The 57,671-nt window shown below is 45.4% G+C and carries 40 protein-coding genes (2 of these 40 running past the window's edge); 20 read left to right on the top strand and 20 right to left on the bottom strand.

Going from position 1 to position 57,671, the window contains the following annotated elements:
- On the bottom strand, positions 1-507 hold the 5' portion of the coding sequence (locus tag PATL_RS13810; protein ID WP_232283225.1) for a VOC family protein. It extends 576 nt beyond the left edge of the window; only the first 507 of its 1,083 coding nucleotides appear in the window; it begins with the start codon at positions 505-507; the stop codon falls past the left edge of the window.
- 457 nt (positions 508-964) lie between these two features.
- On the opposite strand from PATL_RS13810, the gene PATL_RS13805 reads away from it, so the two are divergent.
- A complete protein-coding gene (locus PATL_RS13805) occupies positions 965-1,435 on the top strand; it encodes a GNAT family N-acetyltransferase (RefSeq protein WP_011575469.1) in 471 nt (156 codons plus the stop codon).
- Between the two features lie 98 nt (positions 1,436-1,533).
- Here PATL_RS13805 and PATL_RS13800 read toward each other — a convergent pair whose 3' ends face one another.
- Both PATL_RS13800 and PATL_RS13795 read right to left on the bottom strand, forming a co-directional pair.
- On the bottom strand, positions 1,534-2,994 hold the full coding sequence (locus PATL_RS13800) for a sulfatase family protein (RefSeq protein WP_011575468.1): 1,461 nt from the start codon (positions 2,992-2,994) through the stop codon (positions 1,534-1,536).
- Between the two features lie 73 nt (positions 2,995-3,067).
- Positions 3,068-5,905 (bottom strand): TonB-dependent receptor, encoded by a 2,838-nt coding sequence (locus PATL_RS13795; protein ID WP_011575467.1) that lies wholly within the window; start codon positions 5,903-5,905, stop codon positions 3,068-3,070.
- 526 nt (positions 5,906-6,431) lie between these two features.
- Here PATL_RS13795 and PATL_RS13790 point away from each other — a divergent pair.
- A complete protein-coding gene (locus PATL_RS13790; RefSeq protein ID WP_011575466.1) occupies positions 6,432-7,118 on the top strand; it encodes a GntR family transcriptional regulator in 687 nt (228 codons plus the stop codon).
- Positions 7,119-7,255: 137 nt separating this feature from the next.
- On the opposite strand, the gene PATL_RS13785 is transcribed toward PATL_RS13790, so the two are convergent.
- Together PATL_RS13785 and PATL_RS13780 are read right to left on the bottom strand one after the other, a co-directional pair.
- Positions 7,256-8,158, bottom strand: coding sequence for a sugar phosphate isomerase/epimerase family protein (locus PATL_RS13785; RefSeq protein ID WP_011575465.1), 903 nt, complete (start codon positions 8,156-8,158; stop codon positions 7,256-7,258).
- A gap of 48 nt (positions 8,159-8,206) precedes the next feature.
- The gene (locus PATL_RS13780) at positions 8,207-9,214 is read right to left on the bottom strand and encodes a LacI family DNA-binding transcriptional regulator (protein WP_011575464.1); all 1,008 of its coding nucleotides are present in this window, start codon (positions 9,212-9,214) and stop codon (positions 8,207-8,209) included.
- A gap of 304 nt (positions 9,215-9,518) precedes the next feature.
- Between PATL_RS13780 and PATL_RS13775 the strand changes: the two genes are divergently transcribed.
- The 12 genes from PATL_RS13775 (at position 9,519) to PATL_RS13720 (ending at position 24,139) form a co-directional block, all read left to right on the top strand.
- Positions 9,519-10,697 carry a Gfo/Idh/MocA family protein gene (locus PATL_RS13775; RefSeq protein ID WP_041714467.1) on the top strand — a complete coding sequence of 393 codons (1,179 nt, stop codon included), beginning with the start codon at positions 9,519-9,521 and terminating at the stop codon, positions 10,695-10,697.
- Positions 10,698-10,851: 154 nt separating this feature from the next.
- Positions 10,852-11,904, top strand: a complete 1,053-nt coding sequence (locus tag PATL_RS13770) for a sugar phosphate isomerase/epimerase family protein (RefSeq protein ID WP_011575462.1) — start codon at positions 10,852-10,854, stop codon at positions 11,902-11,904.
- 122 nt (positions 11,905-12,026) lie between these two features.
- Entirely contained in the window at positions 12,027-13,247 is a 1,221-nt protein-coding gene (locus tag PATL_RS13765; protein WP_011575461.1) for a nucleoside permease, read from the top strand.
- Entirely contained in the window at positions 13,240-14,145 is a 906-nt protein-coding gene (locus PATL_RS13760) for a hydroxypyruvate isomerase family protein (protein ID WP_011575460.1), read from the top strand. The genes PATL_RS13765 and PATL_RS13760 overlap by 8 nt, the downstream gene beginning before the upstream one ends.
- A gap of 67 nt (positions 14,146-14,212) precedes the next feature.
- Positions 14,213-15,898, top strand: coding sequence for a GMC oxidoreductase (locus tag PATL_RS13755; protein ID WP_011575459.1), 1,686 nt, complete (start codon positions 14,213-14,215; stop codon positions 15,896-15,898).
- 2 nt (positions 15,899-15,900) lie between these two features.
- Entirely contained in the window at positions 15,901-16,500 is a 600-nt protein-coding gene (locus PATL_RS13750; RefSeq protein WP_011575458.1) for a gluconate 2-dehydrogenase subunit 3 family protein, read from the top strand.
- Positions 16,501-16,569: 69 nt separating this feature from the next.
- The gene (locus tag PATL_RS13745; RefSeq protein ID WP_011575457.1) at positions 16,570-17,334 is read left to right on the top strand and encodes a 3-keto-disaccharide hydrolase; all 765 of its coding nucleotides are present in this window, start codon (positions 16,570-16,572) and stop codon (positions 17,332-17,334) included.
- Between the two features lie 305 nt (positions 17,335-17,639).
- A complete protein-coding gene (locus PATL_RS13740) occupies positions 17,640-19,208 on the top strand; it encodes a sodium/sugar symporter (protein WP_011575456.1) in 1,569 nt (522 codons plus the stop codon).
- Between the two features lie 225 nt (positions 19,209-19,433).
- A complete protein-coding gene (locus PATL_RS13735) occupies positions 19,434-20,654 on the top strand; it encodes an aldose epimerase family protein (protein ID WP_011575455.1) in 1,221 nt (406 codons plus the stop codon).
- 6 nt (positions 20,655-20,660) lie between these two features.
- Complete coding sequence (locus tag PATL_RS13730) at positions 20,661-21,668, top strand: LacI family DNA-binding transcriptional regulator (protein WP_011575454.1); 1,008 nt, start codon at positions 20,661-20,663, stop codon at positions 21,666-21,668.
- A 15-nt stretch (positions 21,669-21,683) separates the two neighbouring features.
- Positions 21,684-23,111, top strand: a complete 1,428-nt coding sequence (locus PATL_RS13725; protein ID WP_011575453.1) for an MFS transporter — start codon at positions 21,684-21,686, stop codon at positions 23,109-23,111.
- A gap of 14 nt (positions 23,112-23,125) precedes the next feature.
- Positions 23,126-24,139, top strand: a complete 1,014-nt coding sequence (locus PATL_RS13720) for a LacI family DNA-binding transcriptional regulator (protein ID WP_011575452.1) — start codon at positions 23,126-23,128, stop codon at positions 24,137-24,139.
- Positions 24,140-24,158: 19 nt separating this feature from the next.
- Here PATL_RS13720 and PATL_RS13715 read toward each other — a convergent pair whose 3' ends face one another.
- The 12 genes from PATL_RS13715 to corA form a co-directional block, all read right to left on the bottom strand.
- The gene (locus tag PATL_RS13715; RefSeq protein ID WP_011575451.1) at positions 24,159-25,706 is read right to left on the bottom strand and encodes a sensor domain-containing diguanylate cyclase; all 1,548 of its coding nucleotides are present in this window, start codon (positions 25,704-25,706) and stop codon (positions 24,159-24,161) included.
- 441 nt (positions 25,707-26,147) lie between these two features.
- A complete protein-coding gene (locus PATL_RS13710) occupies positions 26,148-26,510 on the bottom strand; it encodes a carboxymuconolactone decarboxylase family protein (RefSeq protein WP_011575450.1) in 363 nt (120 codons plus the stop codon).
- 238 nt (positions 26,511-26,748) lie between these two features.
- A complete protein-coding gene (locus PATL_RS13705; RefSeq protein ID WP_041713872.1) occupies positions 26,749-27,648 on the bottom strand; it encodes a F0F1 ATP synthase subunit gamma in 900 nt (299 codons plus the stop codon).
- A complete protein-coding gene (locus PATL_RS13700; protein WP_011575448.1) occupies positions 27,641-29,227 on the bottom strand; it encodes an alternate F1F0 ATPase, F1 subunit alpha in 1,587 nt (528 codons plus the stop codon). Before PATL_RS13700 ends, PATL_RS13705 begins: the two co-directional genes overlap by 8 nt.
- Positions 29,228-29,295: 68 nt before the next feature.
- On the bottom strand, positions 29,296-30,204 hold the full coding sequence (gene atpF / locus PATL_RS13695; RefSeq protein WP_011575447.1) for a F0F1 ATP synthase subunit B: 909 nt from the start codon (positions 30,202-30,204) through the stop codon (positions 29,296-29,298).
- A 3-nt stretch (positions 30,205-30,207) separates the two neighbouring features.
- A complete protein-coding gene (locus PATL_RS13690; protein WP_006992831.1) occupies positions 30,208-30,486 on the bottom strand; it encodes a F0F1 ATP synthase subunit C in 279 nt (92 codons plus the stop codon).
- A complete protein-coding gene (locus tag PATL_RS13685) occupies positions 30,486-31,205 on the bottom strand; it encodes a F0F1 ATP synthase subunit A (protein ID WP_011575446.1) in 720 nt (239 codons plus the stop codon). Before PATL_RS13685 ends, PATL_RS13690 begins: the two co-directional genes overlap by 1 nt.
- Positions 31,195-31,521, bottom strand: coding sequence for an ATP synthase subunit I (locus PATL_RS13680; protein WP_041713870.1), 327 nt, complete (start codon positions 31,519-31,521; stop codon positions 31,195-31,197). The genes PATL_RS13685 and PATL_RS13680 overlap by 11 nt, the downstream gene beginning before the upstream one ends.
- Entirely contained in the window at positions 31,511-31,903 is a 393-nt protein-coding gene (locus PATL_RS13675) for an AtpZ/AtpI family protein (protein ID WP_011575445.1), read from the bottom strand. The genes PATL_RS13680 and PATL_RS13675 overlap by 11 nt, the downstream gene beginning before the upstream one ends.
- 4 nt (positions 31,904-31,907) lie before the next feature.
- A complete protein-coding gene (locus tag PATL_RS13670) occupies positions 31,908-32,297 on the bottom strand; it encodes a F0F1 ATP synthase subunit epsilon (RefSeq protein ID WP_011575444.1) in 390 nt (129 codons plus the stop codon).
- Positions 32,287-33,900 carry a F0F1 ATP synthase subunit beta gene (gene atpD / locus PATL_RS13665; RefSeq protein ID WP_011575443.1) on the bottom strand — a complete coding sequence of 538 codons (1,614 nt, stop codon included), beginning with the start codon at positions 33,898-33,900 and terminating at the stop codon, positions 32,287-32,289. The genes PATL_RS13670 and atpD overlap by 11 nt, the downstream gene beginning before the upstream one ends.
- Positions 33,901-34,095: 195 nt before the next feature.
- Positions 34,096-35,163 carry a magnesium/cobalt transporter CorA gene (gene corA / locus PATL_RS13660; RefSeq protein WP_011575442.1) on the bottom strand — a complete coding sequence of 356 codons (1,068 nt, stop codon included), beginning with the start codon at positions 35,161-35,163 and terminating at the stop codon, positions 34,096-34,098.
- Between the two features lie 185 nt (positions 35,164-35,348).
- Between corA and PATL_RS13655 the strand changes: the two genes are divergently transcribed.
- From PATL_RS13655 to PATL_RS13635, 5 genes are all read left to right on the top strand, one after another.
- Entirely contained in the window at positions 35,349-36,341 is a 993-nt protein-coding gene (locus PATL_RS13655) for a D-cysteine desulfhydrase (protein ID WP_011575441.1), read from the top strand.
- Positions 36,342-36,652: 311 nt separating this feature from the next.
- Positions 36,653-38,698, top strand: coding sequence for a putative bifunctional diguanylate cyclase/phosphodiesterase (locus PATL_RS13650; RefSeq protein ID WP_011575440.1), 2,046 nt, complete (start codon positions 36,653-36,655; stop codon positions 38,696-38,698).
- Between the two features lie 292 nt (positions 38,699-38,990).
- A complete protein-coding gene (locus PATL_RS13645) occupies positions 38,991-41,042 on the top strand; it encodes a GAF domain-containing hybrid sensor histidine kinase/response regulator (RefSeq protein ID WP_041713868.1) in 2,052 nt (683 codons plus the stop codon).
- Between the two features lie 145 nt (positions 41,043-41,187).
- Positions 41,188-41,949: a transglutaminase-like cysteine peptidase gene (locus PATL_RS13640; protein ID WP_011575438.1), complete on the top strand. Its 762-nt coding sequence runs from the start codon at positions 41,188-41,190 to the stop codon at positions 41,947-41,949.
- Between the two features lie 31 nt (positions 41,950-41,980).
- On the top strand, positions 41,981-43,903 hold the full coding sequence (locus PATL_RS13635) for a bifunctional diguanylate cyclase/phosphodiesterase (protein WP_011575437.1): 1,923 nt from the start codon (positions 41,981-41,983) through the stop codon (positions 43,901-43,903).
- Between the two features lie 107 nt (positions 43,904-44,010).
- Here PATL_RS13635 and PATL_RS13630 read toward each other — a convergent pair whose 3' ends face one another.
- The 3 genes from PATL_RS13630 to PATL_RS13620 all read right to left on the bottom strand — a co-directional run bounded on the left by PATL_RS13630 (position 44,011) and on the right by PATL_RS13620 (position 49,074).
- Positions 44,011-45,432 carry an HlyD family type I secretion periplasmic adaptor subunit gene (locus PATL_RS13630; protein WP_011575436.1) on the bottom strand — a complete coding sequence of 474 codons (1,422 nt, stop codon included), beginning with the start codon at positions 45,430-45,432 and terminating at the stop codon, positions 44,011-44,013.
- Positions 45,429-47,567 (bottom strand): type I secretion system permease/ATPase, encoded by a 2,139-nt coding sequence (locus PATL_RS13625; RefSeq protein ID WP_041713866.1) that lies wholly within the window; start codon positions 47,565-47,567, stop codon positions 45,429-45,431. The genes PATL_RS13630 and PATL_RS13625 overlap by 4 nt, the downstream gene beginning before the upstream one ends.
- 151 nt (positions 47,568-47,718) lie before the next feature.
- Positions 47,719-49,074, bottom strand: coding sequence for a TolC family outer membrane protein (locus PATL_RS13620; protein WP_011575434.1), 1,356 nt, complete (start codon positions 49,072-49,074; stop codon positions 47,719-47,721).
- 269 nt (positions 49,075-49,343) lie between these two features.
- Between PATL_RS13620 and PATL_RS13615 the strand changes: the two genes are divergently transcribed.
- Positions 49,344-57,671 carry the 5' portion of an Ig-like domain-containing protein gene (locus tag PATL_RS13615; protein ID WP_011575433.1) on the top strand. Its footprint extends 5,742 nt past the window's final position, so only the first 8,328 of its 14,070 coding nucleotides appear in the window; it begins with the start codon at positions 49,344-49,346; its stop codon lies off the right edge, out of view.

Here is a 57,671-nt window from a genome sequence, read left to right as displayed (position 1 = left end):
TGGGATAGGGTAGCTTTCAAGGGTATTGAGTGCCCCAAAACCTATGGTACGAATGTGTCTATCCAGCGCAATGGTATCCGTATTGGGAAAGCCCAAAGAGAAAGGCCCTAGCTCTCTCGAGTTCCAACTATCATGGATGGTCGGCATGGGCTTACTCAGCACAAGTAGACGAATTTGTATGGCGCTGTTTACCCCTTTTCGATATAAGCGATAAGTCTGCCAACTTAGATCGTCTGGCATTTGCCATAGTGCACGGTGTGTTTTTTCCAGAGCAGGACTTATTTTTAAAGGCCCTTCAACCTGCATGCCCATACCATCACGGTAAAACAATAGGCTTTTTTCCAACGATACCGTGGCAATCGTCACGGTATGTAGTGGCATTGCAAGGGCGTCTTGCACACTACTTTTGGGCGCTAATGCATCGTTTGAATCTGCATAGGCATGTTTGGCAAGAGTGAAGCTCGCTAACAGTGCGCCTATGATTAAAATCAAAAATTGTTTATTCAATTTCAAACTCATTAAAATTTGTCCGTACAAATATTCGTGTTGATAAATCATATACAAGTACCGAATAAAAGGTAACTGCACATTTGTATTCCTGATTTGTTGGTGCTTGGCAACGATCGCATTGCCAAAATTGAGCATTATTTAGGGCGGGGTCAGTATGGATTAGACGGTGCTAAACCTTGCCACATATAGGTTTTGATTAAGGTTATAAGCAAGCGATGGGTAGTGGAAACAAGCGTAAAAGAAATGCGTAAAACGCGCTAAAATTTGGGCAAAGCGTGTCTTAGATCAATTGACAAAGATCAATTAGCCCGATAAAAAGTACACGTGTTTGCGACTTAGAAGCCGTGTGAATTGCAAAAGTATGGCGTTTGAAAGCTAGGTAATAGCATATTGTGCGCTCAAATTACGCGCTTAAATAGCGTGATTAAAAAAATGCTTAAAGGAGCGCAAGGAGATGAAGATAGCCGTGGACACATTAACCTGTGATGGGGTGCGAGGTTTGCTAGAAGAGCATTTAGCAGATATGTACGCCACATCGCCACCCGAAAGCGTGCATGCATTAGATATGCAGGCGCTTAAACATGAATCGATCACGTTTTGGTCAGCTCGCGAGAACGACAAGGTGTTAGGTTGCATCGCATTAAAGTCGTTGTCGGACACCCATGGCGAAATTAAATCCATGCGCAGCGCTCATGATGCCCGTAAACGTGGCGTTGGAGCGGCGTTGCTACAGCATTTGATTCACCATGCCAAGCAAAGTGGATTATGCCGCCTAAGCTTAGAAACCGGCACCATGAGTTACTTCGAACCCGCTAAAAACCTGTATCGTAGGTTCGGCTTTGTTGATTGTGGGCCGTTTTCTAGTTACCCGCTTGACCCGAATAGTTGCTTTATGACCTTGTTGTTAGATGACTTGCCGATTTAGCAATTAAATTCATGTTCAGTTGTGCACATGAACGAATAAAAAAAGGTGACGATTAACCGCTTCGCCACCTTTACCGGGAACTTGAGCCACTTTTATGTTCAGTAGCGACCAGACGCTTGGTACATTTGCATTTTCGAGGGGCGAGGACGTTTGCGATGAGGCGCATATGCGCCTCTCACACGATCGAAATCATCTGGCGTACGAAAACTCGGGATAAAGTCGTTACTTGATGTTATCCATTTATCTAAAATTGCACTGTGATGCGCAAGCACACTAAAGTAGTTTTCGTCAGTGGCAAGGTTTGTCAGCTCGAACGGGTCGTTGATCAAATCATATAATTCTTCTTTGGGTCTTGGGGCCAGAAACGGTCTAGCTTGGTTTGGCGTTAATGCACCTTGCTCGAATAATCGGGTAAGCTCCCACCATGTTTTGTGGTAAACCGTGTCCGCACTCGGTGTGGCAGGTAAATCGTAGTAGTTGTTGCGAATGTACCGATACTGCTCGGTGCGTACGGAACGGCCATGATCTTCGAAGTCGTGCCAGTTACGCTCTGAAATCGCATACTCTCGAAATGGCTTTTCAGGGGATTCGAATAATTCAGTCAGACTTTTACCTTCAAAGGTATTTGGGATATTTGTGTTGGCTAAATCTGCAAACGTAGGGGCTAAATCTATGCTACTGATAATACTTTGGCTAACGCTGCCTTTAGGGATCCCATTTGGCCAATAGGCAATAAATGGGGTTTTAACGCCTGAGTCGTATAGCGTGGTTTTGTCTCTGGCAAAGGGCCGGCCATTATCCGCCACAAATACGATCAAGGTATTCTCTGCTACGCCTTGTTGTTCAAGAGTATTGACGACCTTGCCAACGTGTTCGTCTAAGCGGGAAATCTCGTCGTAATAGGCGGCGAAATCATTCATGTAAAGTTCGGTCGCTGGGTAATAAGGCGGTAAGCGCACATCGTCTTGAGTATGTTTATGGGGGTATTCACCTTGATAAAACGGACGATGTGAATCCCATGAGGCGAACCATAAGAAAAACGGTTTGTCTTTTGGGCGTTTCTCTAACAGCGGCACCCACTGTGCGCTACCTGAGGGCTCATCAATGCCATATCTAGACTCTACCACTTCATCAAATCGTTGCTTGGTGTCTTCGCCTAGGTGCCACTTTCCAGCGGCTGCTGTCCAATAGCCAGCGTCACGTAACGTTTGTGAAACAGTGACTTGTTCTTTCGGCAAAGGCCAGTGAAGCTGCTCTGCATTGGTGTTGTGAGGGTAGCGGCCAGTGATCATACTTGCGCGGCTAGGGCTGCACGAACTTGCCGTCAAGAATGCGTTATCAAAGCGCATACCGCCCTTGGCGAGCTTATCTAGGTTGGGGGTTTTTACCCCAGTGTGACCGTAGGCCCCAAGATCGTCCCAATTTAAATCATCTGCAATGATCAATATTATGTTGGGGCGTTGTTTTGCAACCACATGAGGAGCAAGCAACAGCGCACTCAATGTAAAAATGGTTTGCGCCACCATTTTAAAGTGCCTATAGAGTGTAAATTTAAACATATCAAATTCCCTGTACCACGTGTAATCAATGTAAGAGGGCGATGATTAGCCCTCTGTTTATATAATACCAGCGCTAAAATTTAGCACTGACACCTATGTTGTACCTTGCACCAAACTGCTCTGCACTGATGAGTTGATCGGCAAAGCGGCCATGTCTGCGGGTAGTTTCTTCAGTGATATTTAATCCCTCGACGAACACCGACAGATTTTCATTAATGTCATAGCTGACATTAATATCCCACTGGCCATACGCTTCAACGAAGTTTGGCTCCCCTTGACGCTGAGGTTGGTAGAGCGCCAATAAGAAATCATCCCGCCAGTTGTAAGCAATACGTGCCTGAAAGCCGTCTTTTTCATAGAATGCGATAAGGTTTGCTGAATCGCTCAATCCGGTTAACGCAAAGGTGCTGTTAACGTCATACACATCGTATTCAACGTTTCCATCGACAAAGGTCATGTTGGCCACTGTACCAAATCCGCTTTCACCAAAAATGTGTTGTAGATTGAGCTCCCAACCATCTACTTCGGCATCATTTAAATTATCGGGCGATGAGATTAAAAAGGTAATTTCTGGATCGTCAGGGGTAGAGAAACACGCGGGGTTGCCGCCGACTACTTCATCTGGGCAACCTGGGCGAGGAATGATACTCGGATCGGTAAGAGGGTTGCCGTTCACATCAGGCATCGTGCCTTCTCGAGTAGTAATACCGATAAAGTTTTCAACGTACTTTTTGAAGAAACCTACTGATGCGTAGCTACCATTGCCATAATACCACTCTAGCGATAAATCGATGTTCTTTGATTCAAGAGGCAGTAATCCAGGATTGCCAATTGAGGCGCTGTAAGGACCGTCAGGTCTTGCATCTATGGTTGTTGAGGGAAACAATGATGATAAATCAGGGCGGCTCAAGGTGGTGCTATATGATACGCGACCGACTAAGTCGTCAGTAAACTCGATGTTGAAATCCATATTTGGCAATAATCGTGTATAGCTGCCTTCAAGACGAATATTGGTCGGCTCGTCGGTAAACACTTCGCCAAAACGCCCTGCTGTATTAACGTAGTTTAAAGATTTAATGCCCCGTTGAAGAGATGTTGATGTGACATCTGTGTCTTCCCAGCGTAGGCCTGCATTGAACTTAATCGGCATCTGATTGAATTCTGTTTCAAAATCAAAGGATAAATAAACGGCGAAGGTTTCTTCATTTACACCGTTGTATACAGGGTCTTCTTGAAAGTAAAAACCTTGATCTTTCACCAGTTGCAAAGCGTCTTGAGCGCTGTAACTCGATAGCAAAGGAAAGAAGTTGCTGTTGCCACCTATGTCTTTGCCAAAGCCATTGCTGCTATTGAACTGTAAATCCAAAGTAGAAATATCAAGCGGCACGAAGGCGATGGTTCGCTTGGCATAGGTGTCTATTGTGTAATCGGTATTGGCCACTCCGAAATTGATTTTGTTTAACGCGCCGCTATAGGCATTGAGCCATTGTCCATGTAACTGTGCTTGCTTGATGTTGTTTTCAATTTCGTATCCGCGGGTTTGAAACAAATCAAATTGAATGTTCTGGCTGGCGTAAGGGTCTTGACCGGGTAAATCGGCTGCATCGAAGAATATATCTGGTCGACCATTTGGGTGAGTCGTAATGCTCACATCTACGCCGCCACGGTCGGCAATACCATCGCCATTGGTATCGTTCACACGTGGGTTTTTCAGGTTCATGATGGTTTCTGAGTTGCGCCCATCTGGCTGCGAATGTGACGTTGAGTCATGGTAATCGAAATTAAAACTTAGGTTTTCCGTGGCTTGATACTCAAGGTTCAAGCCGATTGAATCATTTTCAGTATTAAAGTAGTTGTGATACGACCAAAAATTCAACTCATCGTCATTTCTAAACGGATTAGTGACTGTGCCGTTAGCATCTGCGTCACCTCCTGTATCACCGTCAAACCAAAAGCTGGTGCGATTAATGTTCGAGGTTTCTTCAAATCGTGAAAGGGTGTAGTCCAATGTTGCAACTAAGGTGTCGCTTGGTGCCATTTGCAGCACCAATTGCGCATTTTGTCGCTCTCTGTGGTTATCGTGGGTATCCACACTGATGGACAATGGTGCCCAGTGTGTGCGGCTTGGATTTAGATTTGTATCTATGCCACTTTTATCAACGTTAGAACCTCGTTCAGGCACCCAGCCAGGTGTGCCGACACGTTCCTTACGACTGTCACGCTCAGCGTGTGATAGAGACAACAGCACACCGACTTTACCGTCTGCAAATTGCTGGCTCACCATACCTGACACCTCGGGTGTAACGCTATCGCCCACTTCGACACTGGTATCCACTACGCCTTTGACCGTTGCCACGGCTTTGAAGCCATCATAATCAAAAGGTTTCGCGGTTTTTATATTAATAGTAGAGCCGATGCCACCAGAGGAAATGTTCGCCTTACCAGTTTTGTATACCTCTACACCTGACACACTCTCTGCGGCAATTTCACGAAAATTAAAGCTGCGATCAATTCCGTCTTCTAACAAAGTGGATGATGTGGGCATTTGACGATTGTTGAGGGTGACTAAATTAAAGCTAGGTCCAAAGCCGCGCACCGTGACTTGATTCCCCTCGTTGTTGGAGCGGTCAATTGACACACCGGTAATACGTTGCAGCGATTCAGCCAAATTGGTATCAGGGAATTTACCTATATCTTGTGCAGTAATCGCATCAACGACCCCATCTGAATCACGTTTTATATTTGCTGCGCTAACCAATGCACCTCTGACGCCTTTCACATTGATAACTTCTACTTCTTGGTCGTCCGCTTGTTGAGCGTAAACAGGTGAAGTGGTGTGCAAACTTATTAGTGCAAACGCCACGGCACTGGCAAGTTTGGTATGGGTAAAACTATGTGTAAAGTGTTTCATGCGTTTCTACCTTATTGTCCGTATTGTATCTGAGTACCATTTTGGTATTTCATGAGTCAGCTTGATTTCGCTTGTCTCGCTTACTCTTTGGAATCGAAGTTCAGTTGTCTTTGTCGATTTATGTACTAATTTTTGGGAGAAATACCACTCATTGCAACAATTAATTGTTAACAATTGTGGTGGATAATTGCACATTGTTTTAACAAGCTCAATACAATTTGTTGAATTTTTATGTGCTAAATAAAAAGAATTATGTGTAATTTTTTTTTGTGGGGGGGGCTATTTAACGTGATTAAGTTTCTTTAAATCTTTGCTAAATGGTGAATTATTGACTGGAGTGGGTATTAAGCATTTATAAAAAATTGAGATGTTAAACGTTTAGGTAGCGCGCTAAGATAAGAGTATATTAAGCGTTAATAATATCCCGCGACCCGAAAATAACGCGTTATGTGCAAGAGCACAGAAGACAGCGGCGAGTGCCAGAAAGAGATAAGCCCCGTTACCACATCAGACACAATAGAGCCAAATGAACAAAAATAGTTTGTCACCAAAACACGTGTTAACTTCCCCCTTGCTCACAGATCAGGCCGGTGTTTACGCCAACATTTTAAGCGACATTATCAATGCGGTTTTCGTCAGTGGTGAGCGTTTAGTGACGACGCAATTGGCCCAACGTTATAGCACCAGTATCAACCCAGTTAGAGAGGCATTAAAGCAATTGCAAGGAGAGGGGTTTGTTAACGTTGCGCCAAACTCAGGTGCCAGTGTCTCAACTTTCACCGCAAGTGATACACGCGATGTATTTGAGGTGCTGCAACTGCTCGACCCCTACCTAATGGAGTGGTTTGTTGAAGAGCATATTGATGAGCAGCGTCATGAACTTGAAAATGTTTTATTTGAAATGGAAAAGCTTACGTCGCTTGCTGAGCCACCTCATGGTGTGTTTCGACATTTAGACACGCAGTTTCATTGGCTTATGTATAAAGACCATTACAATAAGAATGCAGTGGAAATCTGGCGACGTAATAGGCTCATTTTACATGTTGCCCATGGAAGCCTGACATTGAGCTCTCGGCGTATTGAACAAAGTATTGCTGAGCATAAAGCATTGCTTCAGGCTCTCGAAGAAAGAGAGGTAGCAAAAACCTTAAAAACGTTGAAAGCGCATATCGCCAGCAGTGGCCGATATTGGTCTCGATACCAAGTACGTTAACTTTTTTCAATCAATAAAAAAGTCACTCAGCGTGCGGGCTGTGCGACTTTTTAATTAAACTGAGGAGGTTCACAACTAAAGGTAAAATATTTATCAGTAAAAACTTAACCTTTATAGTGTAGACCAATGCTTGTCGTCTAGGCCAATAGCGTAGACATGGCTTTGTACCCTTGCTGGATAGTTTTCAATTTGTCGTCTGTTTTATCGCGTTCAACAAATCTGTGTTGAACACCAGAAAGCGCAGATTGGGCGAAGATAGGCGCAAAGTCTATTGTTCCTGTGCCCACATCGGCAAAGTTTCCTGCTTCATCCATATCTTTTACATGCCATAGTTTAAAGCGCCCTGGGTGTTGCTTAAAGTAAGCGAGGGGATCTTGTTTGGCTTTAAACATCCAAAATAAATCCATTTCCATAGCCATTAAATTTTTATCCGTTTCGTTAAGCAGTACATCGTACGGTAACTGACCGTCACGCATTTCAAACTCGAAAGCGTGATTATGATAAGCCAGTTGTAAGCCCGTTTTGTTGCATGCCTCGCCGATCACGTTGCAACGCTCAGCGAGCTTTTTGTACACGTCTATGCCCGTGCCTCTTTGTTCTTCGGTCAAATACGGAATTACAATGTATTGATGACCCACTTCTAGGGCATGATCAATCACTTTATCGATGCCACCATCAAATGCAGTGAGCCCAATATGAGCAGAAGGAGCGCTTAAACCTTCATTGTTTAGGATTGTCTTGATTTCACTGGGTTTGTGATTGAAATAACCAGCAAACTCTAGTTCTTTGTAACCTACAGCAGCGACTAACTTTAGTGTGGCGGGCACGCTAACTGCCATCATATCTCGCAGGGTGTACAGTTGTAGCCCAACTGCCGCTGGGGTCGTTAGCATATTGGCGGCAAATGCAATAGAACCAGGCATGGCTGCTAGGCCCAGAGCCGCTGCACTGAGTTTAACGAAACGTCTGCGACTGTCTTGATGGGCTAAATCAAAGCGAGATGTTTGTTCACAGACTGAGCTGTGGGCGAAATCTTTCATGGTTTTTTCTCCGAGTGGGTGCGTGTGTTATGCGTCTCAGCGAGTCGACTAAAGCGTCGGCGCTGGGCCCGTACTAGCGCGCACAATTAATTCAAATGGCATGATGACTTTTGGCGCTTTGGTGATCTTGCCTTCGAGTAAATCAATCAATAATGACACCGCACTTTGGCCAAACTCTTCTGCTGGCTGAGCGATAGTGGTCAGCGGGGGATCGCAAAATGCAGAAAATGAAATATCATCAAACCCCGCAATGGAAATATCTTGGGGAATTCGCAGTCCCGCTTGTTTAAAACACTGCATTGCCCCAATGGCGGTTTCGTCATTTTCACAAAATACCGCACTTGGGCGGTGCTCACTGGCAATGATTTTAGTGGCTGCGTCATGTCCGGATTGCAAGGTAAAGTCACCTGGATAGAGCAGGGAATCATCAAATTTCAAACCTGCCTCGGTTAGCGCATCGCCATAACCTGCCAAGCGCTCGCGCGTCAGTGGGCTTGATTGAGGGCCTTTGATGAGTGCGATACGTTTATGACCTTGCTCAATTAAATGCATCGTCATGGCTTTAGCCGCTGCGCGGTTATCTAACGTAACAACAGGGCAGTTAATGTCGTGCATGACCTCGCACGCGTTGACCATGGGCAGTAATTCGTTGGGCTTGTTGATCGATGCATCAAAGGGATTATGCGCTCTTAATTGAATGAGCCCATCAGCCTGAGAGGTTTGCACCATTTTTGCGTAGTTTGCCTCTATGGTTTCATCGCCCAGTGTGTTAGCAAGTAAAATGGTATAACCACGCTGGGCGGCCGCTATCTGCATTCCACTTATCACGCGAGCAAAAAAGACGTTTGCTACCGTAGGTACCAGTGCTACCAAACTATGTGTTTTACCTGAGCGGAACTTGACCGCCATCAGATTCGGTTTGTAACCCACTTCGTTTACGGCAAGCATAACTTTATTACGCGTTTTTGGTGACACGCGCTCCGGCTGCTGCAATGCCCTAGAGACTGTTGCCACCGACACACCTGCTAAATTAGCCACTTGCCTAATATTACTCATAGAAACCTGTCGTTGTATTTTTCACAGTGACGTTATTTCATACATAAAGTCAAAATGTAACCGTTAGCATTTAATGTAAAAATAATACCGCAGGAAAATTAAAAATCTAGCTATATTATTCAATAGGAGCGATTTTGAGTACGTTTTTGCAACGAAAAATTTACTTAAAGCGATAAATTATCATACTAATGGCTAATTACAGTTGACATGACCAAATGAAACCCGTTACATTTTAACGATATTATACATTTGTGTAACAATTGGCCGTGCGCCTCAATAGCATAGGAACGATTACGTGGCAAAAATGAACAAAGTTCGAATGGGTATGGTGGGCGGTGGTGAAGGCGCATTCATTGGCGCGGTTCATCGCCATGCCTTGGCCCTTGATGGTCAAATAGAATTGGTGTGCGGTGCATTTAGCCGTGACGAAGGCAATAACCAGCGCACTGCAGACGCACTGGGGTTAGATGATAACCGCGTTTATTCCAGCTGGGAGGCGCTATTAAAAGCCGAGCAAGCATTACCAGAAAATGAACGCATGCAAGTGCTCATCATAGTGACCCCTAATCATTTACATGTGCCAATTTCAATCGCGGCGATTGAAGCTGGGTTTCATGTATTTTGTGAGAAGCCCGCTGCTATTTCGCTCGAAGAAGCAAGTAATTTAAAAACGGCATTGAAGAAAAGCTCGGTGTTGTATGGCCTTGCACACACGTACTTGGGCTATCCCATGGTGTGGCAAGCACAGCATATGGTGGGCAGTGGCGCACTGGGTAACATTCGAAAAGTCTACGTTGAGTATCCTCAAGGTTGGTTGTCAGCCGATGAAGAAAGCCACAACAAACAAGCCTCGTGGCGTACGGATCCTGCGCAATCTGGTGGCAGCGGCTGTATGGGCGATATCGGTACCCATGCTTTCGGGCTGGTGGAGTTTGTGTTGCAGCAACAAGTGACGTCGCTTTGCGCCGATTTAAATACCCATGTAGATGGGCGTAGGCTAGATGATGACGGCGCTGCACTTATTCGTACAGATGGTGGAGCAAGCGGTGTGTTGATCGCAAGTCAAGTGTGTGCTGGTGAAGAGAACGCGCTAAAAATTCGGGTCTACGGTGATAAAGGTGGGCTCGAGTGGCAACAAATGGAGCCCAACTCGGTTATTTATCGCCCACTAGGCCAGCCGTTTCAGGTGTTACGAGCAGGCATGGGGCAACCCGGCTTGTGCCAAGAAGCATCAGAGCGTTGCCGCACACCAGCGGGTCACCCTGAGGGCTACTTAGAGGCAATGGCTAACTTGTACCGCTATTTTGGCAAAGCAGTGAAAGCAGCAGATGCAGGTACAGCATCAAAGAATGCCAATGAGCTTGGAAAAGCCGCTGGTGTACCTGGGATTGATTCAGGGATAAGAGGAATGGCGTTTATCGATGCCATGTTAGCCAGTAGTGACAGTGAAACCAAATGGCATGCTGTGCCAAGCGCTGAATAAACCGTTAAAGATCGCGCGAAAAAGATCACGGGAAAAGCTCGCGCGAAAAAGAATGCACAAAAAGCAAACAAATGAGTCTGTTACGTCACGAACAAGTGATTAACACGTAAGCCGCTCGGCGGTTTACCCAAGCGCACCAGTTAAGGAGAAGATTATGCCTGCTATTAAAGGCCCCGGAGTATTTTTAGCCCAGTTTATGAGTGATGAAGCGCCTTTCAACAGTTTGGATTCGATTGCTACATGGGCAGCCTCGTTGGGATATAAAGGAATTCAAGTTCCCACTGGCGATACAGCAATATTCGATTTGGAGCGCGCAGCGAATAGCCAAGAGTACTGTGATGAGGTGATGGCGATTTGTAACAAAGCGGGCGTGCAGATCACAGAACTTTCTACGCATTTACAAGGCCAGCTAGTGGCTGTGCACCCAGCATATGATGAACTTTTCGATAACTTCGCCCCTGAAGCGCTGCGGGGCAAACCCGCCGAGCGCACCGAGTGGGCAATACAACAAATGAAATGGGCCGCAAAGGCAAGCCAACGCCTTGGCTTAACAGCGCATGCCACGTTTTCAGGTGCGTTTTTATGGCATTTAGCATATCCCTGGCCACAGCGCCCTGCGGGCTTAGTTGAGCAAGGTTTTGCTGAGCTGGCAAAACGTTGGTTACCTATTTTAGATGCGTTTGATGAGGCGGGCGTGGACGTCTGTTATGAAATTCACCCCGGTGAGGATTTACACGATGGGGCGTCATTCGAATTGTTTTTGGATGCCGTTAATGGCCACCCCAGAGCGAATATTTTGTTTGACCCGAGCCACTTTGTTTTACAACAGCTTGATTACCTACAATTCATCGATTTGTATCATGAGCGCATTAAGATGTTCCATGTAAAGGATGCCGAATTTAATCCTAATGGGCGTTCTGGTGTTTACGGAGGTTATCAAGACTGGAAGGAACGCCCAGGCCGTTTTCGTTCATTGGGCGACGGCCAAGTCGACTTTAAAGGAATATTTAGCAAACTAACCCAGTATGGGTTTGATGGCTGGGCCATTTTGGAATGGGAATGCTGTTTAAAAGACTCAAACCAAGGGGCCGCTGAAGGTGCGCCGTTTATCGCAAGCCATATTATTACCCCCGCAGGGCGCGCGTTTGATGATTTTGCTGGTGCAGTGAGTGACGAGCAGCGCAATCGCAGAATATTGGGGCTGTAAAGCTTAAACGCTGCACAAATTGGCTCAGTGCCTTAATTAGCTTAGGGCCTTTAAGTGAAGCAATAAAAATGATGAGACGGTGCGGACGCATGCTTGCCAGTGCCATAATCAAGGGTTAGAAAATGAATACGATAACAACGCGATTAAGCGTGATGATGTTTCTGCAGTTTTTTATCTGGGGGGGCTGGTTTGTTACCTTAGGCACATTCTTGGCTAATACGTTGCAAGCCACTGGCGGTGAAATAGGCATGGCCTTTTCTACTCAATCGTGGGGGGCGATTATCGCGCCATTTGTGATTGGCCTTATTGCAGATAGGTACTTTAACGCAGAGCGTATTTTAGGTGTATTGCATCTCATTGGCGCAGTGTTGATGTATTGCTTGTATCAGGCGCCTGACTTTGATGCGTTCTACCCACTTGTTTTGGGTTACATGATCGCCTACATGCCGACCTTAGCGCTGGTTAACTCTGTGTCATTCGCACAAATGGATAACCCATCGAAGCAATTTGGTAAAATTCGCGTGTGGGGCACAGTGGGCTGGATTGTCGCCGGCTTAGCCATCAGCTATGCATTCTCATGGGATTCGAAACAGGCTATCGAAGAGGGCATGTTACGCAATACGTTCTTATTGTGTGCAGGCGCATCTTTGATACTCGGTTTGTTTAGCTTTACTTTGCCAAAAACACCGCCAAAAAGCGCCGGGGAGCAGGTTGGGCTAAAAGAGGTGCTGGGCCTTGATGCACTGGCACTGCTAAAAGACAGAAACTTCTTAGTGTTCTTTTTATCTTCAGTGTTAATTTGTATTCCTTTAGCGTTTTATTACCAAAATGCCAACCCGTTCTTAACTGAAATCGGCGTGGACAACGCAACGGGCAAGATGACCTTAGGCCAAGTGTCTGAAGTGTTATTCATGCTAGCCCTGCCAGTATTCTTAAACCGCTTCGGCATCAAAATCACTTTGCTCATCGGCATGCTCGCTTGGGTAGTGCGTTATGCATTATTTGCTTACGGCGATGCAGCTGGCGGAGTTGCATTACTGCTCGTGGGTATCGCATTGCACGGTATCTGTTACGACTTCTTTTTTGTTTCAGGACAAATCTACACTGATTCAAAAGCAGGAGAAAAAGTGAAAAGCGCCGCTCAGGGCCTGATTACCTTAGCCACATACGGTGTGGGTATGCTGATTGGCTTTTGGGTCGCCGGGCAAATAACCGATAAATACACCACCGCAGCCGGCCACTCTTGGCTTGATATCTGGTTGTTCCCTGCGGCGTTCGCCTTAGGTGTGTTTGTTATTTTCATGTTCACGTTTAAGGACGAAAAGGTGTCAGGTAATGAGTAACTCACGTCGCAATATGCTTAAAGGTATGGCACTTAGTAGTGCCGCGTTGGCAGCAAGTACAATGGTCAGTGGCTGTGCATCAAGCCAGGCGTCACAAAGTGGAAGTCAACAAACTACTTCGAAATTTAAAGGCAATATTAATCACTCGGTTGCGCGCTGGACATACGGAGAATTATCTATTGAAGAGCTTTGCCAAGTGGTTAAATCGTTGGGCTTTTCAGCCATCGATCTCATTGGCCCAGAAGGCTGGCCAATACTCAAGCGCTACGGTATCGACTCATCAATGTGTAATGGAGCTGAGCTGAACTTAGTCGATGGCTTTATTCACCCTGAATTTCATGATGAGCTTGAAAAGCGTTATCTAAAACATATCGATTTAGTGGCACAGGCGGGGTACAAAAACCTCATTTGTTTCAGCGGCAATGCCAGAGGTATGAGTAAAGAGCAGGGCCTTAAAAATGCAGTGGCAGGTCTTAAACGTATTTTGCCTTATGCTGAGCAAAAAGGTGTGGTAATACAAATGGAGTTGTTTAACAGCAAGGTTGATCACCCAGATTATATGGCTGACAGCTCGAAATGGGGCGTGGATCTATGTAAAGCCCTTGGCTCAGAAAATTTTAAGCTGCTTTACGACATCTACCATATGCAAGTGAATGAAGGCGATATCATTCGCACCATTCAAGATAATCATCAATATTTTGGCCACTACCACACTGCAGGTGTGCCGGGTCGTCATGAAATTGGAGATAACCAAGAGCTTTACTATCCAGCGATTGCTCGTGCAATTAAAGATGTGGGCTTTACCGGTTATCTTGCTCAGGAGTTTATACCTGCTGCTGAGACTAAAGCAGGCAAAATCGAATCGTTACGCGAAGCAATTCATATCTGTGATGTGTAACTTTTTATCTAAGTGTTTTTTAGCGCTTTTTAGTACACATCACACAACAAGAAGTTAGGGACCAAAAATGGCAAATAATCATTATGACGCAATCGTTGTTGGCTCAGGTATCAGCGGTGGTTGGGCAGCAAAAGAGTTAACCGAAAAAGGGCTTAAAGTGTTAATGCTGGAAAGAGGCAGAAACATTGAGCACGTAAAAGATTACACCAACGCCCATAAAGAAGCGTGGGATTACCCCCATCGCGGTGAACGCACACAGGAAATGATCGAAAATTATCCAGTGCTAAAACGCGACTATCCTCTTAATGAACCAACACTTGGCATGTGGGCGAACGAGAAAGACAGCCCGTATGTGGAAGAAAAGCGTTTTGATTGGTTTCGTGGTTACCACATGGGTGGACGTTCACTCACTTGGGGTCGTCAAAGCTATCGATTAAACAAAGAAGACTTTCTAGCTAATGCTAAAGAAGGGATCGCGGTGGATTGGCCAATTCGCTATGAAGATGTATCCCCTTGGTACGATTACGTAGAACGCTTCGCCGGGATCAGTGGCAGTAAAGATGGATTAGACGTATTGCCTGATGGTGAATATCAAATGCCCATGCCGCTTAACTGCGTAGAAAAAGATGTGGCGGCTAGAATTCAGAAAACCTTCAAAGGCCAACGTCATTTAATTCCGGGCCGAACCTCGAACATGACTGAGCCTAAGCCAAAAGAAGGGCGCACAAACTGCCAATACCGCAATAAATGCTGGTTGGGGTGTCCTTTTGGTGGGTATTTCAGTACGCAATCATCGACGCTGCCAGCAGCGGTTAAAACCGGTAACTTGACGGTGCGACCTTATTCTATCGTGACTGAAATTTTATACGATAAAGATAAGAAGCGTGCTAAAGGTGTGGCGGTGATAGATGCCGAAACGAACGAGACTTACGAATTCACCAGCAAGATATTGTTCGTCAATGCGTCGTCGTTTAACTCCACATGGTTATTGATGAACTCAGCGACCGATATATGGCAAGGTGGTTTGGGCAGCAGCAGTGGAGAGCTTGGTCATAATGTAATGGATCATCACTTTCGAATTGGTGCCCACGCTATGGTGGAAGGCTATGAAGATAAGTATCACTATGGCCGTCGTCCAAGTGGTTTCTATGTGCCACGTTTTCGTAACTGGGGTGATGACAAGCGCGATTACGTGCGTGGTTTTGGTTATCAAGGCTCTGCCAGTCGTCAAGGCTGGGGACGCGATGTCGCCGAAATGGGTATCGGAGCTGACCTAAAGAATGCGATAAGCGAGCCAGGCTCATGGCAAATTGGCATGACGGCGTTTGGTGAAATGTTGCCAGATCATAGCAATCGTATTTTCTTAGATAAGACCAAGAGAGATAAATGGGGCTTGCCTGTCTTAGCCATGGACGTTGAGATAAAAGACAACGAGAAACGCATGCGCAAAGACATGATGCAAGATGCTATCGATATGTTCGAAGCTGCAGGCATGAAAAATGTTCAAGGTTATGATGCTGATTACTTCCCGGGACAAGGTATTCACGAGATGGGCACGGCGCGAATGGGGCGCGACCCTAAAACCTCGGTGTTAAATGGTAATAACCAGGTGTGGGACGCCTTAAACGTATTTGTAACTGACGGTGCGTGCATGACGTCCGCGTCTTGTGTGAACCCTTCGTTGACCTATATGGCATTAACTGCCCGTGCAGCAAATTTTGCTGTTGAAGAGCTGAAGAAAGGAAACCTGTAATCATGAGTATGAACAGACGCGAATTACTTAAAATGATTGCCGCTGCCACAGGCACGGCGTTTGTTAGTGCGAACGCGATGGCCTATGTCACGTTGCCGATGAAAACCGTTCAAGAAACGGCGTTCTCAAAAGATGATATCGCATTTTTTAATGAAGTCGGAGAGGTGATTATTCCTCGCACGGATACGCCTGGGGCTAAAGATGTCAATGTTGGCTATATGATGGCGGTGATTGTCACTGATTGTTATACCGCTCCTCAGCAGGCTGCATTTAAAGAGGGCATTGCATCGATAAAGGCGTTGGCTAAATCAACTTATGGTAAAGATTTTCTTCTGCTCAATACTGAACAGCGCGCTAGCCTGTTAGCCTCATTGAATGACGAAGCCGATGTATTCAACACTAACGCTAAATTGGCAAATAAAGGCGTAAAAGACTCAGAAAAACCTACGCCTCACGGCTTTACGTTAATTAAGCAGCTGACATTGTTTACCTTTTTCACCTCAAAAGAAGGCGCTACCAAAGTATTGCGCTATGTGGCTATTCCAGGTCGCTACGATGGTGAATTGCCGTATAAGAAAGGGGATCGCGCGTGGGCTACGTAGCAGGCAATTAATTGAGTGCTAAATGACACCGTCACCCGTGACAAAAATTTACCCCAAGGGACAAAATTAATGAAGTTAACCAAACGAATAAGCAATCTAACGTTAATACTGGCCGGTGCCATATCGCTGAGCCAGCATGTAAACGCTGAGCAGAGCCAAGCAGAGCGTGAAGCTCAAGCGCAAAAAACCGAAGTGTGGGAGCCTGTCCCTAAGATTGTGTCAACCCCTGTGGGTAGAGCACCGTCTGACGCGGTGGTTCTTTTCAATGGCGATGACTTAAGTGCATGGGAAGCGCTTAAAGGCGGCGACGCACCTTGGAGTATCGGCGGCGATGTGTTGACGGTAAAACCGGGTGCTGGCGATATTAAAACCAAACAGAGCTTTTGTGATGTGCAATTACATATGGAATGGCGCACACCTACCCAAGTTGAGGGTATGAAAGGACAGCAACGTAATAACAGTGGTGTGTTCTTTCAGCAGCGCTATGAAGTGCAAGTGTTAGACTCCTATGAGAACCCTACCTATTCAAATGGACAGGCAGGCAGTGTTTACAAGCAAACAATTCCGTTAGCAAACGCTATGCGCCCAGCTGGTGAGTGGCAGTACTATGACATCATCTATACCGCGCCGCGTTTCAAGGGTAAAGAGTTGACTCAGCCTGGATACGTCACTGTGATGCATAATGGTGTCCTATTGCAAAATCATACCGAGATTCAAGGTAAAACAGAATGGATTGGCGCCCCGAGCTACGAAGCCCACGGCTGTGCACCTCTGCAGCTGCAAGATCATGGTAATTTAGTGAGTTTTCGTAATATTTGGGTGCGTGAACTGTAAATGTACGTATGAAATAGCGTAATAAAAAGAGCCGCTTTTGCGGCTTTTTTTACATCGGTTGTACGACATAGGGCCTATCTACAGGTCATTTGATGTTGAATGATTATTTCGCATCGCTAGTCATTATTATCGTTAATTAAAAAGGTAAACCGATTTCATGATGTTGGCGTTAAATGAGGCGGTAGCGTATAGTTTTCCGCTTTAAGTGATGTATAGCCAAACCAAGAAAATATCTTAAATGTTACTTGCCCTCTTTTAAATGGCCAGTGGTAGATTTCAACAAATAGCGACAAGGAAAATAACAAATGAACTATTCACTCGACCCAATTGATCTGGGGGTGTTTATTGTATACGCCGCTGGGTTACTTGCCCTTGCTCTTTGGATATCCCGAGACGAGAAGTCACATGACAGAACCACACAAGATTATTTCTTGGCCAGTAAATCGCTACCCTGGTGGGCAATTGGTGCGTCATTGATTGCGGCCAATATTTCAGCAGAACAAATCATTGGCATGTCAGGCTCTGGCTTTGCGTTAGGCCTCGGCATTGCCTCTTATGAATGGATGGCGGCCATTACATTGATTTTAGTGGGTAAGTATTTACTGCCCATATTCCTTAAAAATGGCATTTACACCATGCCGCAATATTTAGAGCAACGCTTTGACAGTCGGGTTAAAACTACTTTAGCGCTTTTTTGGTTAGGGGTATTTATCTTCGTCAATTTGACCTCGGTTTTGTGGTTAGGGGGATTAGCAATACAAAGCGTCGCTGGTATTGATTGGATGTATGGCATGATCTTTTTAGCTGTTTTTTCTGTGGCGTATTCCACCTACGGTGGACTAAAGGCAGTGGCGTACACTGATATCATTCAAGTGGTGTTACTGGTTTTCGGGGGCTTCTTTTTAAGTTACTTAGCGCTGCAACAAATATCGGGCGGGGAAGGGGTCTTGAAAGGCTTTAACATATTAACCGAGAAAGTCCCGGGCCACTTCGACATGATTTTAAGCCCTGATAATAGCGAATACATGAATCTGCCCGGTATCTCCGTGTTAGTGGGCGGTCTGTGGGTGATGAACGTTGGATATTGGGGCTTCAACCAATATATTATTCAGCGAGCGCTGGCGGCAAAAAGCATTCAAGAAGCGCAAAAAGGTATTGCGTTTGCCGCGTATTTAAAGTTACTTATGCCGATCATAGTGGTGTTGCCTGGTATCGCAGCGGTTATCTTGTTTCCAGACATTGAAAAGCCCGATCAAGCTTACCCATCAATGATGTCGCTTATGCCAGTGGGTATAAAGGGACTAGTGTTCGCCGCACTTGTAGCCGCTATTGTTTCGTCTTTAGCGTCAATGACCAACAGTATTTCAACTATTTTTACCATGGATATTTACCGCCCTGTGCGTCATGACAAAGATGAAAATCACTATGTGAATATTGGGCGCTTGGCAACTGTTACCTCTTTGGTGGTAGCGGTCTGTGTTGCCCAGCCCCTTATCGGGCAGTCAGAGCAGGCGTTTCAATACATTCAGGAATTTACCGGGTTGTTTTCCCCCGGGATCACAGTGATTTTCCTAATGGGCATGTTCTGGAAGCGCACTACGTCCTCAGGTGCGCTAGCAGCAGCGATTGGCTCCGCACTTTTCTCTGTATTGTTTGCCCTTTTCTTACCTGAGTTGCCATTTATGGATCGCATCGGCATCGTATTTTTAATGTGCTTAGCCTTAACCTATTTCGTATCATTACGTGAGTCCGCACCAAAAAATGATAGCAGCGTAGATTTAAGTGATGTGAACTTTGGTACTACAACTGGCTTTAATATCGCGGGCATAGGCTGTGTGTTAATACTCATAGGTCTGTACGTCACCTGGTGGTAATGTCTTTCATCAGGGCTGGTGTTCGGCCCTGATTTTTTCACTGAATTTCATGTCTTCTATCTCGTTTCTTTACAATTTGCGTCAACGTTTTTGAATGCTGCCGCCATTAACAATGATCTTACGTAAAGTAATCTTCATGGGTAAACCGATTTCATTTTGACTGGAGTTTATCGTCTTTCTATCGTATGTTTGTGGCTGTCTATTCAACTATCATATGTATTATTGATGAAACCATTCACATTATTTACTTGTGCTTATTTTCGATTTAACCGACTAGGGGGGTTGCTTCGACTATTTGTATTTATTGGCTCGTGCAGTTTAATTTGTCTACCCGCGCTGTCAAAGGCACAAGAAGATGAGTCTGACGTGGACGTGACTGAGGAAATTTGGGGCCAATATAAAGGTGAGGACATAAAGCGTTTCACCTTATCTAATCAACATGGCATGCGGGTTAGCGTAACGAATTGGGGCGCCTATGTAACATCCATTATTGTCGCGGATAAAAACGGTACATTTGAAGATGTGGTGTTGGGTTACGACAGCGCAGATGAGTATGTGCACGACTGTTGTTATAACGGTGCAACCGTCGGCCGTTTTGCCAATCGTATTGCTGGTGGGCACTTTCAAATCGATGGTAAACCAGTGCAATTAAGCGTCAAGCGTGATGGTGGTAACAAAGGCAATCATGCTCATGGCGGAGAATTGGGGTTCAATAAGAAGCTGTGGCAGGCACGCCAAGTGCCCAGTGGAGTCGAGATGCGCTATTTATCCCTCGACGGTGAAGAAGGGTATCCAGGCAATGCCAATGTAACTGTGCTGTATCGCTTAAATGCTAATAATGAGTTTACCGTTAGTTTTCATGCTACCAGTGACAAAACCACTCCTATTAATCTCATCTCTCATATCTATTTTAATTTGACCGGCAACCAAAAGCGCAACATTGAACAGCACCAACTGCAGGTTGACGCTAGCACTTTAGTGCAAGTCAAAAAGAGCTTACTACCCACTGGTAAGCTAATGAGCGTGAAAAGGACGCCGTTCGATTTAACAAAAGCAGCGACCCTGCATGGACGACTTACGAGTGTGCATGAACAATTGAAATTGGCGAACGGACAAGATAAAACCCATGGTGGCTTTGATCATACTTGGGTGTTCGACCGATATGATGGTAAGTTGCTCCATCAAGTTCAACTATATGAGCCTGACAGCGGGCGAATGCTAGACATTCTAACCACTCAGCCAGGTGTACACGTGTACACAGGCAACTTCATGAACGGTAGTGCAATAGGTAAGCAGGGAAAACCAATGACATTTCGCAGTGGCGTCGCACTAGAAACGCAGCACTTTGCCGACTCGGTGAATCAACCTGAATTTCCCTCTACCTTATTAAGGCCCGGTGAAACATACTCTGAATCAACCGTTTATCGCTTTGGGAGCAGACAGTAAAAAGCAATGGCAACCATTAAAGATGTAGCAAAATTGGCCGGTGTGTCACCAGCGACGGTATCTAGGGTCTTGAGTTCGACCGTTGTCGTCAGCCCAAAAACCAAAGCCAGAATTGAAAAAGCCATCGCTGAGCTGGATTTTAGGCCCAATGCCCACGCTCGTGCATTAGTGAATAAAAGTACACATACCATAGGTGTGGTTATTTCGCAGCTCGCCGACCCTTTCTTTGCGCAAATGGCTAGCAGCATCGAAGACGTCGCTAAAAAACGCAAGTTCAAGGTATTGGTCAGTACCGGCTCGTTAGATGCGCAAAAAGAATTAACCGCCATCAAAAGTTTACAAGCCCAGCGCTGTGAGGCCATGGTAGTGAACAGTAAAGCCTTGGCTGATGACGTGCTAATCGATTTGGCTCAGCGCATTCCGGGCTTCGTATTAATCAATAAATTTATTCCCGAGATCAGTGAGCGTTGTGTGTGGTTTGATAATATTGCGGGAGGAAAGGTGATGGCCGATTACATGGCGTCCCTTGGTCATACTGGAATTGCGGTGGTTTCCACCAAAGAGCGAGTCTATGATGCAACTCACAGGTTAAATGGTATTCGCCAGTCACTGAATGCTCATCAGATAGCTTTACCAGAGGAGTATATTGCGCACGGCTCTCCAGATTATGACGGAGGCCGTGCCGCAGTCGCAAGTTTCATTCAGCGCGGGGTGAATTTCAGTGCTGTGCTTTGCTACAACGATGCAATGGCAACTGGCGTTATCTCGGCATTGACGGATTTAGGAAAACGAATACCGGATGATGTATCAATCATCGGCTTTGATGATGTTTTGTTGGCAAAGTATTGTATGCCTAAATTGACTACGGTGAAGTACCCTATTGATATTATGGCACGTAAGGCCACAGAACTGGCCCTAAGCCTTATTGCTAAAGAACAAACGCTTAACCAAAACGCCAAAGACTACCAATATAAGCCATTTCTGGTGAAGCGTGAGTCAGCCACAAAACGCTAGCGAAGTGGCGAGCACATGCTGACGTTACCCGATATTTCTCGTCAGCATCTTATCGCTCTTGGCTTTGGTTTTTTAGCACTCTTCTTTGCAAACCAGAGCCTTAGTGCAATGGCCGTTCCTTACTTTCAAATGACCTTAGGGCTAGACCCATTTTGGTTAAGCCTAGTGATTGCCGCTCCTATTATGTTTGCCGCTTTTATCAGCCAAAATGTTGGTCGAGTGTCTGAACGTTTACAGCATAAACATGGCAACCGCCGAGTCACACTGTTTATATCGGGCGTGACCTCAGGTGTGCTGTTTGGAGCGATATGGTTAGTGCCAAATACTTGGTCCAATACTGACGTATTAGGGTATGTGTTAGTGCTCAACTTCTTGTTCTCAATCGCCTTAACGTTTCTTACTATCAACGTTAAGTCACTGGCATTTGAGCTAAGCCGCAACGAAACTGAGCGCGTTAAGGTCATGGCATTTGGCTCTTTGTTTGAGCGGTTTGGCACCTTCGCTTATTTTTGGTTGTTTCCCTTGGCACAATTGTCCATATGGGGCAGCATACATCTGGGGATCCAATATGTGGGCTGGTTTATCGGGGTAGTGTTGATTGCCTTTTTTTCTATCGTTAGCGCGTGGTGTTGTGCACCAAAAAAAGTGACATCCCCGTCGATCAATACAGAGCGAACGAATCCATTTGAGCGCAAAAAAGAAACACCTGGGAATGCTCCTGGTAGCATAAGCAGCGCCAAACCACCAACGGACGAAAGAACGAAAAGGGCCTTATTTTTATTGTTGAGTTTGACGCTGATTAAATTTGGGGCAATCAGCATTTTTACCAGTTTTGATTTTTATCTTTTGGTGTATTTTGTAAAGGGCGGTGACGTTGAGGCAGGTGCTTACTGGAAGGGTATTTTATCGTCAACGTTTGCATTGGTAACCTTAGTTATGATCCCGCTATTTTCATACGTTGCGATAAAGCTCGGCAGATTAAAGGCTTTGAGTATTATCTACTGGTTAACTGCCTTGGGTGCGGTGTTAAAATGGTTTATTTATCAGCCAGGCAATGAGTGGGCTGTGATCATAGATGCATTATTAGGTGCGCCTTCTTGGGTGGCCATTTCCGTTATCATACCCAGTATGTTGGCCGATTTATGTGCCTATGAGCGAAAACTATCAGGACAGAATAAGGTAGGGTATTTTGTTTCAGCGCAAAATAAAGTGATTAACATTGGTGTTGTAATGACGATGATCGGTGCTGGTCTGCTGCTCAACTTAGTGGGTTTTGATGCTAACGCGGGGGAAAATCAACGCCCCGATAGTATATTTTGGATGCGGGTGTGTCTAGCGGGAGGCCCGTTAGTACTGTGTTTTATATCCTTAATGATTGTGAAGTGTTATCCCTTATCCGAACAACGAATGGCATTGAGTAAAGATGCTACACATGGAGTCTAAAATGAGCGTAAGTCATGCCAACCATTAAAGATATTGCTAAGGCTGCAGGTGTATCACCGGCGAGTGTTTCAAGGGTTATTAACGATGGGCCGAAAGTCGGTGCTAAAACACGTGAAAAAATAAAGCGCATTATGCGCGAAATGCAGTACCAACCAAATGCTAATGCGCAAGCAATTAACATGCAAAACAACGCGTCTATAGGAATTGTACTTGCTGACTTAACGGATCCTTTATTCGCCAAAATGGCTCATGGTATTGAAAAAGTCGCCGCACAAAAAGATTTACAGATTTTTCTCAACTCAGGGGCGTTTGACCGCACCAGCGAGCTCGACGCCATTGAAGTATTACTGGAGCATCGCTATAAAGCCTTAGTGGTGCACAGTGCGATGATAGACGAAAAGACCCTAATCGAATTTGCCCGTAAAGTGCCAGGGTTAGTGTTACTCAATCGGCATATCAAAGAGATTGAAAATCGCTGCATCTGGCTAGATGACAAGTTAGGCGGCGCGTTGATGGCAGACCATATCGTGGATAAAGGCCATAAAAAAATAGCGATTATTGGCGTGGATGGTATTCAAAATAACACCCGACTTCGCATTGAGGGCATGAAAGCCCAGTTAGCCAAATATCCAGTCACCTACGAAATCGAAATGTTAGCGCAAGGCGCGGCTACCTACGAAGGCGGTGAAGTCGCAGTGCAAAACTTACTCGCACGAGGGGTAGAGTTTAGCGCTATTTTAGCCTACAACGATGCCATTGCGGTGGGGGCGGTTTCAATGTTGAAGGCTCATGGCATGACAGTGCCTGATGATGTATCAGTGGTTGGTTTTAACAATTTGATCTTGGCACAGTGCATAAAGCCTAAGCTGACGACAATCCACAATCCTATCGAAGAAATGGCCATGAAGGCGACGGAGCTGGCACTTTCACTAAGCAAGGGAAATGGTGATAGCGAGCATGATTACGCCATAGATGAGCACAAATACCGTCCAGTGCTGGTAGAAAGACATTCCGTAAAGCAGCTCTAATGAGGTTTAATGCGTGTTTTTAAGGCGCGTCAATTTCCTCAGTACTTGGGATTGACTGGTTAGCGAAGTAATGGACGCTGTTGCGCCCCTTTGCTTTTGCTTTATACATAGCTTGGTCGGCGTTTTTAAGCAGTGTATCCATGTCAGCAGCATCATTTGGATAAAACGCAATACCAATACTCGCGGTACAGTAAACGCTTTCATCTTGGATAAAATACGGCTTGGCCAGTGCATCTGATAATTTGCGCCCCAGGGCCGCAATATCCTCTGGGGAGATAGCATCTCGCAGGACGATGATAAATTCATCTCCGCCGAGTCTCGCTGCGATATCACTTTTGCGAATACACCCTTTTATACGTTTCGAACACTCTACCAGTACGATGTCCCCAGCAGCGTGACCTAGTGTGTCATTGACCGCTTTGAATTTATCAAGATCTAACATGGCAACAGCAAGCTGTTTTTTCTCTCGATTAGCTTGAGTCATTGCGCTGGCGAGGTGTTCGTAAAGTAGGTTTCGATTAGGCAGATACGTCAAGCTGTCGTAGTTGGCTTGTTGCCAAATTAATTTATCCGCTTTTTCTCGCTCAATGGCGATGCGAGTAAGATTGACAAATTGCTCTATCAGTTTGAGTTCGTCATTTTTTGGCGAGTATTGTTTTTGAAAATAGATAACGAAGCTACCTAAAACTTTTCCGTTGTTGCCAATAATGGGTTCAGACCAACAAGAAGCCAAATGGGCTTTTTGGGTCAACTCGGTCCAATCCACCCAGCCCGGATGACTAGCAATATCTTTTACAACCACACGCTTTGAGGAGAACGCCGCTTCAGCCCATGCGCCAATACCGTGACCAATTGATAGGCCGTCAATAGCCAGATTGTAATAGTCCGGTAGGCTTGGCGCTGCGCCAACCAATAACCGCCTGCCTTTTCGATCGACGAGTAGCACGCTGCATAACGCATTAGGGATTTCATTTTCGATGCCATTAATAATTGCCGGTAGTATTTTAGATAACTTACTTGAACTGGCGATTAACTCGAGAATGTTATTGTGAATTTGGTTTATTTTGTCTTTGTTTGATAATTGTCGATTTTTATTTTGCATAAAAACTGAAAATATTAGCGAAAATATGTTCGTTACCACAAAGGATGCAATGATGCGGGGGAGTGTGAAGCTATCGAATTGTTGAAACGTTAAAAAACACGCGATGGTAATTAAAACCAAGTTAAACAGGCTAGCGATCAGGGTCGGTAAGAGGTAAAAGCTGGCAATAATGATCGGGAAAACCCAATAAATTAACCCTGCGCCCTTAACGTGTATCCCTATTAGAATGGTGACTTGGGCAACAAAGGCGAATATCCCGCTTAACAGTTTGATTCTGCTAGTGAACCAAACCCCTAAAAAAATGGCAAATATGCCACCTACCGCCACTACATCTACCAAACTATTAGCGATGTCTCCAGCCATAAGGCTCAACAAGAGAAAAGGGGAGAGTACCAGTGAAGCTGAGCCTGTAATAGCCAGAAGAATTTTATCTTCTAAGGTACGATCTTGGAATTTAATCGTCATATTAGGTCACCGTATAATGCATGGTGGCGTTCTCTTAAAGTGCAATAAACCAATGGATAACATAGCTGAAATTAACCGTTAGTGTTATAAAAAACAATAAGATAAGCTAATAAGTTTGCTCTTAGGCCGTTGTCAGACATACTGATAACCAGAGGCTATTTATCTGTTACGTGTGAAATTCAATCTATAGGGGGCTGTATTAATGCGCAGCAGCTACTGAGACCAAATGAATTCACAAAGCGCTGGAAAAAAGCCACAACATAGCGCTGAAATAGAAAGCGTATTTCTTCAATATAGGCCTGATCCGCAAACGCCTTCGGGCACTTATATTCGCATGCACGCTTTGATGTAGAGCCTCAGGCATCGCGATTATCCGCTTTGCTCAAAATCACAAACTGCACTAAAAATACCCTGTAAAGATTAATAGCCTTGGTGTTTTGTTTACAAAGGTAAGTCTTGATTTAGCTCGAATTGATCTAAGGCTTCTAATGCTTCGCAACCATAAACCATAGACGGTCCACCACCCATTAATATTGCTACTCCTATGGTCTCTACAATTTCTTGTCTATTTGCACCGGCTTTCAGAGCGTCATGCACGTGAAAAGCGATACACCCATTGCAGCGTACAGATATCGCAATACTCAGTGCAATAAGCTCTTTGGTTTTATTGTCCAAAGCGCCTTTGGCGACAGCATTTACGTGGAGTTCACCGAAACCCGCCATGGTCTCAGGGATTTCAGAGATTAGTTTAGCACTGAGATCTTGTAGCTTTTGATAGGTGTTGATGTGATCAGTTGGTTGCATTGATTCGGCCTTTTAGTGTGGTGAGTTCGACGTGTTAAAATGCGCTACGCGCGATAAAATTATTCACGCAAAACGTGATGTCATATCTACTTTTTCATACAAATAAGTATGCGCGCTCAACGAAATCAGCTATTGATGCAGGTCAAAGGAAAGTTGTTTAATTTTTATAAGGTAGTTGGGTCTGCGCGCTAACATGAAAAAACGTTAGTTGTTTACTCTTATCAGATTTGATTACGGATTAATTAGCATTTCCCAGCGCTTCGAACCCACTGACCAAATCTGATAACTCTTCATCAATGGCACCTTGACGATGGCGATGAAATTGCCGCAATAGTAAGGTTTGCAATTCATCTATGTTTTTTTCGGCTCGCTGCATAGAGGTCAGTCTGCTGGCATTCTCACTGGCCAGTGATTGTGTAGCGGCCCTAAAAAGAGATGTAAAAAGATATTCTCCAATCAGTGCGCTAAAACTTTTTTGAGGGGCAGTTAATAGTTCTGGGATGCACTTGGTCGGCCAAACTTGAGTGTTAATTTGCTGCTGCCATTGTTTATCTAGCGGTAATACGCGTTGGCAAGTCGGCTCATATTGCGCGTTTTGGGCGCTGTGATTGAAAAATAGATAGACCTCCTCTAGTTGATTTGTTTGCTGATGCCTGTGGATTTCCTGCAACAATTCTGTGACCAATGACGTGACAGTACCTATGGTGTTAGGCAAAACAAGGGGTTTTTGCACCGTATGCTGGCTGTCTTCTAGGTAGGAGTACATTCGCTCTCCCACCGCCCATATTAGTTTATCGTTAGTAAGCGTTGCGATTTTCTCGGTCATAAATGCCAACAGCACATCATTAAATTGACCTACGAGTCCTTGATCAGAGCCAATGACGATAATCCCGGTCTTGCCACGCTCTTTGCTTGATGGGGTTATCTTAACGCTCGGCGTTTGAGCGGGTAAGTCGATATGATGGAAATACCCCATTAAGCCCAGTTGTACCGTATGATAATAATCATCTAAAGCATGCACAGCGTTTTCGTATTGAGTGATATTGACCGCTGCCATGGCCTTCATGGTGCGCACGACCGATTTTAAATCGTTTGCGCTGTGCAGTTTATGCTGTATGACGCTGCTTGACTCACCCATTGGCTTCATTAACCGTAGGCTGAATTTTATCACCACTGCGCAAAGTGCCTTGGGCAAAAGGTTTAAGTGCTTGGGATAACATGTCGAGAATGATGTGTTGATCTTGCTCTTCTATGCTTTCAGCCTGTTCTAATTTTTCAATAATAGGCAGGGGCAGGCTAGTTAGGCCATCAATGGCAGCGGATTGAGCGCTGTCCATAGCCGCTAAATCGATTGCATCAAACAGGTCATTTGTCAGTGCCAGTAATATTACAATTTGAGCTGCCACCGACAGTGGGCTTGACTCAGCTTGCTTAAGACATGAGCGAATACGCTGTCCGTGCTCGATTGTCTGTAAGCTATTAGCATCTAGACGCGCCCCGAAGCGGGCAAAGGTTTCAAGCTCTTCAAACTGTGCGTATGCTAATTTTAATGCCCCAGAGACTTTTCTAAATGCCGAACGCTGCGCTTTGCCACCCACCCGAGACACAGATTTGCCCACATCGACAGCTGGTAAGATGCCAAGCGAAAAAAGATCGGGCGATAAATATATCTGGCCATCGGTAATCGAAATCAGGTTGGTCGGTATGTAAGCCGACATATTTTGCTCTTCAGTTTCAATGATGGGTAATGCGGTCATCGACCCACCTCCGTGCGCCTCATTCAAGTGCGTTGAGCGCTCAAGTAAGCGTGAGTGCAGATAAAATATATCCCCAGGGAAGGCTTCTCGGCCCGGAGGCCTGCGCAGTAACAAGGATAGCTCTCGATAAGAGCGCGCGTGCTGAGTTAAATCATCATACACAATCAGCACATCTCTGCCTTGCTCCATGAAATATTCACCAATACTGGTTGCCGCATAGGGGGCGATGTAATCAAGCCCGGGGGGATCATTGCCCTCAGTGACCATTACCACTGTATATTCAAACGCATTATGGTGCTTTAAGGTGGCCAGTATTTTGGCCACCGACGCTGACTTTTGTCCTATGGCGCAATAGACGCACAGCACGTTTTTGTCTTTTTGATTGAGAATGGCATCTATCGCGATCGATGTTTTACCTGTTTGTCGGTCACCCATAATGAGCTCACGTTGGCCTTTACCAATCGGTATGAGCGCGTCTAATACTTTGAGGCCGGTTTGCAGCGGCTCAGTGACTGGGGAGCGCGTCATTATCTCAGGGGCTGGGCGTTCTATTGCCATGCGTTGCGTGCTGGTCAGGTTGCCTTTACCATCAAGCGTACGACCAAGGGGATCAATGACTCGACCTATTAAATCAGCCCCAACAGGTATGTCTACCACACGTCCTGTGCGCTTAACTTCATCCCCAGCGTTAAGCTGACTGTAATCCCCCAGCATGATGACGCCAATGTCATGTTCATCAATGTTGAATGCAATGCCGTAAATATCCCCAGGAAAGCGCAATAATTCTTCAAAGCCTGCGCTGGGTAAGCCATGCACGATGGCAATGCCAGCAGAAACACTTTTCACCGACCCGATTTCTTGCAACACAAGGTTGGGCTGTGCTCGCTGACGGCTCTGCTCAAGGTGCTCAAAAAGGTACTGGTAACCTTGTTTCAGGTTGTTATCAACGCTGGGAGTCATTGCCGTTCCTTCTTATTATTGTTTTTAGCCGAGTCTTGTTACTGGCGCTTTGGTATGCGAGCTCAAACTTAGGCATGGGGGATTTTAGCCTCAGCGTGGGGGGGATTAGCCTCGGGATTGTCAGTTCCCTCGTTTTCAGGTAGGCCTAACAGCGTTTCTGTGAAAGGGATAAACTCTGCCTCAACGTCCTCTTGTAGCTCAGCTAAGTAGTTGTCAGTGCTCCAGGCGAGTTTCCAACCCCCCATGGTAAGCTCAATACCGTTAATTAACCTAGGTACGATACTTTCTGACAGCTTTATTGAAGGGGCGGGATTTGATGGCGCTGCATTCACACTGTTGTTTTGTGACGAGTCTTTTTTAAAAGAGGGCAAGTATTGTTGTAAGCATGCCAGCAATTGTTTTTTTTGCGCCTCAGCGAGTGGTTGAGCGCTGCGCACCACAATTTGATTGCCACTATTAGCCAGTGCTCGGGTAAGCGCAGCATGCTGATCATCATCTAGGGTGTTAAGGCGCTGAACAAGTTTATCTATCATCTTCGTATGTAAGTCGCCGTCCGCTAGCTCGGTTAACACTTTGCGACTGATGGCATACACTTCATGAATATTCTGTTGCAATACATCTTGCTTAAGCTCGGCCATTTCTAAACGCAGGGCGGCGACCCGTTTCTTCACTATTTGTTCGGCATTATGTCGTGCGTTATCAAGCAGGCTTTGTGAAGCCATTTGCGCTTCATTTTTAGCCTCACCGACTAGTTGCGTGCGTTCCTGCTCAATGTGCGCAAGTTTACTTTCATACTCAGTGCGCAAGTTTTCTGCTTGTGATTTGCAGGTATCAGCATCCGCTAAAATACCGGCAATCTTCTTTTCTCTGGCGTCTAAACCATCGATGATGGGGTGATACAAGAAGCGTTTTAGCAACCATAGCAATAGTAAGAAATTGATCCCTTGGGCGATGACCGTAAACCAGTCGATTGGCATGCTTTACCCCCCATTCTGGCTAATAAAGTAATTCCAGAAGGGATTACTGAATAACAGGATCATGGAAACTACAAAACAATAAATGGCTGTAGATTCAATCATAGCTAGGCCCACAAACAAGGTGCGGGTGATTGTTGATGAGGCATCAGGTTGTTGCGCTAACGCTTTCAGTGCGCTGGCCACAGCGGATCCCTCTGCCAAAGAAGGCCCTAATACGCCAATGCCAATCGTCAGGCCTGCAGTGATGATGGAGCAAATAGCAATCAAAGTTAGGCTATCCATTATTTTTCCTTTGTTGGGTTAGATTTAGGCGAACGTAAAGTAAGAGACTGCTGGTTATTTACCACACTTGCAGCCCCTATATAGACAGATGCAAGAACGAAAAATATATAGGCTTGTACCATGCCAGTGAGTAACCCAAGTACTGACATGATCACCGGGAATATGAACGGTGAAATAACCAGTAATATGGCCAAGATCATTGCGCCGCTCATCATATTCCCAAACAATCGCACCGCTAAGGCGAGCGTTCGTGATAACTCCCCTATGATATTAAAGGGCAGCATGAACGGGGTAGGTTGTGTATAGGATAATAAGTAACGCTTAATGCCTCTATTTTTAATGCCGTAATACGGCACGGACACAAATACGCACGCTGCCAGCGCTATGGTGGTAGACAATGACCCAGTGGGAGGCTCGAAGCCAGGAACCATCGTCAGTAGATTACTCATGGCAATAAACAGAAATAACGTTCCTAGAAACCCCATGTAAACTCTAGGCTTTGTTAAGCCTGCGTCCGTTATCTGTTGTTGGATAGTTAGTACCAACATTTCTAGCCCGTTTTGCCAACGAGAGCGATGCAGGCCTTTTTTAAGATTACGCGTAATTAGGTAAGAGGCGCTTACCAACACGACCATGACGACCCATGTAAAGAGTAGTGTGGCGCTGATTTTAACGAAACCATACTGCCAATAAATGATTTCATCAGGGCTAATGTGCATGGGGCAATTCTCGTTTTTCGTTGTGTGAATTTTGAAAGCGTGTTAACCATTTCGTCATCAGTAAGCGGCCGATAACAAATCCAAGTAAGCAGGCGATTAAACGCCACATATCGTTTGCCGAGACCCAATAAAAAACCGCTACGGCGGTTGCCATTCGCGCTAAAATACCCCCTAAAAACCATGCTGCTGGAAGGGGTGACTGTAAGCCCTTCTGGACGGTGAACCAGAGCGCATAAAAGAAACCGCACCCTAATAGCAGGCCGATTAACAAAGGGGTCAGTAAATCCGCTAACTGGGGTGTGAAATTAGACATCATGTTGATCATTTTCCTTGTTATCGTGTTTTTGCATAGTCGCGTCCTCGTGCATTGCCGCGTATTCTTTGCTGATCCACGCCCACGCAGTGAAACACCCCAGCGCCAATCCAGCGAGCAGTAATGCAAGTGTCCATGAACGCGGATCGGCATATTGCTTATCCAACCATATGCCTATTCCAACGCCAATCAGCGTAGGGATAGCTATCGACCAGCCTATGGTGCCCATCATTCCTAGGCCAAACCAAACGCCTGCATTTTTTTGACGTTTTGCTTTTAGCTTTAACGCCACTTTTGCATCAACCTGTTTGGCTAGATGGGGCGCATCGTTGTTTGCGCTGTGCTTGTTTTCGTTAGGCTGTGGTTTAGCGGAATGGCTTTTCATCGATTTAGTGCTTCGACAATGCTGAAAACTGTTTCAAAAAGCCGCTTTCTAGTTTCGCCAAGACAGTGCGCAGCGCTTGTTGTTCTTGATCCAGCGCTAAAAATTCTTGCTTGACGGCTTGTTGTAATTTTTGCAATGAACTGCCCCGAATGGCGCGGCGTACCGAAATCATCACTTGGGCACCCGTCTTAACCATTATGCCTTGGTCTATGGCAATAAACTGAGACTGCTGGGCACCTTGTTGATAAGTCAAAATGCCGGGGACTAATGGGCTAATACAGTCTAAGCGTTGAGGAAGAATGCCATGGCTGCCAGAGGGCGTTTCTATCACCAAATTTGTTACATCGCCAAGCGTGGCGAACACCTGATAGGGCAGTAGAATGTTAACGTCCATTTTGGGGCTCCTCCAGTGACTCGTTTTGCGCATCTTGCTTAAAAGTGTTGGGTTGGGAGACATTGGGTTTAGCGCTGCTAGGTATAGCGTTGTCTGGTTCAGAGTTTTTCGGCCCAGGACTGTTGCTTTCAGAGTTACTGGGCTTGAGGTCGCTGTTCATTGAGCTGTTTTTCTCAGTGGCGCTTTGTTTGGGTTTGATGGCTTCATCTATTTCGCCAATCATGTACAACGCGCTTTCTGGATAATCGTCGAACTCACCTTGTAAAATACGCTCACAACCAGTAAGTGCTTGTTCAAGGGAGACAAACTTGCCTTTCATACTGGTAAATTGCTCAGTAGTAAAAAAGGGCTGGGTAAAAAAGCGCTCTAATCGCCTTGCTCTTGACACAACGTCGCGGTCTTTTTTCGAGAGTTGCTCAAGACCTAACATGGCAATAATGTCTTTTAGTTCATTGTACTGAGCCAGAATTTGCTTCACTTGTCGGGCCACGTCGTAGTGTCTTTGGCCGACGACCGTGGGCGTGGCTAGCTTCGAACTGGATTGCAGCGGATCCACCGCTGGATAAAACCCTTCACTGGCGCGTTTACGTGATAGCACTAAGGTTGCTGATAGGTGAGAAAAGGTGTGCACTGCGGCAGGGTCCGTAAAGTCGTCAGCGGGGACATAAACCGCTTGTATAGAAGTGACTGCGCCATCTTCAGTGTTGGCAATACGTTCTTCTAATCCCGCCAATTCAGTGCCTAACGTGGGCTGATAACCCATGCGGGATGGCATTTGTCCCATTAAGCCGGATACTTCTGAGCCCGCTTGAATAAAGCGAAAGATATTGTCTATCAGCAGCAGAACATCTTTTTTCTCGTCATCGCGAAAATACTCAGCCATGGTAAGCGCAGCGTGACCTATGCGAAAACGACTGCCTGGCGGTTCGTTCATCTGGCCAAATAGCATGACCATATTGTCGAGCACGCCAGCTTCTTTCATCTCGCGGTACAGCTCTTCTCCCTCGCGGCATCGCTCGCCGATACCACAAAAAATACTCACGCCTTGTTGCTGACTAACCATGTTGTGGATCATTTCGCTTAATAGCACGGTTTTACCTACACCCGCACCGCCAAATAAACCCGCTTTACCACCTCGCTCAAGTGGACACAACACATCGACAATTTTAATGCCGGTTTCAAATATCTGTAATTGACTGGATATCTTAGTCAAGGCAGGGGGAGCTTGGTGAACACTGCGCCACTTGCCATCGTGTTGATAGGTATGACCGTCAATAGGGGCGCCAAACACATTGAACATACGAGATAAAGTGGAAGGGCCAACTGGCACTTTAAGAGGGCCGCCTGAATCTTCTACAGGCATGCCCCGCGCCAAGCCTTGGGTAGCCGTTAAAGCAATGGTGCGAATTTTTTGTGCTGATAATTGGGCGACAACTTCCAACACCACATGTTTGTTTTGGGCATAAAGAACGTTGTGAATTGGCGGTACATGCTGTTCGAATATCAGATCAACGATACTTCCCCGTACAGCGGCCACAAGGCCTGTGTTCTGGGCGGGATTGAGTTGATATTGCGCAGTAACCGATGTGCTTACATTCGACATGAATTAAGTCAACTTATGGATCTCACCTTGTCGCTATTATGCAAGAGGCTCAGAAACGCATATTGACTCGTGTCAACTTTAGGATTGAAAACAATGTGATTTCTCTTTTCCGACAGAGAACGTTATGTTGAGTATCAAAATTAGACTACAGCGAAAAAGAGTCAGTCCGTCGCTTTGTCACACTAAGCCTTACGATTAAATCCATTTGTGTTTTTTGAAGAATAAAAGCATGCCCACAATCATGAAAATCATTACCGCCCATGCGCCAAGGTAACCGTAAGGGGAGTATAGCTCGGGCATATTGAGCGGGCCTGCATCATGACTGAAATTCATGCCATAAATACCTGCTACGAAAGTGGGGGGAATAAACAAGGTGGCGATGATCGTTAGTACTCTCATTACATCATTGAGCTTTAAACTGACCACGCTCATGTAGAGTTCCATAAGACCATTAGCCATTTCGTGGTAGGTTTCAGTCAATTCAAGAATAGAAATACTGTGGTCATAACAATCGCGCAAAAATAGCTTAGTGTCAGCTTTAATTAAGTCTGATGTGTCGTCGCGAAGTAGGGTATTGAGCATTTCTCGGTGAGGCCAAATTTGTCTTCTTAACAGCAGTACCTCACGGCGTAACAGATGAATTTTTTGCAAAATGTCTTTGTCATGATTTTCAAGGAGTAGTTCCTCGGTGGCATCGATACGATCGGCGTATTGTTCTAAAACGGGAAATCCCCAATCGATAACCGTATCGATTAAACTATAAAACAGAAAATCAATGTGGCGCTTACGCAACCCAGAGGTGGGCAGTGTTAACCGATTACTGATGGCGGTAAATGGATTGAATTGCCCCCCGCAAAATGAAATAACCGTATTGTTCTTCAAAAATATGCTGATTTGCTGCAGGCTAACGCCTTTTTCGCTTGTTACTGGCAGGGTGAGAATAATGAAAATTTGATCTTCCTGAATATCAATTTTTGGCCTTTGTCCGAGATTCGACACATCTTCGATGAAGAGTTCGTGGATGCCGAAATCTTTCGCCAATTGGGAGAAAGTGGCTTTATCAGGATCACCTTGAACATGCACCCAGGTCTCATTGTTATTCCCCAAGTACGACGCACATTGTTCTGCCGTCACATTTTTTTTCTCAACACAGTCGCTGGCATCAAAATCAAACACACTGAGCGTTAACTGGCCTTTTTTATCATCGTGAATAACACCAGGCTGCGTGCCGGGTTGACTGTACTGCTTGCGAAATAACTTCATTTAAATCCTTGGTTACCTAGAAACGTGAGTGTATCGGTTGCGTTGCATAGCGTGACTCGTTTACCGGGCAAGTGTGAAGGCGAACAATCGACAACCAGAATATATAATGAAAAATTGCAGTGGTGTTAACACAGGACCGAAAAAGTTGTAACGTTGATTTTCTTTTCGAATTTAGTGGGTTCACGATGATAAACTTTGCACTTATTCCACGGGTAACAATCTCCCACAATCCAACACCCCTTGAGAGTTTACCCAGGTTATCTGAAAAAGTGGGATGCAAGGTGTATATCAAACGCGATGATTGCACCGGACTTGCTGGTGGCGGCAATAAAACCCGCAAACTAGAGTATTTAATCGCCGATGCTCAGCAACACGGGGCCGACACTCTGGTGACGGTGGGAGGCTTGCAATCAAATCATGCGCGGCAAACTGCTGCCGCGGCCGCTAAATTTGGCTTAGGTTGCGAGCTTGTGCTCGAAGATGTTAAGGGCACGCCTAAAGCGGATTATTATCAAAACGGAAATGTGTTATTGGACACTCTACTGGGCGCCAATATCCATCGTTTAGGCCTAGAACAAGAGGTTGAAGCGTATACCAGTGCGCTGCTTGCAAAGCTAAAAATTCAGGGGCGAAAGCCGTATTTTATTCCCATGGGCGGGTCGAATGTGATGGGCAGTTTAGGCTATGTGCGCTGCGCCAAAGAAATATTACAACAATTGGCAGATGATGATCTTCACATCGACCAAATTGTGCTCGCGACGGGCAGTGCAGGTACCCAAGCAGGCTTGCTTGCAGGGCTGATTGCTGCTAACTCAGACATCTCGGTACTGGGGGTAGCGGTGAGTCGCTCGAAGGAAGCGCAAGAACAGTTAGTGGAACAGTTACTCAGAGAAACGCTCACTTTTTTAGACATTGATCCCAATCGGGCGAAAGGCAAAGTGGTTGCCAATGGCAACTATTTTGGCGAAGGTTACGGTATGACTACGCCATCAATGGTAACGGCCGTCAAGCGCTGCGCCGAACTAGAAGGCGTGTTATTAGATCCCGTCTATACGGGCAAGGCAATGGCTGGCTTTATGGACTTGTGCGCCACAGGTGAGATTGGGGCAAATAGTCACCAGCTATTTATTCATACTGGGGGCAGTCAGGGGCTGTTTGCTTACCGTGAGGAATTTTAATTTGCTCGATTTATAGTGCAAGGTCGACGGTTACTCATTGCTCATTTCTGAGATTCAGGATAGGGTTTATTTTTGCACGGCATAAAACAATATGCTGGTTGGTGAGCGAGGCTAAGCCTACAGGTTTAAGCGAGCGATTCTACGCGAACGATAACAGGGGGGATGCTTTTATCCCGAGCTTGGTTGTTGCTCGTTTAGCATCTTTGGAACGCCAAGGACTCAGCGCCCAATTTGGGTGGTATACATGGCAGAAATCTCACACATATGTTTGTGTGTGATGTTACTTTTAATGATTAATTGAATAATAAAATATGACTCTAGGCGTTTTTCGAGACTTTAAATCTCAGGCCATCATTGCTTTTGTAATGTGTTCGTTACTGGCGTTAACTGCCCACCGCTTGGGGTTAATGGACGTTTCACTCGATTTACTTTCCCCAGACACCCTGGTGGCTATGGAGCACCAACATGAAGGCGGCATGCGCAGCGAGTTGCATACTGGCGAACATTCAATCGCCATCGCCTGCGAACTTTCTGATATCAGTGCTTACTCCCTTTGTTTATTAAAACTTAACTACAGCCGGAGAAACCATTTTTCTCGAGGACTCGATCTTTCAAACTATCAATCTGTTGAAATAGTCGCCACATTAAAAAGCCCTTCAGGCAAAGAAAACATTAAACTTTATTTAAGAAACAATAACCCTGCTTATTCATTACCACACATTGATATTAGCGATAAATTTAACACCATCGAATTTGAACTGGGGGATGAAAGCACCACCTTGAATGTGCCCAGCAAAGCGCTGTTCGTTGCCCAGTGGTGGAAAAGAGAAAGAGGTATAGGGTATGAGCAATCTCATGTCGATATCTCAAACATCGTTTCTATCGAGCTGGTCATTGATGAAGCGAAGGAGCTTGGTGACTACGTATTGACGGTGCACAGTTTGAGCATGTCAGGGGAAGCGATAACAGAGCCTGAGCTGCTTAGATTGATTTTACTCTTACTCTTTATGGTCATAGTACTGCTGACCATCAGGCAGAAAAATAATCTCAAAAAAATATCGAGTACCGACCCGCTCACTGGTTTGTTGAACCGGCGAGGAATGATTTCAAAAGTCCGAAAAGAGTTCAAACATATCGTTGAGCACCATACGATAAGCTTATTTTATTTTGACGTTGACGACTTTAAAAAGATAAACGATACCTACGGCCACCCCATTGGCGACGAACTTCTGGTAGCAATTTGCCAAAAGGTTAAGCTGATCATAAGCGAAATGAACTTTGAGGGGCGCTACTCGTTCGCTAGGTTAGCGGGTGATGAATTTGTTCTGACAATTACTGATTGTGACAAAGAAAAAGCGATACAAGTCAGTCGTAGAATCGGTCAGCAATTGATTGATCCAATCCCCGTTAGCGGCTGCGAGGTTAAGGTTGGTATTAGTCTTGGTCTAGCGTATTCCAGTGATAAAAAAGCATCTTTCAAAGCGCTACTGTCTCAAGCAGACTCTGCGATGCGCTGTGCAAAAGAGCAAGGAAAAGGGCGATTCAAGGTGTTTGATGATAGCCTCGCTTCTGCGATCTATCTAAAAAAATCCATTGCTGAAAATTTAAAAAATGCACTGATAAACCAAGATTTCTCACTCAGGTTTATGCCCATATTCAGTTGTTCCGATTTAAAACCTAGACGCGTTGAGGTGCTTATTCGCTGTGAGTCAGACGCCATGCAAGGGGTTACTCCGGATGTTTTTATTCCTATTGCGGAAGAATTTGGCATCATCCAAAACATTGATTTATGGGTGGCAGAGACTAGCTTCGCCGCTATGCAAATGCATTTTCTGACACCTGGTCGTTCGTGCCCAGTCTTTTGCATTAATATTTCAGCCATTGAGCTACTCAACAGCAGCTTTCCGAAGCAGTTAAAAAAGCTCATGCATAAATATCAAATACCCCCTGAATATATTGAGTTGGAAATCACCGAAACTAGCTTAATTGAAGCCGGGGAGACGAGTTTAAGCATATTAAAAGAGCTTAAAAAATTAGGGATTAATTTAGCCTTGGATGACTTTGGAACAGGCTACACGGGTTTTAATCAACTATTGGCCTATCCAGTAGATTGCTTGAAAATAGACCGTACTTTCGTGGCTGATATCGACAGCGAGCACGCTTCACACTTGCCTATGGTGAACGCGATCATGTCAATCGCCCAGTCCTATAATTTAGTCACGGTAGGGGAAGGGGTCGAGACCCAAGGGCAGTTAGATTACTTGCGTTCAGTCTCATGCAATTATGTCCAAGGTTATTTTCTCGCAAAACCGCTTTTACTTGATGATTATCTTTTGCTGCTAAACGATTACGCCTGAAGTGTTTGAGTATCTTTGTTAGTACTGCACAAGATAAAGGCTCGTAAGGAAGAATGAAGGTGATTTAACGCGTTTACACTGTGAAAGGCAGTTGAACTAGGTTAATTGGCTGCTACAGGATGGATAATCGGCAAAAATAAGCAAATGCAATAGAGGCGAGAAGAGGGTTTTAGCAAAGGCCCAACTTTGCGAATGATGAGTGACAGGATATAGTCACATCACACGTGCCTTTCCATCAAGGATGTTGTTTTAGGGATTGAAAAAGTGCACTTAATAACTGAGAGAAATTGCGTTGCAGAACTTACAAAAACTGTATGAAATAACATCAGATAGTGCCTTGTCATACTCGCAAAAAATGGTTGCACTTTTGCAATTAGGCGTTGATTACTTTCAGTTAGAAATGGGCATTATTAGCCACATTGAAGACGAGCTTTACACTGTCTCCTACGCGATTTCACCTGCAAATGATTTACTTAGTGGCACCACATTCGACTTAGGTGATACTTACTGCGTACACACTTTAGCCACAAATCAAGCTCTGTCTTTTTATCACGCAGGTCAAAGTCATATTGCTCAGCATCCTTGCTACCTTAATTTGGGGCTAGAAAGTTATATCGGTGCGCCAATTGTGGTTGAAGGTAAACGTTTCGGCACGATAAATTTTTCAGCGAGTGCCCCACGCAATCAGCCTTTTAGCACTGAAGAACTGAGTTTTATCGAACTGCTTTCGCATTGGGTTGGCAACGAAATAGCCCGCCATGAGAAATTAGCGTTGTTAAAAGAACAGCAAAAATTAATGGCGCGCCAGCAAGATATATTGGAACAAATGGGTCAAGTTGCAGGTGTAGGGGCGTGGGAGCTAGATCTTGTTGACGGGAAGCTTTATTGGTCCTCGGTGATGAAAGACATTCATGAGGTCGATCAAGATTTTGTACCGGATTTGGTCAACGGATTAAATTTCTATAAAGAGGGAGAGAATCAAACCCGTATTACTCAATGCGTCAGACGCTTGATGGATCACGGCGGCAATTTCTCTGGTGAGTTTGAAATTGTCACTCAAAAAGGGACGCCCAAATGGGCGGCGGTTAAGGGCAAAGCCGAATTAGACGGGGGAAAATGTGTCCGGCTGGTGGGTGCGTTTCAAGATATCACTGAGCAAGTCAATTCACGTGAACAGCTGGAGCACAGGCACAAGGAACTGTCATTGGCGCTTGAAGCTCGCAGTTTATTTTTAGCCAATATGAGTCATGAAATTCGTACGCCCATTAACGGGGTATTGGGCATGTTGCAAATATTAGACGCCTCTTCTTTGGATAATGAACAACGACGGTTTTTGGGCTTAGCCAAAGACAGCGCCACGTCATTGCTAGGGATCATCAATGACATCTTAGATTTTACCAAAATTGACTCTGGTAAGTTGGCACTGGAAACCGTCCCTATCGACCTGAATCAGGTTCTCAATAATTGTGTTGATATCTTTAATCCACACGCAAAAGAAAAATCCATACAATTGGTTAAGCAACTCGAAAACACCCAGGGCGCCAGTATCATTACCGACCCTACGAGGCTGCGGCAAATTTGTGCTAATTTGCTTTCAAATGCGCTTAAGTTTACCCATCAAGGGCAAGTGAACATTGCGACAGAGTTGACGCTACTGAAAAAAGGCAAGGCTACATTGACCATTTTTGTGAAAGACTCTGGGGTAGGCATGACGCAAGAGCAACAAGCGCTATTATTTTCACCTTTTAGCCAAGCCGATGTGTCTACCACGCGCAAATTCGGTGGCACAGGATTGGGGTTATCAATTACGCGCAAGCTTTGTCAATTGATGTCAGGGGATGTCAGCGTAAAAAGCGTACTGAACAAAGGAAGTGTGTTCTCGGCGCAAATTGAAGTGGGTATTATGGCCAAAAGTGTGCATCCTGCTGAGCCTGAACTGGCTGTATCCCAAAGTAGGGATCTAAGCGGTCTACATGTATTGGTAGTTGAAGACAATGAAATCAATCAAGTGGTGATTGGTGAAATGCTTAAACAACGACAAATAACCTATGACATCGTTAATGATGGGCTTGAAGCGCTAGCCATACTCGAAGACGAACTAAGTAGTGAGAACCCATACACGTTAATTTTGATGGATTGCCAGATGCCTAATATGGATGGATATCAAACTACTCAGCATATTAGGCAATTTTCGTCTCATGTAGCGACTATTCCTATTATCGCGCTGACCGCGAATGCATTATCAGAAGAGCGTGATAAGTGCTTTGCCAGTGGCATGAGCGAATACCTATCTAAGCCTGTTGACCAAGAAAACCTCTACGCCGTGCTTGAGAAATACAGTTAATACTCTTACTCACGGTATTTCTCATAAACTAGTAATATTAAGTATTATTGATGTGATAGCTAGGACTGGGAAAGGACGTTGACTCAAATTGACTTGCGGTGACGAACAGCTAAACCAATAACATATTTAATGAGTGAAATGTGGGGTGATTAGAATCAATCTTTTAAAAATAAAAAGATTTCGTCAGTATCTGTCTACAATTCTTGTATTCAGTAAAGCAATTTCCGTATCTCGCACTTTAAATCTTAGCCGTCTATGTCTCATTCTTTTTCTAACGGGTTCATTGATTAGTGCTCAGACGGTGAATTTGGAATTCGAAAAGCTGATTTCTTTACTGCATGAACAATACAATCCTATGCGAGCTACTGTGGGTCGAAAAATGCAAAGCATGCTTGAAAACCTTAAGGGGGCAGATGAAATTGTAAAAGTGAACACGGTGAACGCATTTTTTGATGAAGAGCTGACGTATGAAACCGATATTGCTTTGTGGCATGAAAAGGATTATTGGGCTAGTCCGTTAGAAACGTTAGGGAAGGGTCGTGGTGACTGTGAAGATTACGCTATTATTAAATATTTCATGCTGCGTTATTTGGGGATTGATGAAAGCCAATTACGCCTAGTTTATGTAAAAGCTCGAATCGGAGGGCCTAGAAGTAAAATTACCCAAGCCCATATGGTTTTGTCTTACTACCTTCCGAAGCAAAATGACCCTCTCATTCTTGATAGCCTTCTTGCGGATGTGGTTCCTGCGTCGCAAAGAACGGATCTGTTGCCCGTCTTCAGTTTTAATACTGAAGGATTGTGGGCGAAAGGGTCAACTGAGTCTGTAGCTAGTCCGACAGCTCGCTTATCTAGGTGGCGTAATGCGCTTGAAAAAATCAAATTAGAGGGGATTACGTGGGGATGAGTTTCGTGTCAAGGCAAATGGTGGTGTATAGATGTCATTAGTCAGGCAGTTGTGGTTATCCGTCATACTAATCCTAATGGCCAGTTCACTGACTAATTTCGTTATAAGCACCTATTTCGAGCGAAAAAATTTGCAAGAACAACTCTTTTTGAAAAACGTCGATGATGTAAATTCCTTGGCAATGATGCTTTCTCAAGATGAGAAGCAATTGACGGACATCGAATTATTGATAACTGCCACGTTCGATACAGGTCACTATGAGTTTATCGAACTGATTGATCCTGCTGGTAAAAGTGTCTTCAAACGTGAGTATAAGGAAAAAACAAAGTCTAATGTGCCGGAGTTTGCACGCAGAATATTCGATTTTGAAGTGAAAACGGGTGTAGCGCAAGTGAGCAGTGGCTGGAAGCGCGTTGGCACTTTGTATCTTGCAAGCCATACCCAATATGTTCACGAAGCGTTATGGCACCGAACTAAAGCATTTTTTATCAGCTTTCTGGTTATTTCTCTAATAGCCGGTGCGATTGGCTCGTTTGTGTTGCACGTTCTTTTAAGGCCCTTGAACATGGTAGTTGAGCAGGCTCATCGTTTTTCTGAAAAACGTTTTATGACATTACCTATTCCGCGTACCACAGAGTTTGCCAAAGTGGTTACAGCTATGAATTCATTAGCTCTGCGTTTCAAAAAAATCATAGAAGAGGGTAACAAGCGATTAGATGAACTGCGATATAGGAGTCAGCACGATGAGTTAACAGGGTTAGCTAACTCTGAGACTTTTGATACATTGTTGGATGCTCAATTAAAATACCGTGACCGAGAGGGGCATAACGTATTGTTCATGATAAAAATCTTTGGCATGAGCGAAATATCACAGCGTCTTGATAAGCACAAAGTAAACGATATTATTGTTAATTTCACACAAGTGATTTTAGATTTTGCTAAACAGATTGAAGGGCGCTTTACCGATGTACGATTTGGCCGAGTCAGTGGTTCTGAGTTTTGCATATTACTGACTGAAGCTGAAGATATTCAGCAATTAAGTGATGTCCTAGTGGATGCGGTACGCGCGTTTAAAGGGCGCTCTCGTGATACGTACGAGCTGTATGCTTTGCATGCAGGGGTATACCTCGCACCCGATGAAACACGCACTGCACTAATGCGCAGGGTACAAGCACTACTGATTAAAGCATCAAAAGAAAGGGCGCTCGCGCTAACCGATAATAAGCTTACTATTGTTGCGCCATTTCAAGATGATATTCAGTGGCGAAAAGCGCTTAGTCATGCGCTGACAAGTGGTGTGCATTCAATTACTTTTCCCGTGGTTAAAAAAGATGGTAGTGCAATTCATTATCAAGCATTGATGGGCTTGGAACTGGATAATGATGTGCGTAAGGGCGGCTATTTTGTTCACTGGGCGCGTAAGCTAAATATGATCCCCCAGCTCGATTTTCGGATGATTGAGTTTATGATCTCTAAAATTGAGCAAGAAAATAAAGCATATGACTACGCTATTTTGCTATCGCAAGAGACGATGGTTTGCGAAAAATCAGTGCAGCGTTTACGTAAACTACTAACTGAACACCCTAAAGTGGCACACCATCTCTGCCTTGAAGTGAGAGAGAGTGTTGCCTCCGCTCATTTTGAATTGTTCAGGCATTTCTCTGTGACACTCAAAGAAACTGGTTGTAAAGTTGGTTTAAAACGGGTGGGTGATTCCTTTTCTACCCTCCTTGATTTACAAGAGTTAGGATTGGATTACATTAAAATTGATAGTGCGTTCGTGTTTAATGTTTCGATCAACGCCACTAATCAAAACTTCCTTCGTGGCTTATGTTCTTTAGCGCACTCATTGGGGATCATCGTTATCGCAGATGGGGTAACCAGTAAAGATGATGCTAAGTCACTTTATGAGAATGGCTTCGATGGGATTATTTCCCTGATGCAGCAGTTCTAACTTGTAGCTGAGTGCGATGTCAGGTTAGTGAAGTGCTATGCATATAAGCTCATCTTTTTACACTCAGTTGGAACTGACTTATCTAAAACTCAATTGGAGCGCTGAGATCAGCGCTCAGTCATGGCAATCGATGTGGCGCGAAGCAAAGGTTTTAAAATATAATCCAATACCGTTTTTTTGCCGGTAATAATATCTACTTGGGTTGTCATTCCTGGAATAATCTGCATGCCGTTTTTAAAGCTGTTGGAGCCAGTTTGAAGTCTAACGACATAATAGGTCTCATCATTTTCATCGGTGATGGTATCGGCGCTGATGTGGGTGACTTCGGCTTCAAGGCCACCGTATATGACGAAGTCATAGGCGGTGAATTTAACCATAGCGGTTTGCCCTGGCCTCAAAAATGCGATGTCCTTAGGTTTTATTTTAGCTTCAACGATCAGTTGATCATCCAGTGGAATAATTTCAATGACATCACTACCTGGTGGGACTACGCCTCCTATGGTATTGGTAAATAACCGCTTAATTGTGCCCTTGACCGGTGACTTTAAATCCGCTTGATACACCACATCGGCGAGGCCTGATTCTGTTTCCCTTAATGAGTTAAGCTCAATTGAAACATCACTTAATTCATCTCGCCAGCCATTGATAGTGGTCAGTTCTTTCTCTCGGATCTTAGATTTGGCCTCTTGAATAGCAGACTCATTACGACGCATAACGGATTCGTTGCGTTTTATCTCTCCTTCTATCTCAACCAGCTGCCGTTCAAGACGAATGATGTCGATATCTGAGATAGCGCCAGACTTCAGTAGCGGTCGCGTTACAGCGAGCTCTCTGTGAATTAAATCTTTTGTTCGAACGTATTGCTCTTTTGCTGATTGGGCCTCTTGCAACTCATGTTCTCGTTGCCTCGTTTGTTGCTGATACATTGAAATGTGTTGCGCTAATTCTTCTACATTGGCGGCATATTGATTTCTTTCAGAACTGACAATTTCTGGCGCTTGCTTGACTAAGTTTGCTGAGAAAATTGGAGGTGTCTTTTCGGTTAGGGCTTTCAAGCGAGCAAGTTTTGCACTGAGGGATAAAAATTGGCTGCGATTTTCTCTGAGAGACGAGATAAATCTCGTTGGGTCCAGTTTAAGGAGTACGTCCCCAGCATTTACTGTTTGCCCTTCTCGAGTCAAAATTTCTTTGACGATGCCACCGTCGTAGGATTGTACGATTTGTAGTTGGTTTGTCGGTACCACTTTGCCATCACCTCTGGTGACTTCATTGAGGGTGGCGTAGGCGGACCAAATGAGCAATGCAGTCAGTGCAAAGACAATGAAGTACAATAACATTCTAGCTTTTAAGGGGTTTTGTTGAAGTTGTTCCCAATCAGCGTCGAGTACCCAGTCATTATTTTTTGGCGGCGATAACCATCGATTAAATATTTTGCCTACATAACTGCTTTTGGGCTCTTCGTTAGAACCAAATATTTCGCCAAGTTTATTAAATGAATCTTGCTCTGTGGTGGTAGGCTTTCTACTCATGATGCTGCCTTCGCTTTACCCTTTTTCAGGGCGTCAAGTACTTGCTCTTTTTTGCCTTTCATTACCAACTTACCTGAATCTAACACGATGATTTGATTAACCATCGAGAGTAAGGACATACGGTGCGTAACCATAACCATGCTGCGCCCCTTACTGACATTTTCTAGCGCATGTTTAACGTGATCTTCAGCTTGATGATCCAAGGAGGATGTGGGTTCGTCCAGAAGTAAAAGCGGCGGATTTGCTACAATCGCTCTGGCGATGGCAACGGCCTGCTTTTGTCCCCCAGATAAGTGATGGCCATGTTCACCAACCTGCATATTTAAACCGTCGGGATGGTTGTTAACCACCGACATTAACCCACTGAGTTCTAGGGCACGGTTGAGGGCTTGTGGCTCGGTATGTTTGGCTAAATACATAATATTGTCCCTAAGTGTTCCAAAGAACAGGGATATTTCTTGCGGCACATAACCTACATTATTACGCAATTCGGTTAATTCTAATTGCTGTAACTCTATACCGTCTATGTATATGTGGCCTGAAGTTGGCGTGTATAGACCCAGCAGGAGTTTTTGAATAGTGCTTTTACCTGAACCATTTTTACCTAAAATCGCTACATGATCTCCTGCATTGATTTTGAAGCTCACATCAGACAACACATCTTTCGAGTCATCGTCGTAACGGAAGGAGACATTTTTAAATTCTATTTCGCCTTTAAACGTTGGGTGATGAATTTTGTGCGTGTTAACAGGTCGCTCAGAAGGTTGTTTCATTAACGCGTTGAGCACTTCCATTGAGGTAGCAGCATTGTGATATTGGGCAATGACCCCAGCGACAAGGTTGATCGGGTTCATTGCCCGGCTGCTTAGCATGTAAGCGGCGATAAGCGCGCCTTGGGAGAGTTCTCTCTCGATAATTAAATACACGCCAATAATCAAGATGACAATTCCGACTAGTTGTTGAATAAACTGCGACACGTTACTGATTGAAGAGGAAATAAAACGAATTTGCGATTGAGTTCGCGCAAGAAATATTGTGCTTTTCTCCCAGTCGACTTGCACTTTTGACTCAGCATGAAAGCTTTTGATTTCCTCTATATTATCGATACTTTCTACTAAAATAGCGTTTCGCAGAGCCCCTGATTGCATTGCACCAGTAGATAAACTATGCAGTTTCTTTTGCGCTGAAAATGCATAGCCTAGGATCACAAGTGAACCAACAATAATCGGCAGTATCAGTATTGGGGAGATAATCGCGATGATGACACTAAATAACAGTACAAACGGTAAATCTACAAAGGAAACCAAGGTTAGGGAACTGAGTAAGGTTCGAATAGATTCAAAAGATTGAATACCACTGGCGAATGCACCAGACGACGGGGGCCGTTCCATCAACCGAATGTTAAGAATTTTTTCCATAAGCGAAGAAGAGACTTTCACATCTATGCGACTAGCAGCAAGTTCTACGTAATAATTTCGCACCATCTTTAGTACCAAATCTGCAACCAAGACAATCGCGACGCCACAAGCGAGCATCCATAGTGTTTCAATGGCACCATTAGGCACAACTCTGTCATATATATTCATAACAAATAGAGGCATAGCGATAGAGAAAAAGTTGATCACTACCGCGGAGATAATGACATCTCTGTACAGTCCTCTACATTCCTTTATAACGCTCCAAAACCAATGGCCAGTCGTCTCTTTTTCTATGGTTGGAGCCCGTTTATCAAATTGATGTTTGGGGCGGGCAAAAATAATTTGACCCGTAAAGCGTTTTGATAACGACTCGATTGATTCGTCCACATCTGCGCCAGGTAAGTCAGGATAGATAACCTTAGCTGTTTTATTTTCATTGTCTAAGCTGAGAAGAACACACGCCGTATTATTATTAAGGATCAACACCGCAGGTAAAAGTGAGGGATTAATTTGTTCAAACGTGCGTGTGGCGATTTTTGATTTAAGACCTGCTCGTTCAGCTGCTCTTGAAAATATTGACGGAGTGAGGTCCCCGTCCACTAAAGGTAAACCTGAAAGTAAAACATCTTTTGAATAGATCATATTGTAGTGTTCACATATTACATATAAGCAACTACTCAAATCTTCTGTTGTTGGTTTCCCCGAGGTACTTTCCATAATTCACTCTCGATAACTATTTTTCGATCAATTCAACTTGCGCTTTGTTATAACTTTTTATATTTTTGTATCGATATTGAAATGATACTTTATATTTTGATATTACGTTCTTTAATATTTAAGTAGTATGGGGGTAATTCAAAATGCCCTGTTAATTTTTAGGACATGAATATTTAATGTCAGAATGTATATCTACTTTGTCTGAATCGTTAATGTTTGGTAAGTTGTTAAGTGAAATGTTTAAGCTTTTAACCAATATTCCAATTTCGGCTAACACATTTATTAACGCCTGTTTTTGACGATATTGTGCATCGATATATGCACGGCTAGATTCAAAGTATTCGTTCTCCGCATCAAGTACATCTAGCAAAGTACGCTGTCCAATATCGAACTGATCTTTGTATGCTGTTTTGACCCGACTAGACGATAATTTGTGTTGATTCAATATCGGTAAAAGACGATTGGACGTCGTGTATTCATTGAATGCAATTTGAATGTTTTGACGCACATCGCGACAGGTTTTATCTCTAAGATCCTTGGCCACATTGACCTGTTCTTGAGCTTGCTTTATCGACGCTTTGTCTTGACCGCCGCGGAATAGATTGTAGCGAAACTGAAGCCCAACTGAGCCTTCAGTTATAGTGTTGTTTAAACCGAACTGGTCTCTGCTTTGACTACCGTAACTAGCGATGAAATCGACCTGAGGTTTATAGTTCGATTTCTGTGTTTTCACTCCTAATTTTTCAGCTTCGATATTGTGCATGCTGGCGAAAAAGGAAGGACTGGTGCGATACGTTTTTTCTAGTACTTCTTTCAACTCATTTGGTATTTGAAGATCTTGAGTAGGGATAGCTTGTAAATTAACTGCAGGGTAACGACCCACTATGCGCAAGAACCTCGCGCTCACGTCGTAAAGGTTGTTGACGTCGGTTATGACATTTGATTCAGACAAGGCCAAACGCCCGTTGATTTGCTCTAGATCTGCGGCTCTTGAGACCCCGGCACTGACACTTTCTTCAATTTGTGAAAACACTTTTTCATGGGTATTAAGGTTGTCTTCTGCAAGCTTGACCAAAGCCTGATACTGCTGAACGTCTAAGTATGCCAAAGCGGTATCTCTTGCTGCCGTTTCGACGCTGTTGGTAAATTCAAAGTACCTAACCATTTGAACTTGTCTGAAGCGATTAACCTCGTGTTTCACACGCGAACCATTATACAAGGACTGGGTTAATACCATTTCCACATCATTACTCGAAAATTCGGTGTCACTACCGTAATTGCGATCTTTATATTGCATATTCGCCACTAAATCGACGGTCGGTTTATTACCCGCCTTGGCAACTCTTAGACTATGCTTGGCTGCACGGAATGTATGCCAAGTTGCTTGGACCTCTGGATTGGTCTCTAGTGCATCATAAATTGCGCTGGCAACGCTATCGTTATCTTTAGCGTAAGTTTTTAACGATAATAACAAAGTGACGGCGAAGAAAAATTTGTAAAAATTCATAGTTAATACTCGTTTGAATTGTGTGTTAACAAAATCCTTATGTGAAAAATTGTTTTTCAATGCTTTTTTATATGAGATTTTATTTAAATATTTTCTAACGGTAGTCGGAAATTGAAAATTAGCAAGATGAAAATTTTAAATTAAAAAAATAAGAAATATCCTGAGCTTAAGTTGTATATTCATAAGTTGAAACCACTCTGGACGGATAGACGAAGTTCATTTTTTAACTAAACTCTATCAAAGTCTTTGTTTAATATTTTGAGGTTTTTATGGCTGATATTGAATATATCGTAGAACGTATTGATGGTGATGATTCAATTACCGTAATAGACGAAAAGGGTGATATTCGTTTTGTTTCAGAAGGTGAAATTGTCAGTATTGGTGATACCATTTTATCTTTTGATGGGGGCCAAGTCGTTTTAAGAGCCAATGGGCAGAGTATCGTTCTTGATAATAGTATTGATGTGTTTATTGGAACCGATCTTGCGCCTGAACAAAATATTCAATCCGATGAAGAATCTCAAATAGACATTGATGAAGATTTTTTAGCCTTACTTGATGGGGATGGTGACCTGCTTGATTCATTAGAATCTACAGCTGCTGGGTCCGATTCAGGTGGTGAAAGTGGTGACGGTTCAACATTCGTGCGTGTCGACCGAATATCGGAAGAGATTGATCCCATCGAATTTGAATATAACCAAGCCGTTATTGAAACCACTGAATTAGACACTCAAGGGGTACTTGCAGCAGATTTTGATATTGAATTCGACCTACCTGATGAAATTAATGATGCTACTCCAACCTTCACCGGAACAACGTCAGCGCCCGAGGGCACGCTTGTCCAAGTGGTGGTCACAGATCAAAATGGGAATGCTCAAAACTTAACAAGTGTGGTGCAAGACGATGGTACATTTACGGTTAATGTCGATGGTACTTTATCGGAAGGTACGTTTACAGTCGATGCAAGTATTACCGATGATCAAGGTAATACTACAACGGTTTCCGTTAATTCTGCTGTCGATGTTACTCCTCCAATTATCGATAATATAGCCATCAGTGATGATTCAAATACGCCAACTGTTTCAGGTCAGACGGACACTTTGCCGGGTACGCAAGTGACTATCACGGTCACTGACGCCAACGGTAACATCGAAGTGATCAATGCGATTGTACAAGACAACGGAAGTTTTAATGGCACGCTAGTGACACCATTAACAGAAGGAGACTTTGCAGTCGTCACCGAAGTTACAGATAGTGCCGGTAATACCACATCTGTAACATCAACAGGTAACGTGGACACCGCTGCACCTTCGGTGACAGATACAACCAACCCAAGCAGTAACAGCGATACACCGTTATTGACCGGGACCAGCAACGCTGAGCCAGGCAGTGAGGTCATCATCACGGTGACGGATGCTAACGGTGACAGCCAAGTCATCAATGCCGTGGTGCAAGAGGATGGCACCTATTCTGGCAGTCCAGCCAATGCTTTAGCAGAAGGAGAGTTTACGCTTGTCACGCAAATTACCGACCAAGCCGGCAATACCACATCTGTAACATCAACAGGTAGCGTAGATACCACAGCACCTTCGGTGACAGATACAACCAACCCAAGCAGTAACAGCGATACACCGTTATTGACCGGTACCAGCAACGCTGAGCCAGGCAGTGAGGTCACCATCACGGTGACCGATGCTAACGGTGACAGCCAAGTCATCAATGCCGTGGTGCAAGCGGATGGCACCTATTCTGGCAGTCCAGCCAATGCTTTAGCAGAGGGAGAGTTTACGCTTGTCACGCAAATTACCGACCAAGCCGGCAATACCACATCTGTAACATCAACAGGTAGCGTAGATACCACAGCACCTTCGGTGACAGATACAACCAACCCAAGCAGTAACAGCGATACACCGTTATTGACCGGTACCAGCAACGCTGAGCCAGGCAGTGAGGTCACCATCACGGTGACCGATGCTAACGGTGACAGCCAAGTCATCAATGCCGTGGTGCAAGAGGATGGCACCTATTCTGGCAGTCCAGCCAATGCTTTAGCAGAAGGAGAGTTTACGCTTGTCACGCAAATTACCGACCAAGCCGGCAATACCACATCTGTTACCTCAACAGGCAACATAGATACCACAGCACCGGTTTTAACCGTGGATGCGCCTGATAATAGTAATGATGCGACGCCAACGCTCACAGGAACAACCGATGTACCGGCCAGTTCGATCGTTGAGCTTACTGTTACAGGCAGTGATGGTGCAGTGCAAATATTGAGTGCGACTGTGCAAGCAAACGGTACCTATAGTGTTGATGTTCCCAATGATTTAGCTGAAGGTGATTACACTGTTGCCGCGAGCGTAGCCGATGCTACTGGCAACGAGGCGAATGCAAATGATACTGGCAACATAGATACCACAGCACCGGTTCTAACCGTGGATGCGCCTGATAATAGCAATGACGCCACGCCAACGATCACAGGAACAACCGATGTACCGGCCAATTTAGTTGTCAATCTTACTGTGACTGGCAGCGATGGTGCAGTGCAAATATTGAGTGCGACTGTGCAAGCAAGCGGTACCTATAGTGTTGATGTTCCCAATGATTTAGCTGAGGGTGATTATACTGTTGCTGCGACCGTAGCCGATGCCGCTGGTAACGAGGCGAATGCAAATGATACTGGCAACATAGATACCACAGCACCGGTTTTAACGGTGGATGCGCCAGATATCTCTAACGATAATACCCCGATCATTTCCGGAACGACAGATACTCCTCTAGGTACTGAAGTCAAGATTGAAGTTACTGATAGCAATGGCGCGACACAGTCACTCATAGCGTTGGTGCAAGTAGATGGGAGTTTTAGTGTTGAAATCGACACGCCATTAGCAGACGGGGCGTTCACATTGAACGTGTCTGTAGAAGATGATGCAGGTAACACAACCAATGTTACAGCAAGTGGGGAAGTGAATAGCGCCCTACCTAATCTGAGCGTAAACGAGTTACCTAGTGGTAATGATGGAACCCCCATAATAAGTGGAACAACGGACGCGCCTGTTGGTTCGTCGGTTAATATCACTATCACTGACAGCAACGGCGTTATTCAGACCCTCAATACAAGTGTACAAGTTGATGGGAGCTACAGCGTTGAAGTGCCAGTGATATTAGAAGATGGCACTTATAATGTTTCTGTAACAGTTGATGACGGTTTAGGAAATCAGGCCCAAGTATCAGCAACTGGCACTATTGATACAACAGCACCAACGCTGACGGTGGATGCGCCTGAAAATAGCAATGATGTAACGCCAACGATCACTGGAACAACAGATGCACCGCCCAATTCAGTCGTTGAGCTTACTGTTACAGGCAGCGATGGTACGGTGCAAACATTGAGTGCGACTGTGCAAGCAAACGGTACCTATAGTGTTGATGTTCTCAATGATTTAGCTGAGGGTGATTACACTGTTGCTGCGACGGTAACCGATGCCGCTGGCAACGAGGCGAATGCAAATGATACTGGCAACATAGATACCACAGCACCAATTGTAACCGTGGATGTGCCAGCTAATAGCAATGATGCCACGCCAACGATCACAGGCACAACCGATGTACCGGCCAATTCAGTTGTCAATCTTAGTGTCACCGGTAACGATGGTGCAGTACAAACATTGAGTGCGACTGTGCAAGCAAACGGTACCTATAGTGTTGATGTACCCAATGATTTAGCTGAAGGTGATTACACTGTTGCCGCGACGGTAGCCGATGCCGCTGGCAACGAGGCGAATGCAAATGATACTGGCAACATAGATACCACAGCACCGGTTTTAACCGTGGATGCGCCTGATAATAGTAATGATGCGACGCCAACGATCACAGGCACCACAAACGCGCCACAAAATGCCACGGTATCCATCCTCATTACGGATGCCAATGGAGTAGTGCAAACCCTCAGCGCCACAGTGCAAGCCAATGGCACCTACAGCGTGAATGTGCCTAACGCTTTATCAGAGGGGGACTTTACCGTTGAAGCGAGTATCACGGACGCCGCAGGTAATGACGCTAGTGCAAATGATAGCGGTAATGTGGATACTCTATATCCAAATTTGATTTTAGACGCTCCGGACAATAGCGCAGATACAACTCCCATTATCTCAGGCTCGACGAATGCACCGGAAGGCTCCTCTGTTCAGATAACCGTAACTGATAGCGCAGGTAACGTTCAAGTAGTAGATACCTTAGTGCTTAATGATGGTTCTTTCACAATCGAGGTAAGTGGCGTGTTAGCTGAGGGCGTTTTCAGCGTTGAAGCAAATGTTAGCGATCAAGCTGGAAACCAAGCAAGTATTACCGACACAGGCAGTGTCGACACGGTCGCGCCCACACTCACAGTGGATGCCCCCTATAACAGCAGTGATGCCACGCCGACGATTGCAGGGAATACCAATGCGCCAGTAGGGTCAACAGTGACTATCACGGTGACGGGCAGTGACACAGTGGTACAAACCCTCACGGCGACAGTTCAACCTGATGGCAGTTTCCATGTAGACGTGCCCAGTGATTTAGCTGAAGGTGCTTACACCGTTGATGTGACAGTGGCTGACGCGGCAGGCAATAGCACAACCGAAAGCGATACAGGCAGTGTGGACACCGTCGCGCCCACCCTGACAGTGGATGCGCCCGATAACAGCAATGATGCGACGCCAACGATTACTGGCATCACCAACGCGCCACAGAATACCACGGTCTCCATCCTCATCACGGATGCCAATGGTGTCGAGCAAACGGTGAGTGCCGCGGTACTTGCTAATGGCACCTACAGCGTGGATGTGCCGAGTGATTTAGCCGACGGTGCTTACATGGCCGAAGCGAGCATCACAGATGCCGCTGGTAATCCTGCCACAGCCAGCGACACCGGTAGTGTAGACACGGTCGCGCCCACCCTGACAGTGGATGCGCCCGATAACAGCGATGACGCGACGCCAACGATTACGGGCACCACAAATGCGCCAGAAAATGCCACTGTGAGTATCACTGTGACGGGCAGCAATAATGTAGTGCAAACATTGAGCGCCCCCGTACAAGCCAATGGTACCTATAGTGTTGATGTGCCGAGTGATTTAGCTGAAGGTGTTTACACAGTTGAAGCGACTATCACAGATACCGCAGGCAACAGCACAACCGAAACAGACACAGGCAGTGTGGATACTGTTGCGCCGACGATTACGGTAGATGCCCCCGATAACAGCAGTGACGCCACCCCGACCATTGCAGGGAATACCGATGCGCCAGTAGGGTCAACGGTGACTATCACGGTGACGGGCAGTGACACAGTGGTACAAACCCTCACGGCGACAGTTCAACATGATGGCAGTTTCCATGTAGACGTGCCCAGTGATTTAGCCGAAGGTGCTTACACCGTTGATGTGACAGTGGCTGACGCAGCAGGCAATAGCACCACACAAACCGATACAGGCAGTGTGGACACCGTCGCGCCGACCCTGACAGTGGATGCGCCCGATAACAGCAATGATGCCACGCCGACCATTACCGGCACGACGAACGCGCCAGAAAATGCCACGGTCTCCATTCTCATCACGGATGCCAATGGAGTAGAGCAAACCCTCAGCGCCACCGTGCAAGCCAATGGCACCTACAGCGTGGATGTGCCCAGTGATTTAGCCGACGGTGCTTACATGGCCGAAGCGAGCATTACAGATACGGCAGGCAACAGCACAACCGAAAGCGATACAGGCAGTGTGGACACAGTCGCGCCCACCCTGACAGTGGATGCACCGGATAACAGCAATGACGCCACCCCGACTATTACCGGCAATACTAACGAGCCAGTGAATTCCACAGTGAATATCACGGTGACGGGCAGTGATAATGTGGTGCAAACCATCAGTGCCACCGTACAAGCCAATGGTAGCTACAGCGTGGATGTGCCGAGTGATTTAGCTGAAGGTGCTTACACAGTTGAAGCGACCATCACAGATACCGCAGGCAACAGCACAACCGAAACAGACACAGGCAGTGTGGATACTGTTGCGCCGACGATTACGGTAGATGCCCCCGATAACAGCAATGATGCCACCCCGACGATTGCGGGTAATACCAATGCGCCAGTAGGGTCAACAGTGACTATCACGGTGACGGGCAGTGACACAGTGGTACAAACCCTCACGGCGACAGTACAACCTGATGGCAGTTTCTATGTAGACGTGCCCAGTGATTTAGCTGAAGGTGCTTACACCGTTGATGTGACAGTGGCTGACGAAGCAGGCAATAGCACCACACAAACCGATACAGGCAGTGTGGACACCGTCGCGCCGACCCTGACAGTGGATGCGCCCGATAACAGCAATGATGCCACGCCGACCATTACCGGCACGACGAACGCGCCAGTGAATTCCACGGTCTCCATTCTCATCACCGGTGCCAATGGTGTCGAGCAAACGGTGAGTGCCACGGTACTTGCCAATGGCACCTACAGTGTGGATGTACCGAGTGATTTAGCTGAAGGTACGTATACCGTCACAGCTGCTATTTCTGATAGTGCAGGGAATGAAATAAGTGTTTCTCAAGCGGGTAGTGTTGATACATTCCCCCCAACCTTGATCATTAATGCCCCTGATAATACTAACGACACAACGCCAACGATCAATGGCAGCACCGATGCAAATCCTGGTCTAAATGTGAGCATCACGGTGACTGATAGCAATAATATTTCCCAAACATTCAATGCGACAGTGCAGCCTGACGGACACTTTTCAGCCGACGTGCCTGGCGTGATGGCGGATGGTAATTTCACGGTGAGTGCAACCGTTGTCGATGCCGCGACCAACTCTACAACCGCTGTTGATAGCGGTTCTATTGACTCTACGATCCCGAGTTTAACGCTATCTTTACCAGCAAACACGAATGACGATACGCCCACCTTGAATGGTACAACTGATGCCTCATTGGATGGCTCAACAGTGCTTATTACCGTGACAGATAGTCAAGGAGCTACTCAAAACCTTTCTACTGTCGTTCAATCAAATGGTAGTTTTTCTATAGATGTGCCTGGAGTCTTAGCTGATGGAAACTACTCGGTAACCGCCACGGTAGATGATGGCAATGGCAATGTAGCGAGTGCAACTGACTCTGGAAATATTGATACTATTGATCCAACGTTATCTTTGATTATTCCTTCTGGGGCTGATGACACAACGCCATTAATTAGCGGTTCAACTAACGTAGCGCCAGGCTCGACAGTCACTATCACCGTGACAGACAGCCAAGGTGCAGTTCAAAATCTTTCTGCAACGGTTCTAGCGAATGGCAGTTACTCCGTTGAGGTGCCCGTTGAGTTAGGGCAAGGGGCATATAGTGTCTCTGCGACCGCGACCGACGCGGCAGGCAATAGCACCACACAAACCGATACAGGCAGTGTGGACACCGTCGCGCCGACCCTGACAGTGGATGCGCCCGATAACAGCAATGATGCCACGCCGACCATTACCGGCACGACGAACGCGCCAGAAAATGCCACGGTCTCCATTCTCATCACGGATGCCAATGGAGTAGAGCAAACCCTCAGCGCCACCGTGCAAGCCAATGGCACCTACAGCGTGGATGTGCCCAGTGATTTAGCCGACGGTGCTTACATGGCCGAAGCGAGCATTACAGATACGGCAGGCAACAGCACAACCGAAAGCGATACAGGCAGTGTGGACACAGTCGCGCCCACCCTGACAGTGGATGCACCGGATAACAGCAATGACGCCACCCCGACTATTACCGGCAATACTAACGAGCCAGTGAATTCCACAGTGAATATCACGGTGACGGGCAGTGATAATGTGGTGCAAACCATCAGTGCCACCGTACAAGCCAATGGTAGCTACAGCGTGGATGTGCCGAGTGATTTAGCTGAAGGTGCTTACACAGTTGAAGCGACCATCACAGATACCGCAGGCAACAGCACAACCGAAACAGACACAGGCAGTGTGGATACTGTTGCGCCGACGATTACGGTAGATGCCCCCGATAACAGCAGTGACGCCACCCCGACCATTGCAGGGAATACCGATGCGCCAGTAGGGTCAACGGTGACTATCACGGTGACGGGCAGTGACACAGTGGTACAAACCCTCACGGCGACAGTTCAACCTGATGGCAGTTTCTATGTAGACGTGCCCAGTGATTTAGCTGAAGGTGCTTACACCGTTGATGTGACAGTGGCTGACGAAGCAGGCAATAGCACCACACAAACCGATACAGGCAGTGTGGACACCGTCGCGCCGACCCTGACAGTGGATGCGCCCGATAACAGCAATGATGCCACGCCGACCATTACCGGCATGACGAACGCGCCAGAAAATACCACGGTGAATATTACTGTGACGGGCAGCAATAATGTGGTGCAAACCTTGAGCGCCACAGTGCAAGCCAATGGCACCTACAGCGTGGATGTACCGAGTGATTTAGCCGATGGTGCTTACACGGCCGAAGCGAGCATCACAGATGCCGCTGGTAATCCTGCCACAGCCAGCGACACCGGCAGTGTTGACACTCAAGCACCCACGTTAACGGTAGATGCGCCCGATAACAGC

This window comes from Paraglaciecola sp. T6c, from assembly GCF_000014225.1.
GTDB lineage: Bacteria > Pseudomonadota > Gammaproteobacteria > Enterobacterales > Alteromonadaceae > Paraglaciecola > Paraglaciecola atlantica_A.
The sequence above is the reverse complement of the archived record's forward strand: the minus strand, read 5'-3'. Positions and strand labels throughout refer to the sequence as shown.

Coding starts and splice junctions, on each gene's coding strand:
- PATL_RS13805 (WP_011575469.1), top strand. CDS start 965: ATGAAGATAGCCGTGGACACATTAACCTGTGATGGGGTGCGAGGTTTG.
- PATL_RS13800 (WP_011575468.1), bottom strand. CDS start 2,994: ATGTTTAAATTTACACTCTATAGGCACTTTAAAATGGTGGCGCAAACC.
- PATL_RS13795 (WP_011575467.1), bottom strand. CDS start 5,905: ATGAAACACTTTACACATAGTTTTACCCATACCAAACTTGCCAGTGCC.
- PATL_RS13790 (WP_011575466.1), top strand. CDS start 6,432: ATGAACAAAAATAGTTTGTCACCAAAACACGTGTTAACTTCCCCCTTG.
- PATL_RS13785 (WP_011575465.1), bottom strand. CDS start 8,158: ATGAAAGATTTCGCCCACAGCTCAGTCTGTGAACAAACATCTCGCTTT.
- PATL_RS13780 (WP_011575464.1), bottom strand. CDS start 9,214: ATGAGTAATATTAGGCAAGTGGCTAATTTAGCAGGTGTGTCGGTGGCA.
- PATL_RS13775 (WP_041714467.1), top strand. CDS start 9,519: ATGAACAAAGTTCGAATGGGTATGGTGGGCGGTGGTGAAGGCGCATTC.
- PATL_RS13770 (WP_011575462.1), top strand. CDS start 10,852: ATGCCTGCTATTAAAGGCCCCGGAGTATTTTTAGCCCAGTTTATGAGT.
- PATL_RS13765 (WP_011575461.1), top strand. CDS start 12,027: ATGAATACGATAACAACGCGATTAAGCGTGATGATGTTTCTGCAGTTT.
- PATL_RS13760 (WP_011575460.1), top strand. CDS start 13,240: ATGAGTAACTCACGTCGCAATATGCTTAAAGGTATGGCACTTAGTAGT.
- PATL_RS13755 (WP_011575459.1), top strand. CDS start 14,213: ATGGCAAATAATCATTATGACGCAATCGTTGTTGGCTCAGGTATCAGC.
- PATL_RS13750 (WP_011575458.1), top strand. CDS start 15,901: ATGAGTATGAACAGACGCGAATTACTTAAAATGATTGCCGCTGCCACA.
- PATL_RS13745 (WP_011575457.1), top strand. CDS start 16,570: ATGAAGTTAACCAAACGAATAAGCAATCTAACGTTAATACTGGCCGGT.
- PATL_RS13740 (WP_011575456.1), top strand. CDS start 17,640: ATGAACTATTCACTCGACCCAATTGATCTGGGGGTGTTTATTGTATAC.
- PATL_RS13735 (WP_011575455.1), top strand. CDS start 19,434: ATGAAACCATTCACATTATTTACTTGTGCTTATTTTCGATTTAACCGA.
- PATL_RS13730 (WP_011575454.1), top strand. CDS start 20,661: ATGGCAACCATTAAAGATGTAGCAAAATTGGCCGGTGTGTCACCAGCG.
- PATL_RS13725 (WP_011575453.1), top strand. CDS start 21,684: ATGCTGACGTTACCCGATATTTCTCGTCAGCATCTTATCGCTCTTGGC.
- PATL_RS13720 (WP_011575452.1), top strand. CDS start 23,126: ATGCCAACCATTAAAGATATTGCTAAGGCTGCAGGTGTATCACCGGCG.
- PATL_RS13715 (WP_011575451.1), bottom strand. CDS start 25,706: ATGACGATTAAATTCCAAGATCGTACCTTAGAAGATAAAATTCTTCTG.
- PATL_RS13710 (WP_011575450.1), bottom strand. CDS start 26,510: ATGCAACCAACTGATCACATCAACACCTATCAAAAGCTACAAGATCTC.
- PATL_RS13705 (WP_041713872.1), bottom strand. CDS start 27,648: ATGGGTGAGTCAAGCAGCGTCATACAGCATAAACTGCACAGCGCAAAC.
- PATL_RS13700 (WP_011575448.1), bottom strand. CDS start 29,227: ATGACTCCCAGCGTTGATAACAACCTGAAACAAGGTTACCAGTACCTT.
- atpF (WP_011575447.1), bottom strand. CDS start 30,204: ATGCCAATCGACTGGTTTACGGTCATCGCCCAAGGGATCAATTTCTTA.
- PATL_RS13690 (WP_006992831.1), bottom strand. CDS start 30,486: ATGGATAGCCTAACTTTGATTGCTATTTGCTCCATCATCACTGCAGGC.
- PATL_RS13685 (WP_011575446.1), bottom strand. CDS start 31,205: ATGCACATTAGCCCTGATGAAATCATTTATTGGCAGTATGGTTTCGTT.
- PATL_RS13680 (WP_041713870.1), bottom strand. CDS start 31,521: ATGATGTCTAATTTCACACCCCAGTTAGCGGATTTACTGACCCCTTTG.
- PATL_RS13675 (WP_011575445.1), bottom strand. CDS start 31,903: ATGAAAAGCCATTCCGCTAAACCACAGCCTAACGAAAACAAGCACAGC.
- PATL_RS13670 (WP_011575444.1), bottom strand. CDS start 32,297: ATGGACGTTAACATTCTACTGCCCTATCAGGTGTTCGCCACGCTTGGC.
- atpD (WP_011575443.1), bottom strand. CDS start 33,900: ATGTCGAATGTAAGCACATCGGTTACTGCGCAATATCAACTCAATCCC.
- corA (WP_011575442.1), bottom strand. CDS start 35,163: ATGAAGTTATTTCGCAAGCAGTACAGTCAACCCGGCACGCAGCCTGGT.
- PATL_RS13655 (WP_011575441.1), top strand. CDS start 35,349: ATGATAAACTTTGCACTTATTCCACGGGTAACAATCTCCCACAATCCA.
- PATL_RS13650 (WP_011575440.1), top strand. CDS start 36,653: ATGACTCTAGGCGTTTTTCGAGACTTTAAATCTCAGGCCATCATTGCT.
- PATL_RS13635 (WP_011575437.1), top strand. CDS start 41,981: ATGTCATTAGTCAGGCAGTTGTGGTTATCCGTCATACTAATCCTAATG.
- PATL_RS13630 (WP_011575436.1), bottom strand. CDS start 45,432: ATGAGTAGAAAGCCTACCACCACAGAGCAAGATTCATTTAATAAACTT.
- PATL_RS13625 (WP_041713866.1), bottom strand. CDS start 47,567: ATGGAAAGTACCTCGGGGAAACCAACAACAGAAGATTTGAGTAGTTGC.
- PATL_RS13620 (WP_011575434.1), bottom strand. CDS start 49,074: ATGAATTTTTACAAATTTTTCTTCGCCGTCACTTTGTTATTATCGTTA.